The 57671-nt window shown below is 71.7% G+C and carries 48 protein-coding genes and 1 pseudogene; 9 read left to right on the top strand and 40 right to left on the bottom strand.

Features of this window, described 5'->3' with window-relative positions; genetic code table 11:
• The first annotated feature begins 161 nt into the window (after positions 1-161).
• Positions 162-1568 (top strand): uracil-xanthine permease family protein, encoded by a 1407-nt coding sequence (locus IG90_RS0116315; RefSeq protein WP_030584180.1) that lies wholly within the window; start codon positions 162-164, stop codon positions 1566-1568.
• Here the strand turns inward: IG90_RS0116315 and IG90_RS41990 are convergent.
• The 3 genes from IG90_RS41990 to IG90_RS0116305 all read right to left on the bottom strand — a co-directional run bounded on the left by IG90_RS41990 (position 1480) and on the right by IG90_RS0116305 (position 4511).
• Entirely contained in the window at positions 1480-1791 is a 312-nt protein-coding gene (locus tag IG90_RS41990; protein WP_277425635.1) for a glycoside hydrolase family 6 protein, read from the bottom strand. The genes IG90_RS0116315 and IG90_RS41990 overlap by 89 nt on opposite strands.
• Before the next feature lie 181 nt (positions 1792-1972).
• Positions 1973-3667 (bottom strand): flavin monoamine oxidase family protein, encoded by a 1695-nt coding sequence (locus tag IG90_RS0116310; protein ID WP_030584177.1) that lies wholly within the window; start codon positions 3665-3667, stop codon positions 1973-1975.
• 46 nt (positions 3668-3713) lie between these two features.
• A complete protein-coding gene (locus IG90_RS0116305; protein ID WP_030584174.1) occupies positions 3714-4511 on the bottom strand; it encodes a carbon-nitrogen hydrolase family protein in 798 nt (265 codons plus the stop codon).
• A 543-nt stretch (positions 4512-5054) separates the two neighbouring features.
• On the opposite strand from IG90_RS0116305, the gene IG90_RS0116300 reads away from it, so the two are divergent.
• Positions 5055-6857 carry a PP2C family protein-serine/threonine phosphatase gene (locus IG90_RS0116300; RefSeq protein WP_030584172.1) on the top strand — a complete coding sequence of 601 codons (1803 nt, stop codon included), beginning with the start codon at positions 5055-5057 and terminating at the stop codon, positions 6855-6857.
• Positions 6858-6918: 61 nt separating this feature from the next.
• Positions 6919-7347, top strand: a complete 429-nt coding sequence (locus IG90_RS0116295) for a response regulator (protein ID WP_030584170.1) — start codon at positions 6919-6921, stop codon at positions 7345-7347.
• 34 nt (positions 7348-7381) lie between these two features.
• Here the strand turns inward: IG90_RS0116295 and IG90_RS0116290 are convergent, their stop codons facing one another.
• Entirely contained in the window at positions 7382-9931 is a 2550-nt protein-coding gene (locus IG90_RS0116290) for an ATP-binding protein (protein WP_078585274.1), read from the bottom strand.
• 67 nt (positions 9932-9998) lie between these two features.
• Between IG90_RS0116290 and IG90_RS43530 the strand changes: the two are divergent.
• A pseudogene (locus tag IG90_RS43530) lies at positions 9999-10127 on the top strand (family 1 glycosylhydrolase); the annotation flags it as partial.
• Between the two features lie 135 nt (positions 10128-10262).
• On the opposite strand, the gene IG90_RS0116285 reads toward IG90_RS43530, so the two are convergent.
• From IG90_RS0116285 to IG90_RS0116270, 4 genes are all read right to left on the bottom strand, one after another.
• Positions 10263-11369, bottom strand: coding sequence for a M23 family metallopeptidase (locus IG90_RS0116285; protein ID WP_030584166.1), 1107 nt, complete (start codon positions 11367-11369; stop codon positions 10263-10265).
• A 601-nt stretch (positions 11370-11970) separates the two neighbouring features.
• Positions 11971-12429, bottom strand: a complete 459-nt coding sequence (locus IG90_RS0116280) for an Lrp/AsnC family transcriptional regulator (protein ID WP_030584164.1) — start codon at positions 12427-12429, stop codon at positions 11971-11973.
• A 146-nt stretch (positions 12430-12575) separates the two neighbouring features.
• Positions 12576-14033 (bottom strand): aldehyde dehydrogenase family protein, encoded by a 1458-nt coding sequence (locus tag IG90_RS0116275; protein WP_030584162.1) that lies wholly within the window; start codon positions 14031-14033, stop codon positions 12576-12578.
• A 165-nt stretch (positions 14034-14198) separates the two neighbouring features.
• Entirely contained in the window at positions 14199-15665 is a 1467-nt protein-coding gene (locus tag IG90_RS0116270; RefSeq protein ID WP_030584160.1) for a GuaB1 family IMP dehydrogenase-related protein, read from the bottom strand.
• A gap of 298 nt (positions 15666-15963) precedes the next feature.
• Here IG90_RS0116270 and IG90_RS0116265 point away from each other — a divergent pair, with 298 nt between their 5' ends.
• Positions 15964-17043 (top strand): terpene synthase family protein, encoded by a 1080-nt coding sequence (locus IG90_RS0116265; protein WP_030584158.1) that lies wholly within the window; start codon positions 15964-15966, stop codon positions 17041-17043.
• A 71-nt stretch (positions 17044-17114) separates the two neighbouring features.
• On the opposite strand, the gene IG90_RS0116260 is transcribed toward IG90_RS0116265, so the two are convergent.
• The 4 genes from IG90_RS0116260 to fmt all read right to left on the bottom strand — a co-directional run bounded on the left by IG90_RS0116260 (position 17115) and on the right by fmt (position 21557).
• On the bottom strand, positions 17115-18110 hold the full coding sequence (locus tag IG90_RS0116260) for a sugar-binding transcriptional regulator (RefSeq protein ID WP_030584156.1): 996 nt from the start codon (positions 18108-18110) through the stop codon (positions 17115-17117).
• Positions 18111-18243: 133 nt separating this feature from the next.
• A complete protein-coding gene (gene rpe, locus IG90_RS0116255; RefSeq protein WP_030584154.1) occupies positions 18244-18927 on the bottom strand; it encodes a ribulose-phosphate 3-epimerase in 684 nt (227 codons plus the stop codon).
• Positions 18928-19091: 164 nt separating this feature from the next.
• Positions 19092-20525: an RsmB/NOP family class I SAM-dependent RNA methyltransferase gene (locus IG90_RS0116250; RefSeq protein WP_030584152.1), complete on the bottom strand. Its 1434-nt coding sequence runs from the start codon at positions 20523-20525 to the stop codon at positions 19092-19094.
• Between the two features lie 99 nt (positions 20526-20624).
• The gene (gene fmt, locus IG90_RS0116245) at positions 20625-21557 is read right to left on the bottom strand and encodes a methionyl-tRNA formyltransferase (RefSeq protein ID WP_030584150.1); all 933 of its coding nucleotides are present in this window, start codon (positions 21555-21557) and stop codon (positions 20625-20627) included.
• Positions 21558-21825: 268 nt separating this feature from the next.
• On the opposite strand from fmt, the gene IG90_RS0116240 reads away from it, so the two are divergent.
• Complete coding sequence (locus IG90_RS0116240) at positions 21826-22392, top strand: hypothetical protein (protein ID WP_030584148.1); 567 nt, start codon at positions 21826-21828, stop codon at positions 22390-22392.
• Positions 22393-22528: 136 nt separating this feature from the next.
• Here the strand turns inward: IG90_RS0116240 and IG90_RS0116235 are convergent, their stop codons facing one another.
• The 14 genes from IG90_RS0116235 to pyrR form a co-directional block, all read right to left on the bottom strand.
• Positions 22529-24673, bottom strand: coding sequence for a primosomal protein N' (locus tag IG90_RS0116235; RefSeq protein WP_030584146.1), 2145 nt, complete (start codon positions 24671-24673; stop codon positions 22529-22531).
• A 132-nt stretch (positions 24674-24805) separates the two neighbouring features.
• On the bottom strand, positions 24806-26029 hold the full coding sequence (gene metK, locus IG90_RS0116230) for a methionine adenosyltransferase (protein WP_030584143.1): 1224 nt from the start codon (positions 26027-26029) through the stop codon (positions 24806-24808).
• 202 nt (positions 26030-26231) lie between these two features.
• The gene (gene coaBC / locus IG90_RS0116225) at positions 26232-27473 is read right to left on the bottom strand and encodes a bifunctional phosphopantothenoylcysteine decarboxylase/phosphopantothenate--cysteine ligase CoaBC (protein WP_033894284.1); all 1242 of its coding nucleotides are present in this window, start codon (positions 27471-27473) and stop codon (positions 26232-26234) included.
• 141 nt (positions 27474-27614) lie between these two features.
• Positions 27615-27887, bottom strand: coding sequence for a DNA-directed RNA polymerase subunit omega (rpoZ, locus tag IG90_RS0116220; RefSeq protein WP_003970369.1), 273 nt, complete (start codon positions 27885-27887; stop codon positions 27615-27617).
• Between the two features lie 62 nt (positions 27888-27949).
• Positions 27950-28543 (bottom strand): guanylate kinase, encoded by a 594-nt coding sequence (gmk, locus tag IG90_RS0116215; protein WP_030584136.1) that lies wholly within the window; start codon positions 28541-28543, stop codon positions 27950-27952.
• Positions 28544-28581: 38 nt separating this feature from the next.
• Positions 28582-28905 carry an integration host factor gene (locus IG90_RS0116210; RefSeq protein WP_030584134.1) on the bottom strand — a complete coding sequence of 108 codons (324 nt, stop codon included), beginning with the start codon at positions 28903-28905 and terminating at the stop codon, positions 28582-28584.
• Between the two features lie 255 nt (positions 28906-29160).
• Positions 29161-30000 carry an orotidine-5'-phosphate decarboxylase gene (gene pyrF / locus IG90_RS0116205; protein ID WP_030584132.1) on the bottom strand — a complete coding sequence of 280 codons (840 nt, stop codon included), beginning with the start codon at positions 29998-30000 and terminating at the stop codon, positions 29161-29163.
• Positions 29997-31109 (bottom strand): quinone-dependent dihydroorotate dehydrogenase, encoded by a 1113-nt coding sequence (locus tag IG90_RS0116200; RefSeq protein ID WP_030584130.1) that lies wholly within the window; start codon positions 31107-31109, stop codon positions 29997-29999. Before IG90_RS0116200 ends, pyrF begins: the two co-directional genes overlap by 4 nt.
• A 131-nt stretch (positions 31110-31240) precedes the next feature.
• The gene (carB, locus tag IG90_RS0116195) at positions 31241-34549 is read right to left on the bottom strand and encodes a carbamoyl-phosphate synthase large subunit (RefSeq protein ID WP_030584129.1); all 3309 of its coding nucleotides are present in this window, start codon (positions 34547-34549) and stop codon (positions 31241-31243) included.
• The gene (carA, locus tag IG90_RS0116190; RefSeq protein WP_030584127.1) at positions 34542-35705 is read right to left on the bottom strand and encodes a glutamine-hydrolyzing carbamoyl-phosphate synthase small subunit; all 1164 of its coding nucleotides are present in this window, start codon (positions 35703-35705) and stop codon (positions 34542-34544) included. The genes carB and carA overlap by 8 nt, the downstream gene beginning before the upstream one ends.
• Entirely contained in the window at positions 35702-36310 is a 609-nt protein-coding gene (locus tag IG90_RS0116185; RefSeq protein WP_030584125.1) for a PH-like domain-containing protein, read from the bottom strand. The genes carA and IG90_RS0116185 overlap by 4 nt, the downstream gene beginning before the upstream one ends.
• Positions 36307-37593: a dihydroorotase gene (locus IG90_RS0116180; protein ID WP_030584121.1), complete on the bottom strand. Its 1287-nt coding sequence runs from the start codon at positions 37591-37593 to the stop codon at positions 36307-36309. Before IG90_RS0116180 ends, IG90_RS0116185 begins: the two co-directional genes overlap by 4 nt.
• 2 nt (positions 37594-37595) lie before the next feature.
• Entirely contained in the window at positions 37596-38582 is a 987-nt protein-coding gene (locus IG90_RS0116175; RefSeq protein WP_030584116.1) for an aspartate carbamoyltransferase catalytic subunit, read from the bottom strand.
• Positions 38583-38676: 94 nt separating this feature from the next.
• Positions 38677-39261 (bottom strand): bifunctional pyr operon transcriptional regulator/uracil phosphoribosyltransferase PyrR, encoded by a 585-nt coding sequence (gene pyrR / locus IG90_RS0116170; protein ID WP_030584113.1) that lies wholly within the window; start codon positions 39259-39261, stop codon positions 38677-38679.
• A 221-nt stretch (positions 39262-39482) separates the two neighbouring features.
• On the opposite strand from pyrR, the gene bldD reads away from it, so the two are divergent.
• Complete coding sequence (gene bldD / locus IG90_RS0116165; RefSeq protein WP_030584111.1) at positions 39483-39983, top strand: transcriptional regulator BldD; 501 nt, start codon at positions 39483-39485, stop codon at positions 39981-39983.
• Between the two features lie 183 nt (positions 39984-40166).
• Here bldD and nusB read toward each other — a convergent pair whose 3' ends face one another.
• The 13 genes from nusB to IG90_RS0116100 form a co-directional block, all read right to left on the bottom strand.
• The gene (nusB, locus tag IG90_RS0116160) at positions 40167-40598 is read right to left on the bottom strand and encodes a transcription antitermination factor NusB (protein WP_010057335.1); all 432 of its coding nucleotides are present in this window, start codon (positions 40596-40598) and stop codon (positions 40167-40169) included.
• A gap of 2 nt (positions 40599-40600) precedes the next feature.
• Positions 40601-41167, bottom strand: a complete 567-nt coding sequence (efp, locus tag IG90_RS0116155) for an elongation factor P (protein WP_007453234.1) — start codon at positions 41165-41167, stop codon at positions 40601-40603.
• Between the two features lie 50 nt (positions 41168-41217).
• Complete coding sequence (locus tag IG90_RS0116150; protein ID WP_030584104.1) at positions 41218-42324, bottom strand: M24 family metallopeptidase; 1107 nt, start codon at positions 42322-42324, stop codon at positions 41218-41220.
• Between the two features lie 133 nt (positions 42325-42457).
• On the bottom strand, positions 42458-43339 hold the full coding sequence (locus IG90_RS0116145; RefSeq protein ID WP_030584101.1) for a Pro-rich N-terminal domain-containing protein: 882 nt from the start codon (positions 43337-43339) through the stop codon (positions 42458-42460).
• A 150-nt stretch (positions 43340-43489) separates the two neighbouring features.
• Complete coding sequence (gene aroQ, locus IG90_RS0116140; RefSeq protein ID WP_030584098.1) at positions 43490-43930, bottom strand: type II 3-dehydroquinate dehydratase; 441 nt, start codon at positions 43928-43930, stop codon at positions 43490-43492.
• Entirely contained in the window at positions 43927-45573 is a 1647-nt protein-coding gene (gene aroB, locus IG90_RS0116135) for a 3-dehydroquinate synthase (protein ID WP_078585273.1), read from the bottom strand. The genes aroQ and aroB overlap by 4 nt, the downstream gene beginning before the upstream one ends.
• Positions 45570-46754: a chorismate synthase gene (aroC, locus tag IG90_RS0116130; protein ID WP_030584092.1), complete on the bottom strand. Its 1185-nt coding sequence runs from the start codon at positions 46752-46754 to the stop codon at positions 45570-45572. Before aroC ends, aroB begins: the two co-directional genes overlap by 4 nt.
• Positions 46755-46899: 145 nt before the next feature.
• Positions 46900-47727, bottom strand: coding sequence for a shikimate dehydrogenase (locus IG90_RS0116125; RefSeq protein WP_030584090.1), 828 nt, complete (start codon positions 47725-47727; stop codon positions 46900-46902).
• Positions 47724-49475, bottom strand: coding sequence for an endolytic transglycosylase MltG (gene mltG / locus IG90_RS0116120; protein WP_030584086.1), 1752 nt, complete (start codon positions 49473-49475; stop codon positions 47724-47726). Before mltG ends, IG90_RS0116125 begins: the two co-directional genes overlap by 4 nt.
• A 100-nt stretch (positions 49476-49575) precedes the next feature.
• Positions 49576-50049, bottom strand: coding sequence for a Holliday junction resolvase RuvX (gene ruvX / locus IG90_RS0116115; protein WP_030584084.1), 474 nt, complete (start codon positions 50047-50049; stop codon positions 49576-49578).
• Positions 50050-50057: 8 nt separating this feature from the next.
• Entirely contained in the window at positions 50058-52727 is a 2670-nt protein-coding gene (alaS, locus tag IG90_RS0116110) for an alanine--tRNA ligase (protein WP_030584081.1), read from the bottom strand.
• A complete protein-coding gene (locus IG90_RS0116105) occupies positions 52727-53074 on the bottom strand; it encodes a DUF6167 family protein (protein WP_030584078.1) in 348 nt (115 codons plus the stop codon). The genes alaS and IG90_RS0116105 overlap by 1 nt, the downstream gene beginning before the upstream one ends.
• Before the next feature lie 7 nt (positions 53075-53081).
• Positions 53082-53543 carry a DUF948 domain-containing protein gene (locus IG90_RS0116100; protein WP_030584075.1) on the bottom strand — a complete coding sequence of 154 codons (462 nt, stop codon included), beginning with the start codon at positions 53541-53543 and terminating at the stop codon, positions 53082-53084.
• Between the two features lie 175 nt (positions 53544-53718).
• Here IG90_RS0116100 and IG90_RS0116095 point away from each other — a divergent pair, with 175 nt between their 5' ends.
• Entirely contained in the window at positions 53719-55932 is a 2214-nt protein-coding gene (locus tag IG90_RS0116095; RefSeq protein ID WP_030584073.1) for an ATP-binding protein, read from the top strand.
• Positions 55933-55949: 17 nt separating this feature from the next.
• Here the strand turns inward: IG90_RS0116095 and rpsD are convergent, their stop codons facing one another.
• Positions 55950-56564, bottom strand: coding sequence for a 30S ribosomal protein S4 (gene rpsD, locus IG90_RS0116090; protein ID WP_030584068.1), 615 nt, complete (start codon positions 56562-56564; stop codon positions 55950-55952).
• 188 nt (positions 56565-56752) lie between these two features.
• On the opposite strand from rpsD, the gene IG90_RS0116085 reads away from it, so the two are divergent.
• Positions 56753-57439: a DUF2470 domain-containing protein gene (locus tag IG90_RS0116085; RefSeq protein ID WP_030584066.1), complete on the top strand. Its 687-nt coding sequence runs from the start codon at positions 56753-56755 to the stop codon at positions 57437-57439.
• Positions 57440-57671 lie beyond the last annotated feature (232 nt).

Genomic DNA, 57671 nt, shown 5'->3' with positions numbered 1-57671 from the left:
GGAGCGGGAAGCGCACGAGCGGTACGAGCGGGGAAGCGGTGACCTCCGCGCGGCCGCCGCCCGCCGCACCACTACCATGGCGCTGATCTTTTCCGCAGGTGAACACCGAACACCGGGTCGCAGACCGGCCGGCACACCGAGCAGACCTTCAGGGAGCAACCATGAGCCTCGGCGTGCGCTGGACCTTGCACGGCGACGGGAAGACACCGGCGCCCGGGGCGGTGGTGCGCCCCGACGAACGGCTCTCCTGGCCCCGTACGTTCGGACTCGGCGCACAGCACGTGGTGGCGATGTTCGGGGCGTCGTTCGTCGCTCCGGTCCTGATGGGCCTCGACCCGAACCTCGCGATCATGATGTCCGGGGTCGCGACCGCGATCTTCCTGCTGGCGACCAAGGGCCGGGTGCCCAGCTATCTGGGCTGCTCGCTCTCCTTCGTCGGCGTCGCGGCCACGATCCGGGCGAGCGGCGGCGATGCCGCCACCATCACGGGTGCGGTGTTCGTGGTCGCGGTGGCCCTTTTCCTCGTGGGACTCGCCGTGCAGCGGTTCGGCGCACGGATCATCCACGCGGCGATGCCACCGGTGGTGACGGGCGCGGTGGTGATGCTGATCGGCTTCAACCTCGCGCCGGTGACCGCGTCGACGTACTGGCCGCAGGACCAGTGGACGGCGCTCGCGGTGATGCTGTTCACCGGCCTCGCCGTCGTGTGTCTGCGTGGCTTCCTCTCCCGGATCGCGATCTTCCTGGGGCTGGTCTTCGGATACGCGCTGTCCTGGGTCCTGGACCTGGTGTTCGGCAAGATCCACTCTCCGCTCGGCGGTGGCGCCGCCACCGACCACTGGCGCCTGAACCTGTCCGCCGTCGGCGAGGCCGACTGGATCGGGCTGCCGTCCTTCCACGCGCCGAGCTTCGAGTGGTCCGCGATCCTGGTGGCACTGCCCGTGGTGATCGCGCTGGTCGCGGAGAACGCCGGGCACGTGAAGGCCGTGGGCGAGATGACCGGGGACTCGCTGGACGACAAGCTCGGCACCGCCATCGCGGCGGACGGCGCGGCGTCGATGCTCTCCACCGCCGTGGGCGGCCCGCCCAACACCACGTACTCCGAGAACATCGGCGTGATGGCCGCGACCCGCGTCTACTCCACGGCCGCGTACTGGGCGGCGGCCTGCTTCGCCCTGCTCTTCGGCCTCTGCCCCAAGTTCGGCGCGGTCGTCGCCGCGATCCCGGGCGGGGTACTCGGCGGGATCACCGTGATCCTGTACGGGATGATCGGCCTGCTCGGCGCGCAGATCTGGCTCAACGGCCGGGTGGACCTGCGTAATCCGCTCAATCTGGTCCCGGCCGCCGCGGGCATCATCATCGGCGTCGGCGGGGTCAGCCTGAAGATCACCGACAACTTCGAGCTGGGCGGCATCGCGCTCGGCACGATCGTCGTGATCACCGGCTACCACGTGCTGCGGGCCTTCGCCCCGGCCCATCTCAAGACGCAGGAACCGCTGCTGGACTCGGGCACCTCCGCGTACGACGAGGATTCCGGCGACGAGGGTGCGGGGCCCGGGAAGTCCTGACCCGGCGGCCCCGGGCCGGCGAGGCGAAGCGGGCCGCCTGCCCGGAGGCGCTGAGGCAGTCGGAGAGGGTGATGGAGTCCGGTTCCAGGATCACGATCGCCGGGCCCGCGCCGAGCCCCTCGGCGAACTGCCGTATCCACGCGTCGTACGCGGCGAGGTCCGGCGCCCCGCCCCGGGACGCGCCGCCGCAGTCCCGGTCGGGTGTCGCGTACGGCACGAGCACCGGGTTCCGGCCCCGCGGCGGCCGCGCCCCGGGTGACCGCGCGGACCTGCACGGCTGTCCGGTCCGGGTCGTGGGCGGTGAACCAGACGGCCGCGGCGGACCATCGCGGGCGCGGGCCTGGTGGCGCGTTTCCTGCTCACGCCCTGCCGGTGACGCGCGCGTCGGTGTGCCGCCTTCGCCCTCAGTCCTCCGGGAGCTCCACCGGGGCGATCTCGTCGAAGACGTCGCCGGGGCCGGGGTTGGTCGCGTCGGTCGCCCCGCCGAACTGGTGCATGACGCCCCACACGGCGTTCAGCGCGGTCTGCACGGCACCCTCGGCCCAGCCGGCCGTCCAGGAGATGTCGTCGCCCGCGAGGAACAGGCCCCGCTTGTCGGCGGGCAGCTTGTCCTGCATGAAGTGGGTGAACAGCCGCCGCTGGTAGCGGTAGTGGCCGGGCAGGTTCGCCTTGAACGCACCCATGAACCAGGGCTCGTTCTCCCAGGAGACGGTGACCGGGTTGCCGATGATGTGGCTGCGGATGTCGACGTTCGGGTAGATCTCGCCGAGCGACTTGAGCATGACCTCCATGCGCTCCTTCGGGGAGAGCGGCAGCCACTTCAGGCTGTCGTCGCACCACGTGTAGGAGAGGCAGATGACGGCGGGCCCGTCCGGCCCCTCGTCCAGGAGGTACGTCCCCCGGGTCATCCGGTCGGTGAGCGTCATCGACATGGTGTCGCGGCCCGTGATCTCGTCCTTGTCCAGCCAGAAGGGCCGGTCGACCGGCACGAACAGCTTGGACGACTCCATGTAGTGGGTGCGTTCCATCGCCGTCCAGTGGTCGATCGGGAAGAGCGTGTCATCGCAGTCGATCTTGGAGAGCAGCAGCCAGGACTGGCCGGTGAAGACCGCGGCCCGAAAGGTGCGGATGTCGCCGGTGGCGTCGGTGACGGTGATGCGGTTGCCCGCGGTGCGGGTCAGCCGGGTCACGGCGCCTCGCGGTTCGCCGTCGTGCAGGGAGGACAGCGAGGTGCCGAGCGGCCAGTGGACGATCTTCTGCGGCTCGCGGTCCCACAGGCGGAGCGGGAGCTGCTGGCTGCCGCCGACGATGCCGCGGTGGTGGTCGTCGGCCTCGGTGTAGACGACGCGCAGGATCTCGAGGATGGAGTTGGGGAAGTCGGTGTCCCAGCCGCCGGTGCCGAAGCCGACCTGGCCGAAGATCTCGCGGTGCCGGAAGGACCTGAACGCGTCGGACTGGCAGAGGAAGCCGTAGAAGGTCTGGTTGTCGAGCCGCTCCACGAGCCGCGCCCAGATCTCCCGGATGCGCGGGACGTCGCGCTCGCGCAGCGCCCGGTTCATGTCGGAGAAGTCGGCGCCCTCCTCCAGACAGGCGTTCCAGGCCTCGGCCACGTCGCGGTAGACCTGCGGCAGGTCGTCGATGGTCTCGGCGTAGTGCGACTCGCCCTTGAGGTCCACGACGGTCGAGGGCGTGGCCGGGGAGAGCGGGTTGGGGAAGGGCCGGGTCTCCAGGCCCACCAGGTCGATGTAGTGCTGGAGCGCCGTCGAGGAGGGCGGGAAGCGCATCGCGCCCATTTCGGCGGTGAGCGAGGGGTCGCAGCCGTCGAAGCCGACGGTGCGCAGCCGGCCACCGATCTGATCGGCCTCGTAGACGACGGGCTTGAGGCCCATCTTCATCAGCTCGTACGCGGCGATGATGCCGGAGAGCCCGCCGCCGATGACGGCGACCTCCTGGCCGTGTTCGGTCGCCGGTATCTGCCCGAGGCCCGCCGGGTGGGCGAGGAAGTCGTCGTACGCGTACGGGAAGTCCGGCCCGAACATGGTGATCGGCGGGGCGGCCGCTTCGGTGTGCTGGACGGCGTTGGGCACCGTGGACGTCATGGGGTACGGACTCCTTGCGCGGTAAGGAAGTGAAGGCGGGGCGGGCTCAGGCGAGGGAGCCGTACAGGCCGGGGCGGCGGTCGTGCAGATAGGGGTTGGCGGCGCGCGAAGCGGTCAGGAACTCCGGGTCCACGTCGCCGACTACGAGTTCCTGGCCGCGGCCGGCGCGGGTGCGCACGGTGCCGTCGGGGCCGGCCAGGCAGCTGAGCCCGACGAACTCGAACTCGCCTTCCGGGCCGGTGCGGTTGACGTACGCCACGTACATCTGGTTCTCGAAGGCCCGGACGGGGACGACGGATTCGGCGACGAACTGAAAGGGGTGCATCTGCGCGGTGGGCACCAGCAGCAGGTCGGTGCCGGCCAGGGCGTGCGCCCGGACGTTCTCCGGGAACTCGACGTCGTAGCAGATCAGCAGCCCGATACGGAGGCCGTCGAGGTCGGCCTGGACGACGGCCTGCTCGCCGGGGGTGAACCACTCCTGCTCGAAGCAGCCGAAGAGGTGGGTCTTGCGGTAGTTCGCGAGCCGTGCGCCGTCGGAGCCGATGAGCTGGGACGCGTTGAAGATCCGCTCCCCGTCGCGCTCCGGGTAGCCGTACAGGACGGCGAGGCCGTGGCGTACGGCGATCTCGCCGACGGCCTCGGCGCCGGGGCCGTCGGCGGGCTCGGCCAGTACGGGGACGGCGTCGCCGATGGCGTATCCGGTGAGGAACAGCTCGGGCGTGACCAGCAGCCGGGCTCCCGCGCCGGCGGCCCGTGCGGCGGCCTCGTCGAGCACCTTCAGGTTCTCGGCGACGACGCCCGGACGTCCGGAGCTCTGGAGCAGGGCGGTACGCAACGACGGCATGGCTGACCTCGGACGGTGCGGGCGGGGTGGGGAGACGTATCGAAGGTACGTGGCCCGGTTCGGCCCGGACAAGGCGCGAGTGTTGCGCGCCGACCGTTGATTCGTTGCGCGGGAACCGCCTCGCACGGCGAATCGTTGCGCCGGGGATCTACGCAGGTCAGCGGGGTGATGTGCACCACTGCGCGCCAGGTCCCCTGACTAAGGCGCCGCCCGGCTCGTGGGGTACGTCGCCGGGTTCCTCGCGACGTACCTCTTCGGCTTCAGCAAGGACATGCTGACCGGGTTCGACGTCTCCCGGGAGCCGGCCCGCTCCACGGTCGCCGCCCCGGTCGACACCCCCCCGGCAACGGACCGAGGCACCCCCGACGGCACGGACCCCGGCTCCCGGCGAAGGCCCCGGCGGAGGCCCCGGCGGAGGTCTGAGCGGTCGGACGGCGCCGGGACGTCCAGCGGCTCACCGGAACTGCTCACACGGCATGAATGCCTGCCCGCCGGTCATACTGGCGGGAGTACGGAGACCCGACGGCACCGGAGGGCGGGCACATGGTCGACGACGCCTGGTCCAGTGCGCTGCACCGGCTCTGGCAGGCCTCTTCACGGGCCGAGGAGGTCGAGGCGCTCGCGGACGACGTCTACGCGCCGCTCCTCGCCACCCCGGGCGTCCACGTCGTCGTGGGCACCCGCTGGGACGAGAAGCAGGTCCTGCGGTACACGCGCGTCCTGAGCGACGGGAGTGACGCCCCGGTGATCGTCACGGCCCCGCGGACGGTGCCGGCGGCGGCCGTACGCGAGCCGGGTGACGACCCCGTGGTCATCCGGTCCGCCGTGGCCGGCCTGGACGACGCGGTGTGGCCGGAGGCGGAGTTCCTGCGCCAGACGCCGCCCGGGACCTCCGTCGTGGCCTGCACCTTCCGGCTCGACCGCCGGGGCTGGGCCACGCTCGGTGCCGCCGTCGACGCCTCGGCGGACGTACCGGCCGTCGAGCGCCGGCTCATGCAGGCGGCCGACGTCATCGTCGCCTGCCGCACCGGCATCCTCCAGCGCGGCCGTGAGGCCCGCCGGGGCGCGGACGACGCGCTGCTGGCCGAGGCCTCGCTCCAGATGGACTCGTCCCTGGACGTGGTCGACACCCTGCGGCGGGTGGCCCGGATCGCCGTTCCGGCCGTCGCCGACGGATGTCTCGTACACCTGCTGCGCAGTGAGGGCCCGGAGTTCGTCGCCGCCACGCACGTCGCCGTCCAGCAGCAGCGCGCACTGGAGGCGGCGGGCCGCGACGACCCGTGGCTGGCCGCACTGCTCGCCCGCCGGGGCGAGGACGAGGACCCCCTGTTCCTGAGCGGCGCCGCACTCGACGGCTCGCCCTTCGCCGCCGACGCCGCAACGGCCGGGGACGGCCGCCACCCGACCGTCGTCAGCATCAGCACGCTCCACGCCCGGGGCCGTGTCGTCGGCAGCATCACCTTCGTCTACCAGCGGCCCGAGGCCCGGCTGCCGGACAGCGCCTTCCTCCGCAGCCTCGCCACCCGGGCCGCACTCGCCATCGACAACGCCCTGCTCTACGAGCTCCGCCGCAACGCCGTCCTCTCGCTCCAGGAGCACCTGCTCCCCTCGCGGCTCCCGGTCACCGACCAGTGGGACCTGTCAGCGAGTTACGAGGTCGGCGACCCCATGCTCGACGTCGGCGGCGACTTCTACGACGCCGTGCCCCGGCCCGACGGAAGCATCGCCCTGCTGATCGGCGACGTCTGCGGACGCGGCGCGGAGGCGGCGGCCCTCACCGGTCTCGCCCGCCACACCCTGCGCACCCTGCTGGAGGAGGGCACCGACGCGGGCACCGCCCTGATTCGCCTCAACCGGGCCCTGCGCCAGGAGCGGGCGAGCCGCTTCCTCACCGCGGTCGTCACGACGCTGACGCCCCAGGCCGACGGCACGGCGCTGGTCAGCACGTGCAGTGCCGGGCACCCCGCCCCCCTGGTGCTCCGCGGCGACGGCACGGTGTCCGAAGTGCTCTGCGACGGGCTCCTCCTCGGCGTCCTGGACGACGTCTCCTACGAGAGTCACGAGGACCGGCTCGCCCCGGACGACACCCTGGTGCTGTTCACCGACGGGCTCACCGAGTCACGGGAAGCGGACGGCACCTTCTTCGAGAGCGTCCTGCCGCAACGGCTCGCCGCCCTCCGCGGTCTCGACGCCGCGCACATCGCGGAGAGCCTGGCCCGGCAGGCCAAGGGGTTCCGCGCCTCCGGACAGGACGACATCGCCCTGCTCGTGGCCCGCTGGACCGGCGTCCCACCCGGTACCGGCCCGCTCCCCCACGCCCTCCGGCTCGAACGGGCGGCCCTGTGATGAGCACCCGTACCAGCAGGGCCGCGACGGACAACCGAACCGGCGAACAGGCAGGTCCCACATGAACAGCGATGGACTGATCCTCGTCGTGGAGGACTCGGAGGAGGACACGGAGGCCATCCAACGGGCCCTGTCGCGCTCCCACCCCTCCCTGCAGGTGGAGTTCGCGCCACGCAGCGACGCGGTGGTGCCCCGCCTCCTCGACCCCTCCGCCCGGATGCCGGACCTGGTGCTGCTCGACCTGAACATGCCGGGCACGAACGGTCTGACCCTCCTGTCGGACCTGCGCGGGCACGCCGAGTGCGCGTCCCTGACGGTCATCGTCTTCACGTCGTCCACCTCCTCGGCGGAGGAGGACGCCTGCTACGCGGCGGGCGCCGACAGCTACATCTACAAGCCCGTCAACTTCGAGCTGTTCCAGACGGTCCTGCGGGGAGCGGTCGACTTCTGGATCGCGCAGAGGACCGACGGGCGGTCCGCCGCCGGGTAGCCCGCACCCCGGGCCCCGGCCGGGCGGACCGGCGTCACCCGCTGGGCGGGGAGTCCGCCCCGCCCAGCGTGAACCACACCGCCGTCCCCGGACCGCCGCCCCGGCTGCCGTCCGGGGCGGCGGCCGGGCTCTCCAGCCACAGTCGGCCCCCGTGGCGTTCCACGATCCGCTTGACCACGGCGAGGCCGACGCCGGAACCGCCGCCCCGTTCGCCCCGGGCGTGCAGTCGGCGGAACAGCTGGAGGACGTCCTCGTGACGGTCGGGCGGGATCCCGATGCCGTTGTCCCGCACGACCACAGCGGTCACCGGCCGCCCGTCCCCGCCGCTGTCCGGGTCCTCGGTGTCCCCGCCCGGCGGCACCACCGGCACCTCGGTGTCCCCGCCCGGCGGCACCACCGGCACCGCCTCCACCCACACCCGCCGCTCCCCCGTGCCCTCGTCCGCCGCGTACTTGGCCGCGTTGACCAGCAGGTTCTCCAGCACCTCGCGCAGCCGCTCCCGGTCCGCGCGCAGCCAGGGCAGGGCGGCCGGGCGCACCAGGGTCACACCCTGCTCCGCCAGCCGGGCCCCGGCGACGACCAGCGCGTCGTCCACCACCTCGTCCAGCGACAACAGCTCCCGCCGCAGGCCCACCTGGCCGAGGCGGGAGAAGTGCAGCAGGGAGTCGAGCAGCCCGTCCATGCGCTCCGCGAGCCGGCCGACCGTGGTGAGCCGGCGCAGCGAGGTGGCGTCCAGTTCGGAACCGGCGTCCTCGACGATGAAGGACGCCGCGTTCGAGATCCCCCGCAACGGCTCCTTCAGGTCGTGGGCCGCCGCGTGCGCGAAGGAGTCCAGGTCCTCGTTGGTCCGGGACAGCTCGGTGTTCCGCGCCTCCAGGTACGCCGTCCGACGGCTCAGCAGGCCCGACATCTCCCGCCACAGCTCCCCGGCGACGACCCGCTGCGCGGGGCTCCACGGCTCGCTCCGCCCGCGTACGGTCGCCCGGTGGACGGCCGCCGAACCGCGCGGGGTCAGCCGCTCACCGCCCGGCCCCGTGCGCACCGGGCGTGCCGGATCCGCCGCCCACTCCCGGGGCGCGGGCAGTTCACGGCGCCACCAGGCCAGCAGGTCGCCGTCCCGGTTGAAGGGGAGGAAGAGGAGGCCCGCGGGCAGCTCCCGGGCCTCCGCGTCCGCCGGCTCGAGCCCCAGCACCTCCGGCACCCGGTCGCTGCTCCACACCTCGCCGACCGGACTCCGGTCGGCGAGCCGCTCCAGCAGGCGGGGCAGCCCTTCGGGGGGAGGGGCCCCGGTCGCCAGCGTCTCCGTACCCCGGATCAGCAACGCCCCGTCCGCGTGGATGAGTTCGGGCACCCCGGAGTCGGGGAACGGCAGCGCGTCCGGCGCCTGGGAGGTGAGCTGGGCCAGCAGCGCGGCGAGTGCCCGCCGGTACCCGGACAGCTCGTCGGCCTGCTCGCGCTCCGCGACGGCCGCCAGTTGCAGGGACAGCGCGATCCCGAAGAACTCGCAGGCCGCCCGTACTTCGGGGGTCAGCCGTCTCGGCTCGTCACCGTGGCAGGCGATCAGCCCCCACAGCTCACCGTCCTGCAGGAGCGAGACGGACATGGACGAGGTCACACCGATGTTGCGCAGGTATTCCAGGTGGTAGCCGGAGACGGTCCGCAGTATCGAGCCCGACAGGTCCAGCGGCTCGCCCGTCTCCTCCCGCAGCTCGGGCAGCAGCCCCACGGTCCGGTCGTCCACGTCAGCGATGGCCCGGATCCAGTTGCGGGCGTAGAGGCGGCGGGCCTGCGGCGGGATGTCGCTGGCCGGGAACCACAGCCCCAGCCACGGCTCCCGCCCCTCGTTGCGCACCTCCGCGATGACCTGGCCGGGTCCGTCGGTGCCCTCGAACCGGTATGCCACCACCCGGTCGTAGCCGGTGAGCGCCTGGACCTCGCCGACGGCGGCCTCACAGCACTCGGTGACGCCGGCCGCGCCCTGGAGCCGCTGCAGGGCGCGGCGTACCCGGGGATAGAAGCTCTGGAACACGAACGGCCGGTCCGCCGAACGCGGTTCGAACTCCAGCACCAGCAGCTCCGCGACCCGGTGGACGGTCACGTCGAAGAGCCGGGCCCGCCCGTCCTGCTCAAGAGCGAGGGACAGCACACCGGAGGCAGCGGGCCCGTCCGGCGGGGAGGCCGGGCCGGAGTTCTCCGGGGGGATCACCGCGGAGTTCACCGGGAAGCCCGCCACGGCCTCCGCGCTCTCCCGCGCCAGCGCCCACTGCTCCTCACCGATCAGCTCCGTGACCGGCCGCCCCACCAGCTCCTCGGCCGCCCGCCCCAGTACCTCCCGTGCGTTCCGGCTCACCGTGTCGACCACGGCGTCGTGCGACCGGGCTGCGACCAGGGCCCCGTACGACTGGACGCCGCCGAGCAGGTGGATCGGCTCCCGCACGCACTGGGAGAGGTCGAACTCCTGGCTCACACCGGCCTCGGCCGCCACCGCTTTCGGGGAGAGCCACCCCCGTACCTCGTCGGACACTGCCTGCTCTCCGTCCCGCCGTCCGTCGCCCCGCTCGCGCCTTCCTGCCCACGGGTGCATAGCATGACGAACTTCGCCTTCCCGTCCGCAGTCCCGCGCACACCCTTCCACCGGGCGATTCCGCCGGTGGGCGTACGGCTTCAGCAAGCGCTTCGGCATCGTCCACGTGGACTTCGCGTCGCAGCGCCGCACGGTGAAGGACCGTGAGCGGTGGTATGCGGGGGTGATCGCCCGGGGCGGGCTGGAGCGGGGGTGAGGGGGGGGAGGGCGAGGCGACCGGCGAGAGCGATCCCGTACCACGACTTTCTGCCACCCCGACCGGTCCCACCGCCCGTCCAGCCCTGCGATTTCGCCCCGGGCTCGCGTCCGGGGCGAAGTCACAGGGCGGTGGTCAGCTCGTGCGGTTGTAGATCGCCGTGCCGGGGCAGGCGGTGACGCCCGAGCGGGTTGCGCACCCGGTGTACTGGCTGGAGCCGTTCCACCAGGCCCAGCCGCCGATGGTGCGGCCGTTGAGCCAGGTGTACTGGCCGTTGTAGTTGGCGTCGTACGTGCGCAGGCTCCAGTGCACGTGGGCTCCGGTCGCGGCCCCGCCGGCACAGGTGTCGGTGCCGATAGTGCCGAGCAGGGCGCTGCGGGCGATCGATGTTCCGTTGTAGTAGGTGGTGTTCCACATGTGGTAGTAGTCCGTCGAGAAGCCGCCGGGGTGGATCACCCTGGTCCAGCCGCCTCCGGCACCGCACATCGAGGTCGCCGTTCCCTCCCGGGACGAGCGGACCCGCCCGCTGGCGTTGCCTCCCGCGAAGTCGAGGCTGCTCCAGTAGCCCGTCGAGCCGGTGTGGGAGTGCGCCCCGCCGGTGAGAGTCATGTAGTAGTCGGGCATCCAGGGCAGCAGCAGTCCGTTGGTGTTGGCAGCCGTGGTCCCCACTGCCGACGTCTCCTGCTGGGGAGTCGCCTTGCGCTGAGCGTACGCCGCCACGGTCCGCCGCTCCGCCTTGCCGACCAGCGGAGACCTGGCCACGTGATCGGCGAACTCACGGTCGCCCTCAAGGCCCGAGATCCATTGCCCGTCCTTGCGGTGAGCGATGTAGAGCCACCCCTCCGGCTCGCCGTGGTGGGTGCGGGGCGCTTCGACGTACGCGACGCCACGAGCCCAGCCGGCCGAGACGGTACGGACATCGACGACCACCTTGCGGCCTTCATCGGCGAGTTTCCTGACGGCGGCTTTCGGGGCGAGCCCCTTGGCGTCGTGGGACCGGGAGAGGACGTCTGTGGAGACGGCGTCTATCAGTGCCTGCCGACCGGTGCCGAGGCGGTTGGCCACCACGGACGGCATCTTCACGGTGACATCGGGGGAAGGCGACTGGGCGGCGGTCGCCGGGGCCCCGGCAGGCGTTGCGGCCGAGTCACGGAATGCCGCCGTGGCCGAGGGCGCGGTGGCGAGCAGGCCGATGGCGGCGAGGGCGGCGACGGTGGTTCTCACGGACAGCTTGGAGAGCATGGGTGGTGTCCCTTCTGGACGAGAGGGGCGCTGACAGGTCGACAGGAGCGAGAGCTGGGTGAAACGCGTGCGGCCACGCCATACGAGAGCAAGGGCATCCATGCATTGTCATGTCTGCACCAAATCTATGCGCGTAGCTTACGGGCCTGTGGGCCGCCGGAACAGATCAGGTAGCCAGGGATTCAGAAGAGATACCGGGCGCCGGACCGTGGAGTCGATGACGGTCAGGACGGGGCTGTCTCAGGTCGGAGTGCGGCCTGCCGGCGTGCCGGACGGTTGTCGTCATCGGTCGGCCGCTGCCCGGCAACCGCAAGGACTGCAAGGCATGGGAGTCGTCCGGTACGAAGCCCGGCTGCGGCTCCGGGGACGACGCCCTGGCTACGGCCTGTCCGGCGGATCATGCCGGGCGGTCCACCGGCGCTGAATCTCCACCAGGGCGAAAGTCCCGCCTGCTCGGCGACGTCTGGCACGCACGCTCGCCGCGTTGTCGGGATCACCCCGTTACATCCAGTATCGGGACGACCCTCCGCCTTGCGATCGCACGCACCAGACGCCGCCGAGCCCGCCCTCCGGGCGGACGGCGCTCCTTTCGAAACACGCCCTAGACGGGCGGGGCCTCCGCCGAGTACCGGCGCAGCAGCGGCGAGAGCACCAGGACGGACTTGGTCCGCTCGACGTACGGCTCCCCCGCGATCCGTTCCAGGACCTGTTCGAAGTGGCGCATGTCGGCGGCGAAGACCTGCACCACCGCGTCCGCGTCGCCCGTGACGGTGGAGGCCGCGGCGATCTCCGGGTAGCGGGCGAGGCCCTGCTTGATCGCTTCCGGGGAGGTGTTGCGGCTGCAGTAGATCTCGATGAACCCCTCGGTCTCCCAGCCGAGCGCCGCCGGGTCGACCCGCACGGTGAAACCGGTGATCGCGCCTTCCGCCCGCAGCCGGTCGACGCGGCGTTTCACGGCGGGGGCGGAGAGGCCGATGAGCGCGCCGATGTCGGCGTAGGAGCGCCGGGCGTCTTCGGCGAGGGCGTGGACGATGCGTTCGTCGAGGTCGTTCAGGCGCACGTCGGGCGGTTCACTATCTCTGCGGTGGGTCGGCTTGCGGGAGGCGGCGCGTGCCGCCTCCCGCAGTAGACCATGAGCCGCCGTCGCGGGCGTGCTCGGCGCAGGGGGTGACCGGTCAGGACCGGTCGGAAGGTGCAGGGGGGTGCTCAGAAGGGGAACTGCGAGCGGCCGTGCTGGATGGAGATCCACTTCTGGGTGGTGAAGGCCTCGATCATCGAGTCGCCGTTCAGCCGGCCGAGGCCGGAGCTCTTCTCGCCGCCGAAGGGGACGATCGGCTCGTCGTGGACGGTGCCGTCGTTGATGTGGATCATGCCGGTGTGGATGCGCTGCCCGATCCGGACACCGCGCTCGATGTTGCCGGTGTGGACGGCGCCGCTGAGCCCGTACGGGGTGTCGTTGGCGATGCGGACGGCCTCGTCCTCGCCGTCGAAGGGGATCAGCAGGGCGACGGGGCCGAAGATCTCCTGGTGCAGGACGGGCGAGTCGGCGGCGAGGCCGGTCAGCACCGAGGGGCTGACGAGGTTGCCGTCGGCGCGGCCGTGCAGGAGGGCCGTCGCGCCGGCCGCCACGGTCTGGTCGACGAGCTTGGAGACGGACTCGGCCTGCGAGGAGTTGATCAGCGGGCCGATCTGGGTGGCCGGGTCGGCGGGGTCGCCGACGGTGAGCGAGGCGACCTTGGCGACGAACTTCTCGGTGAACTCCGCCTCGACGGCGCGGTCGACCAGGATGCGGTTGGCGGCCATGCAGACCTGGCCCTGGTGGACGTACCGGCTGAAGACCGCCGCGTCGACGGCGTAGTCCACATCGGCGTCGTCGAGAACGATCAGGGCGCTGTTGCCGCCGAGTTCGAGAACGGCGCGCTTGAGGTTCCGGGCGCAGACGGTGGCGACGTGGCGGCCGACCTTGTCCGAGCCGGTGAAGGAGATGACCTGCGGCACGGGGTGCTCCAGCAGGGTGTCGCCGATCTCCGCGATGTCGGTGATCACGACGTTCAGCAGCCCGGCGGGCAGCCCGGCGTCCTCGAAGATCCTGGCCAGCAGGGTACCGCCGCAGATCGGGGTGTTCTGGTGGGGCTTGAGGACGACGGCGTTGCCGAGGGCCAGCGCGGGCGCGACGGACTTGAGGGAGAGCAGGAAGGGGAAGTTGAACGGACTGATCACGCCGACGACCCCGACGGGCACGCGGTAGACGCGGTTCTCCTTGCCCTCGGTGGGCGAGGGGAGGATCTGTCCGGCGGGGCGCAGGGCCAGCTGGATCGCCTCGCGGAGGAACTCCTTGGCCAGGTGCAGTTCGAAGGCGGCCTTCAGCCGGGTGCCGCCGAGTTCGGCGACGATGGCCTCGCCGATCTCCGGCTCGCGCTCCTCGACGAGGTGCAGCGCCTTCTCCAGTACGGCCCGCCTGCTGTACGGGTTGGTGTCCGCCCACGCCTGCTGGGCGCGTTCGGCGGCGCGGTAGGCCTGGTCGACCTCGTCGGCGGTGGCGACCGGGATCGAGGCGAGCTTCTCCCCGTCGAACGGGTTGAAGTCGATGATGTCCCAGGACCCCTTCCCCGGCCTCCACTCGCCGTCGATGTACTGGTGGGCCAGGTCAGTGAAGAAGGACATGAGATCCCTTACCGCAGAGAGGCAGGCAGCTGAGTGCGCTTCATATTACTTACATTCCAACAGAGTTGAAGCGGGACCCCGGCCACCTCCGGAGGTCCGGAAACGACCCCGCCCTCTCGGGTGCGAAGTACCGGAGAGGGCGGGGTCGTTGCGGTGGATCCGGGATCAACTCCAGCTGGCGTGGAGCGGCTTGCCCTCGGCGTATCCGGCGGCGCTCTGGACGCCGACGACCGCCTTCTCGGCGAACTCCGCCAGGGAGGCGGCACCGGCGTAGGTGCAGGAGGAGCGGACGCCCGCGATGATCGAGTCGATCAGGTCCTCGACACCCGGGCGGGTCGGGTCGAGGAACATCCGAGAGGTGGAGATGCCCTCCTCGAAGAGCGCCTTGCGGGCGCGGTCGTACGCGGACTCCTCCGAGGTGCGGTTCTTGACGGCGCGGGCCGAGGCCATCCCGAAGGACTCCTTGTAGAAGCGGCCGTCGGCGGTCTGCTGGAGGTCGCCGGGCGACTCGTACGTGCCCGCGAACCAGGAGCCGATCATGACGTTGGACGCGCCGGCTGCGAGCGCCATCGCGACATCGCGCGGGTGGCGGACGCCACCGTCCGCCCAGACGTGCTTGCCGTGCTTCTTCGCCTCGGCGGCGCACTCCAGGACGGCGGAGAACTGCGGGCGGCCGACGCCGGTCATCATCCGGGTGGTGCACATGGCGCCGGGGCCGACGCCGACCTTGATGATGTCCGCGCCCGCCTCGATCAGGTCGCGCACGCCCTCGGCGGCGACGATGTTGCCCGCGACGATCGGCACCTGCGGGTCGAGCGCCCGGACGGCGCGGACCGCGCTGATCATGGATTCCTGGTGGCCGTGGGCGGTGTCCACGACGAGGACGTCGGCGCCCGCGTCCAGGAGCTGCTTGGCCTTGCCGGCCACGTCGCCGTTGATGCCGACGGCTGCCGCGATGCGCAGCTTGCCCTCGGCGTCGGTGGCGGGGGTGTAGAGCGTGGCACGCAGGGCGGCCTTGCGGGTCAGTATGCCGACGAGGCGTCCCTGCGCGTCGACCGCGGGGGCGAGCTTGCGGTTGGCGCCGTCGAGCTTGTTGAAGGCGTCGCGCGGGTCGATGTCGGCGTCGAGCAGCACCAGGTCCTTGGACATGACCTCGGAGAGCTGGGTGAAGCGGTCGACGCCGGTGAGGTCGTGCTCGGTGACGACGCCCACGGGACGTCGGTCGGCGTCGACGACGACGCCCGCGCCGTGGGCGCGCTTGGGCAGCAGCGACAGCGCGTCGGCGACGGTCTGGCCGGGGGCCAGCTCGATCGGGGTGTCGAGGACGAGGTGGCGCGTCTTGACCCAGGAGATGACGTCGGTGACGACCTCCATCGGAATGTCCTGGGGGATGACGACGAGCCCGCCGCGGCGGGCGATGGTTTCGGCCATCCTACGGCCCGCGATGGCGGTCATGTTGGCGACCACGAGCGGAATGGTGGTGCCGGTTCCGTCGGGCGACGAGAGGTCCACACCCTGCCGTGAGCCGACCGCGGAGCGGCCCGGAACCATGAAGACGTCGTCGTACGTGAGGTCGTACGGGACCGCGGGGGACTCTGTGTAGCGACCGGTGCCCGGCTCAAGAAAACGCATAACGCTCATATTTTCATACGAAACGGTGCAGGTCGTCTCCACGAAGACACAACGAAAGACCCCCGCGTTCGTCTGTTCCTCCGAGGAGGCGGCGGGGGGCTCCGGGCAAGTGGAACCTGCCTTACCCACGAACCTTACCCGAACGGGTTTCGAATCATTCGTGATCACCATCCCTGGACCGGGTGACAAAGGGTCAGGTAGCTTCAAACCCGCAGGTCTCGGGGGTGTCCGAAGTGTCGATCCGGCTCATCGGCAGCCCTGGGCACACCGTTTGACCGGAGAGGATCCAGATCCGCCCGTGGACAGCGAACTGCCGTACATCTACTGCCCGTTCCCGCCGCGGACCAACCCGCACGTGGGACACACCCGGGGGCATCTGGACACCTGGACCAGACGGACGGGTCTGGTCCACCGCGAGTCCGCGAGGAACCGATTCGAACAAGCCGATTTCGGGGCGTTCGTCGGCATGGTCTACCCGACGGCTGACGAGTACCACCTCGATCTGGTGGCCGACTGGTTCGTCTGGCTCTTCCTCGTTGACGACCAGCTCGACGACGGCCACCTCGGTCGTTCACCCGACCGGGTGAGAGACGTCGTCGACCGGATGCGCGCGGTGGTCGACGGCTCCGCCCCCGAGCCGCTGGCGGGGGAAGAGGTCCCGGCCGCCGTGACCGCCCTGGCCGACCTGTGGGAGCGTACGACGCCGAACGCCGCCCCGCACTGGCGGACCCGGTTCGCCTGGCATCTGGTCACCTACCTCACGACCGCCACGACCTGGGAGGCGGGAAACCGCGCCGAGGACGTGGTGCCCTCGGAGGACGCGTACATCGCCAAGCGGCGGCACACCGGGGCCATCCACGTCTGCATGGACCTCATAGAGATCGTGACGGGGATCGAGGCCCCGGAGTCGATCCACAACGACCCCCGCTTCATCACCGCCCTGGAAGCCGCGTGCAACCACGTGTGCTGGGCCAACGACGTGTACTCCTTCGAGAAGGAGCAGGTGCTCGGCGAGATCCACAACCTCGTCCACCTGGTCCGCCACCACCGGGGCTTCGGGGAGCAGCAGGCGCTGGACCATGTCGCGGAGCGCCTGGCGATGGAGACCGAACGGTTCCTGGCCGCCGAGGACGAGCTGCTGGAGCTGTATCCGGAGCTGTCCGGGCTGCTGGTGCCCTATCTCGACGGGATGCGGAGCTGGATGCGCGGCAACCTGGACTGGTCGCGCCAGACGCCGCGCTACAACCCCGCCGACGTGGGCCAGTACGAGGAGCCCGAGGAGTATCTGGAGGAGACCGTGCTGGGCGTCCCGCCCGCGCGCGCCGAGGCCGGCGCCCCCGCCCCGTGCGCGGCCGCCGAGGCGCCACCGGCCGGCTGAACGCGGATCAGGACGCGACGAGGGCCGTGCACCGGATGCGGTGCACGGCCCTCCACGTGTTCCTCGCGGTGTCACTCCCCGTCGGGGTCGGCCCGCTCCAGCGCCGGGCGCGTGCCCGCGGCGGACTCGGTGAGCAGATAGTCGGCCGCGGCGGTGTCCGTGACCAGGCTGGTGACCAGGCCGGAGCGCAGCACCGCGCCGATCGCCGCCGCCTTGCGCTGACCGCCCGCGATCGCGACCACCTCGGGGATCCGGCGCAGCCGGTCCGCCTCGACGGTGATGCAGCGCTCCCCGAGGTCACGGCCGACCCGGCGGCCGTCGGAGTCGAAGAGGTGCGCGGACATCTCGGCGGCGACGCCGAGCGAGGCGTAATGGGCACGCTCCGCGTCCGAGAGCATGTCGTGGACCGTGGAGATGCCCGGCTCCCAGGAGCCGATGGAGACGGCGGCGACCGTCACCTTGTCGAAGTACTCGAAGGCGCGGGCGATACCCGTCTGGTCGCGCAGCGCGGCGGCCGTCGCGGGGTCGGGCAGCAGCATCGGGGCGTAGATGGGGTGCGCCTCGCCGCCGGACACCTGGGCCGCCCGGCGGACCGCCTCGACCGAGCCGCGCTCGGCGGTGCCCGCGTCGTACACCCCGGTCAGCTGGACGACCGTGCACGGCGGGAGCCGGTCGAGGGCGGCTGCCATGTGGATGGTGGAGCGGCCCCAGGCCAGGCCGAGCACGTCACCCTCGGCCACCAGCTCGCCGAGGAGGTCGGCGGCGACCTCGCCCAGGTTCTCCGGGTCGGGGGCGTCCTCCTGCTCCTCGGCCGGGGACTCGACGACGACCGCGTGCCGCAGCCCGTAGCGGGCGCGCAGGGCGTCGGAGCGCTCGGCGTCCAGCTCGGCCGGCACCCGGATCTCGATGCGTACGAGATCACGCTCCAGGGCCGTCTCCAGGACCCGGGCCACCTTGAAGCGGCTCACGCCGAACTCCTCGGCGATCTGGATCTTGGACTTGCCCTCCAGGTAGAACCGGCGGGCCATGGCCGCCGCCTGCACCAGCTCCGCGGGTCCCATCCGCATGGCTGACCGACCCGCCGAGATGCCAGACACCGCGATCTCCTCACTGCTGTTCACACGCCCGATACGCCGTTCATACTGTCAGATCCGGCGATCCTTGATCGGTCCTGTCGGACCGCGTTCATCCGCCCTTGGTTCAGTGGCCACACGCCCAGGGGGCGACGGCCGTGACCGCGTCCGCCTGGGCCCGCAGCTCCCGCACCGCCGCCGCCGGGTCCGCCGCTCCGTAGACCGCGGATCCGGCCACGAAGACGTCGGCGCCGGCCTCGGCGCATCGCTCGATGGTGGTGGCCGAGACCCCGCCGTCGACCTGGAGCCACAGTTCGAGGCCGTGCTTGCTGATCAGCTCCCGCGTGCGGCGGATCTTCGGCAGCATGATGTCCAGGAAGGCCTGGCCGCCGAAGCCCGGCTCGACCGTCATGATCAGCAGCATGTCCAGCTCGGGGAGCAGGTCCTCGTACGGCTCGATGGGCGTCGCGGGCTTGAGCGCCATGGAGGCGCGCGCCCCCTTCGCCCGGATCTCCCGCGCCAGGCGCACCGGAGCCGCCGCGGCCTCCGCGTGGAAGGTGACGGAACCCGCTCCGGCCTCCACGTACTGCGGCGCCCAGCGGTCCGCGTCCTCGATCATGAGGTGGCAGTCCAGCGGGGTGTCCGTGGCCTTGCTGAGCGCCTCGACGATCGGCACGCCGAGGGTCAGGTTGGGCACGAAGTGGTTGTCCATGACATCGACATGGAGCCAGTCCGCGCCTTCGACGGCCTTCGCCTCATCGGCGAGACGCGCGAAATCGGCGGACAGGATGCTGGGGTTGATCTGCGCCATGACCCAAGCCTGCCACGTCTCCCTCCGGTTCCCCGCCTCGATGCGCTCCGAAGCCTCGCACAGCCATCACAGTTCGCACATTCTGGGCATTTTGCCAGCGCTTTACTGTTCTTTTGCCGTTTGCCGGGCGAGATTCAGCCGGGCCGCACCAGCCCGTCCGGCGGTCAGCCGGTCCGGCGCAGCAGCGCCAGATACATCGCGTCCGTGCCGTGCAGATGCGGCCAGAGCTGGACGTCCGGTCCGTCACCGAGAGCGGGTACCCCGGGCATCAGCGGGCGGGCGTCGATCCACTCCGCTTCCACCGGCTCGCCGCCCCGGCCCCTGAGGACGTCCTGGACGACCACCCGGGTCTCCGCGAGATGCGGGGAGCAGGTCGCGTAGCCGACCACGCCACCGACCCGAACCGCCTTCAACGCCTCGCGCAGCAGGCCTCGTTGGAGCGGGGCGAAGGACTCAAGGTCCTCGGGCCGACGCCGCCAGCGGGACTCCGGACGACGCCGCAGCGCGCCCAGGCCGGAGCAGGGCACATCCATCAGGATCCGGTCGAACGTGCCGGGCAGCCACGGCGGGCGGGTACCGTCCGTCGTGATCACCTGGTAGGGGCCGGGGTTGCCGGCGAGCGCCCGCTCGACCAGCCGGGCGCGGTGCGGCTGCTTCTCGGCGGCGAGCAGGGTGGCGCCCCGCCCGGCGGCGAGGGCGGCCAGCAGGGCTGCCTTGCCCCCGGGGCCCGCGCAGCCGTCCAGCCAGCGGGTGTCGCGGCCCTCGACGGGTGCGGCGGCCAGGGCCGCGGCGACGAGCTGGCTGCCCTCGTCCTGGACGCCCGCCCGGCCCTCCTGGACGGCCTCCAGCGCGCCGGGCTCGCCGCCCTCGGCCATCCGGACGGCGTAGGGGGACCAGCGGCCCGGCAGGGAGTTGTCCTCGCCCAGGGCCTTGACCAGCTCGTCGGTGGTGGAGCGGCCGGGGCGGGCCGCCAGCGTCACCTCGGGCCGCTCGTTGTCGGCTTCGAGGAGGTCCTCGATGCCCGCCCGGCCGCCGCCCAGCGCGTCCCAGAGGGCGGAGACGATCCAGCGGGGGTGGGAGTGCACGACGGACAGGTGGTCCTCGGCGTCCTCGTCGTACGCCGGGGCGACCTTCTCCACCCAGCCGTCGAGGTCGTGCGCGCTGACCTTGCGCAGCACCGCGTTGACGAACTTCGCGCGCCCCTCCCCCAGCACCACCCGGGCCAGCTCCACACTGGCGGAGACGGCCGCGTGGGTGGGGATACGAGTGCCGAGCAGCTGGTGGACGCCCATGTTGAGGACGTCGAGGACCGGCGGGTCGACCTCGCGCAGCGGCCGGTCGACGCAGGCCGCCACGATCGCGTCGTACGTGCCCTGGCGGCGGAGCGTCCCGTAGACCAGCTCGGTCGCCAGCGCCGCGTCCCGGCCGTCGAAGTCGCCCTTGGCGCGGGCCTTCTTCAGCAGCGGGGGCAGCACGAGGTTCGCGTACGCGTCACGCTCGTCGACGGCCCGGAGCGCCTCGAAGGCGAGGAACCGGACCGGGTCCTTCTGCGGACGGCGATGGGGCTTGGCGGGACGGCGACGCGGCTGGTCGTTCACGTGAAAGGTGCTCCGCTGATGGTGAGAGGTGCGAACCCTCCCAGCGTACGTCGCTGTCCCCGGACGCCCGAACGGCAGCCCGGTGCCACTGGACGCCCCCTACAGGCCGAGCAGCTCGCCGTGGACGATGCGGACGCCGCGCGCCCAGTCGGCGGCCCTCATCGGCTTCTTGCCCTGCGGCTGGACCCAGAGCAGTTCGACCGCGTGCGATCCGGTGCCCACGTACACGTTGTTCTTGGCGGCCGACAGCTCGCCGGGGGCCAGGTCGGTGCGGTCCAGGACCGGCGTGGCCTGGATCAGCTTGAGCCGCTCGCCGCGGAACAGGGTCCAGGCGCCCGGGGCCGGGGTGCAGCCGCGCACCACCCGGTCGACCCGCAGGGCGGGCGCGGACCACTGGACCTGGGCGTCCTCGACGGTGATCTTCGGGGCCAGGGTGACGCCGTCGTGCGGCTGGGGCACGGCGTGCAGCGTGCCGTCCTCGATGCCGTCCATGGTGGCGGCGAGCAGTCCGGCGCCGGCGAAGGCGAGCCGGGTGAGCAGATCGCCGCTGGTGTCGGTGGGGCGGACCTCCTCGGTGAGGACGCCGTAGACCGGGCCGGAGTCCAGGCCCTCCTCGATCAGGAAGGTCGACGCGCCGGTCACCTCGTCGCCCGCCATCACCGCGTGCTGGACCGGGGCCGCGCCCCGCCAGGCGGGCAGCAGCGAGAAGTGCAGGTTGACCCAGCCCCGGGCGGGCACGTCGAGGGCGACCTTGGGCAGCAGGGCCCCGTAGGCGACGACCGGGCAGCAGTCCGGGGCGATCTCGCGCAGCCGGGCGAGGAACTCCTCGTCCCGGGGCTTCGCGGGCTTGAGCACCTCGATCCCGGCCTCCTGGGCCCGCTCGGCCACCGGGCTCGCGACGAGTCGGCGGCCCCGACCGGCGGGGGCGTCGGGACGGGTCACGACGGCGGCCACCTCGTGGCGGTCGGAGGCGATCAGGGCGTCCAGGGCGGGGACGGCGACTTCGGGGGTGCCGGCGAAGACGAGCTTCATGGGTGGCTGACTGCCTCTCGGGCCAAGACGTACGGTGACGAGCAGCACACCAGTCTAGGGGTGCCTCTGCGGTCAGGGCCGGTCAGGCCGCTTCGGACGGGCGCCGACCGGGGGGCGTACGCGCGCCGCGCACGCCCCGTGCATATGCACATACGCCCCGATAGCGTGACCACACACCCGGCTCGGGCGTTGGTCAAAGGAGATTGACCGAAGCGGGCCGCCCCGATGCGGCCCGATCCCTTTCAACGCCGGTTCGAGAGGCTTCTTCATGGCCGACCACGCAACCCACGACGCCCAAGCGCGGGCCAGTCTGCATCTTCTGGTGCGGGACATCGAGCGGGTCCGGCGGCAGGTGGACGCGCTGCGCACCCTCACCGCCCAGCTGGGCAACGTCTACCGTCCGCGCCGCTCCGGCCCCTCCGCGGGCTTCGTCGTCTACGGCAGGGCTCCGGCCCCCACCGTCCGCCTCGCGCAGGAACTGCGGGACAGCGTCGAGACCCTGGTCACGGCCGCGGTGGACTTCGACCGCTCGCTCGGCTTCTCCTGGGACGCGGTGGGCTCCGCCCTCGGCGTCACCAAGCAGGCCGTGCACCGCCGTTACGGAACGCGCCGGGCCACGCCGCAGCCCACCGCCGAGACGGGCGGCGAGACCACGGCCGTGCCGCGCCCGGTCTCCGTCGGTCCCGGCCTGGGCGGGTCCTCCGCCCGAGGGTCCGGCTCCCCGGTGCCCTCGGTCCCGGCGGCCCGCTCGATGCCGCCGCAGCCGTCGGCGGCCCAGCAGCCGGTCCGCGAGGAGCTGCGCCCCGGCGCCTTCCCGGGCCCCCGCAACGGCTGACCGTACGCCGCCCGCTGCCCCACCGTGCCGGTCGCACGGCGGGGCAGTCCGCTGTCCGGGCCCGAGGCCGCAGGGTCTCCAGGGTCTCCAGGGTCTCCCCCGTGGTCTCGGCCGATGCAGGGCCGTTAGGCCGGCTTCAGCCGATGTCGGGCGGGTCGATCCTGATGCGTATCGGGTCGGTCGCGCCCTTGGCCATGCGGGCCGCGAGCGCAGTCTTCAGGGCGCGGGCGAGCGCCGCCCCGCGGCCCGGGACCACCCGGATCAGGGCACGCTCCCAGGTCTCCCCCGGCGGGGCGTCCCCCGGTCGGCGGGGCCTGCCGGGCTCGGCCGAAGGGACCGGCACCGGGCCCAGGATCTCCGCCTCCGGCGGCAGCCCGGCGTTCTGGAGGAACGCGGCCAGCGCCTCGGCCGGGCCGGTCGCCGAGGCCATCCGGGAGACCGGCGGGAAGCCCAGCTCGGCCCGCTCCGCCAGCTCCCGCCGGGCGAATCCCGCCGGGTCCCAGCGGACCAGTGCCTGCACCGCACGCTCCGTCGGCTCGGCCACGATCACCACCGTGCCGCCCTCGTCCTGTCCCCGCACCAGCGCACCCGCCGCCGTCCACCGGCGCAGCGCCTCCTCCCCCGCCCGGAGATCGGGCCGGCCGAGCATGGCCCAGCCGTCCAGCAGCAGGGCCGCCGCGTATCCGCCCTCGGCGACGGGCTCCGCGCCGGGGGTGCTGACGACGAGAGCGGGGGCGTCGGGCACCGCGTCCAGCACGTGGTCGCGCCCCGAGGTGCGGACGGGCACGGCGGGGAAGGCCCGGCCCAGCTCCTCCGCGGTGCGGCGGGCGCCGACGATCTGGGCGCGCAGCCGGGGCGAGCCGCACTCCGCGCAGTGCCAGGCCCGCTCGGCCCGCCCGCACCAGGCGCAGTTCAGATCCTGCTGGTCCGGGGCCTGGAGCGGGCCCGCGCAGTGCCGGCAGCGGGCGGGCGCCCGGCAGCGTTCGCAGGCGAGGCGGGGGGCGTAACCCCGCCGGGGCACCTGGACCAGCACCGGACCGCTGCGCAGGCCGTCGCGCACGGTCTGCCAGGCAAGGCTGGGCAGCCGGGCGGACCGGGCGGCGCCGTCCCGGGCCAGCTCGCCGTCCCCGACCGTACGGATGAGGGGCGCGGCCCGGCGCAGCAGCTCGCGGTCGGCGACGAGCGGCAGGGCCCAGCCGCTCTCCACGAGCTGGGCGGCCTCGACCGTGCAGCTGGTCCCGCCGAGCAGGAAGCCGCAGCGGCCCTGGGCCGCCCGCAGTTCCAGGACCTCGCGGACATGGGGGAAGGGGGCGTTGTCGTCGCTGTGGCTGGAGTCCCCGTCGTCCCAGACGACGACGAGCCCGAGGTCCTGGACGGGGGCGAACATGGCCGCCCGGGTCCCCACCACCGCCCGCACCGAGCCCCGGCGCACCGCGAGCCACTGGCGGTAGCGCTTCTCGGGGCCGGAGTCGGCGGTCAGCAGGGCGTGCCGGCCCTGGCCGAGCGCCTCGGTGAGGGCCGCGTCGACCCGTCCGGCGGCCCGCCCGTCGGGGACGACGACGAGTGCGCCGCGCCCGGAGGAGAGCGCCGCCGCGACGGCACCGGCGATCTCGGCGGGCCAGTGCGGGCCGGGCAGGGCGGTCCACACGGCGCGCGGCGCGCCACCCTCGGCCAGGGCGCGCAGGAAGGCCGGGCCCTGGCCGTACCGCTCCCAGGTGCCCGGCTCGGGGGGCGGCGGCGGGGGCAGCGGTTCCGGGGAGGGCTTGGACTCGGCCCGGCCGTTGCGCGGCGGGACGGCGAGCTGGAGGACGTCGGCGAGGCTGCCCGCGTACCGGTCGGCGACGCCGCGGCAGAGGGCGAGCAGCTCGGGTCCGAGGACCGGCTCCGGGGAGACCACCGAAGCGATCGCGGCCAGCGCTCCCTGGTAGTCGGAGTCGGCGCGGCGCTCGACGATGAAGCCGTCGATCAGCCCGCCGCCCTCGCGCCGCCCACCATGGACGTTGCGCCCGCCGGCCCCGAACCGGACCCGCACCCGGACACCCGGCCGGGCGTCGGCGTCCAGCTCCTCGGGGACCGCGTAGTCGAAGTACTGGTCGAGGTGGAGGACGCCCTTGTTGACCAGGACGCGGGCGACGGGCAGTTCCTCGGCGAGGGCCGCGCCGCGCCAGGTCCGCGGCTTGGCGCGCGGCACCTTCGCCCGGCGCACGGTCTCCCGGATCAGCGCAAGCTGCTCCGGCGCCCCGGCACCGGGTTCGGCGGACTGCTCGTTCTCGCTGCTCACAGCTGAATTCCTACCAGAGACCACTGACAGCGGCGGGGGCACGGCAGCGGGGCCCGGCCACCGTGCTCGGTGTCCGGGCCCCGCTGTCGTACTCGATGCCGCCCGCCCCGCTGTCGTACGCGGGCGGGTTCGCTACAGACCGGCGGCGGCGCGCAGGGCGTCCACGCGGTCGGTGCGCTCCCAGGTGAAGTCGGGCAGCTCACGGCCGAAGTGGCCGTACGCGGCGGTCTGGGCGTAGATCGGGCGGAGCAGGTCGAGGTCCCGGATGATCGCGGCCGGGCGGAGGTCGAAGACCTCGCCGATCGCGTTCTCGATCTTCTCGGTGTCGACCGCGGCGGTGCCGAAGGTCTCCACGAACAGACCGACGGGCTCGGCCTTGCCGATCGCGTAGGCGACCTGGACCTCGCAGCGCGCGGCGAGACCGGCGGCCACCACGTTCTTGGCGACCCAGCGCATCGCGTACGCGGCGGAGCGGTCGACCTTGGACGGGTCCTTGCCCGAGAAGGCGCCGCCGCCGTGCCGGGCCATGCCGCCGTAGGTGTCGATGATGATCTTGCGGCCGGTGAGGCCGGCGTCGCCCATCGGGCCGCCGATCTCGAAGCGGCCGGTCGGGTTCACCAGGAGGCGGTAGCCCTCGGTGTCCAGCTTGATGCCGTCCTCGACGAGCTGTGCGAGCACGTGCTCGACGACGAACTCGCGGATGTCGGGCGCGAGCAGCGAGTCCAGGTCGATGTCGGAGGCGTGCTGCGAGGAGACGACCACCGTGTCCAGCCGGACCGCCTTGTCACCGTCGTACTCGATGGTGACCTGGGTCTTGCCGTCGGGGCGCAGGTAGGGGATGGTCCCGTTCTTGCGCACCTCGGACAGCCGCCGGGAGAGGCGGTGGGCGATGTGGATCGGGAGCGGCATCAGCTCCGGGGTCTCGTCGCAGGCGTAGCCGAACATCAGGCCCTGGTCGCCCGCGCCCTGCTTGTCGAGCTCGTCATCGTCTCCACCCGCGGCGGCACCCTCGACCCGCTTCTCGTACGCGGTGTCGACGCCCTGTGCGATGTCCGGCGACTGAGCGCCGATCGACACCGAGACGCCACAGGAAGCACCGTCGAAGCCCTTTTTGGAGGAGTCGTAGCCGATCTCCAGAACCTTGTTGCGCACGAGGTTGGGGATGTCTGCGTAGGCCTTGGTGGTGACCTCGCCCGCGACATGCACCAGACCGGTGGTGATCAAGGTCTCTACGGCGACGCGCGAGGCGGGGTCCTCGCGCAGGAGCGCGTCGAGAATCGTGTCGCTGATCTGGTCAGCGATCTTGTCGGGGTGACCCTCGGTGACAGATTCCGAGGTGAAGAGACGGCGGGACACATCGCTCCCTGGGGTTGCAGCGGCTGCTGGCTGATCATGGGTGGCACGTCCGAGAGCTGCGCTCGGCGCGTACCGTCGGCCAGTTTATCGGTCGCATCCGGCGGCCGGGCCAGGTGTCTCGCCCTTTGGGAGGTTCGTGACATGCGCCACGCGGGGTGCCAGTAGGACAATCCGCCCTCTCCGGCCGCCACTTTGGGCCCTATCAGACGATTTCGCTCGCCCGGAGGGTTGATTGTGAAATCGGCTGGAACCTTCCTGAAACCAGATCCCAGACCGTGTCGGCAAGCGCTTCCTTGGGTCCGTACGGCACGGGGGTCTCCTGGCCGTCGGCGGCGAGGACGACCGCTTCGTTCTCCTCCGAGCCGAAGGTCTTGCGCTCCCCCACCTCGTTGACGACGAGGAGGTCGCAGCCCTTGCGGCGGAGCTTCGCACGGCCGTTGGCCAGCACGTCGTCGGTCTCGGCGGCGAATCCGACGACGATCTGGTCCGGACGGGCCCGCTCGGTGGAGACCTCGGCGAGGATGTCGGGGTTACGGACCAGGGTGAGCTCGGGCGCCTCTTCCCCGTCCTTCTTCTTGATCTTGCCGGAGGCGTACGCGGCAGGGCGGAAGTCGGCCACCGCGGCCGCCATCACCACGACATCCGCGTCGGGGGCGGCCTTCAGCACGGCCTCGCGCAGTTGGACGGCCGTGCCGACCCGCAGGACGTCGGCCCCGGCCGGGTCGGGCAGTCCCGTGTTGGCCTCGATCAGGGTGACCCGGGCCCCCCGGGCCACCGCGGTGCGCGCCAGCGCGTAGCCCTGCTTGCCGGAGGAACGGTTGCCCAGGAAGCGCACCGGGTCGAGCGGCTCGCGGGTGCCGCCGGCGCTGATCACCACATGGCGGCCCGCGAGGTCGGGCTCGGTGACCCCGCGCGCCAGCGTCCGGCGGCAGACCTCGAAGATCTCGCCCGGATCGGGGAGCCGGCCCTTGCCGGTGTCGACGCCGGTGAGCCGCCCGACGGCGGGCTCGATGACGACCGCGCCCCGGCGGCGCAGGGTGGCGACGTTCTCCTGGGTGGCCGGGTGCTCCCACATCTCGGTGTGCATGGCGGGGGCGAACACCACCGGACAGCGGGCGGTCAGGAGCGTGTTGGTGAGCAGGTCGTCGGCGAGCCCGTGGGCGGCCTTGGCCAGCATGTCCGCGGTGGCCGGGGCGACCACCACGAGGTCGGCGCCCTGCCCGATCCGCACGTGCGGGACCTCGTGGACGTCCTGCCAGACCTCTTCGGACACGGGGTGTCCGGAGAGCGCGGACCAGGTGGCGGCCCCGACGAAGTGCAGCGACGCGGCGGTCGGGACGACCCGTACGTCGTGGCCGGACTCGGTCAGCCGGCGCAACAGCTCGCACGCCTTGTAGGCGGCGATGCCCCCGCTGACCCCAAGGACCACCTTCGGCTTGTCCACTGCGTCTCCCCGCACTCGGCAACGTAACGGCAACATGTGGGTCCCATGCTGCCTCACCGCGCGAAGGGCTTTCATCCGGCCCCGGACACACCTCAGGCCCGGCGGACGGGCCGCCGGGCCTGGAGCGAAGGTGCTGCTGCGTTACTGCGCGGGGCCCTCGATGGCCTCGGAGGTCAGCAGGCCCGCGTTGATCTCGCGGAGCGCGATCGACAGCGGCTTCTCGTGCACGTGGGTGTCGACGAGCGGACCGACGTACTCGAGGAGGCCTTCACCGAGCTGCGAGTAGTACGCGTTGATCTGGCGGGCACGCTTGGCCGCGTAGATCACCAGGCTGTACTTCGAGTCGGTGGCTTCGAGGAGCTCATCAATCGGCGGGTTGATGATGCCCTCGGGCGTGGTGATGGAAGAGGACACTCTCTGCCTTCCGAAGGGGGTGTAGATCAAAGATCAAAGAGATCTGGAGCGATCGCGGAGATCTAGGCCTGAAGCATCAACGTTAGCAGCTCACGCGCCACGTCCTCGACGGAGGTGTTGACGAGCGTCGTGTCGAACTCCGCCTCGGCGGCAAGTTCGATCTTCGCGGCGGCGAGCCGGCGCTCGATGACCTCGGGCGCCTCGGTGCCCCGGCCGGTGAGCCGGCGCACCAGCTCCTCCCAGCTCGGCGGGGCCAGGAAGACCAGCCGGGCGTCGGACATCGACTCGCGGACCAGCCGGGCGCCCTGGAGGTCGATCTCCAGCAGGACCGGCTCCCCGGCCTCCAGTCGGTCCAGCACGGCGCGGCGGGGCGTGCCGTAGCGGTTGCCCGCGAACTCGGCCCACTCCAGCAGTTCACCGTTGGCGACGAGCTTGTCGAACTCCTCGTCGTCCACGAAGAAGTAGTGGACACCGTTGCGCTCCCCGGGGCGTGGCTTGCGCGTCGTCGCCGACACGGAGAGCCAGACCTCGGGGTGCACGGTGCGCATATGAGCGACGACCGTGCTCTTGCCGACGCCCGAAGGGCCGGAGAGCACGGTCAGCCGCGGACGTACGTCCGGGGGTACGGGGGACGTCCCCCGGGATGTTGCAGCCATGGGGCGATTATCCAGGTTCTCAGGAGTGCCTGAGAACGTCAGGCGGCGCTGCCGCCGAACTCACGCTCCAGGGATGCGATCTGATTGGAGCCAAGACCCCTGACCCGGCGGCTCTCGGAGATACCGAGACGCTCCATGATCTGCTTGGCGCGGACCTTGCCGACGCCCGGCAGGGATTCCAGCAGTGCGGAGACCTTCATCTTCCCGATGACGTCGTTCTCCTGGCCCTGCTTGATGACCTCGTGGAGGGAGGCGCCGGAGTGCTTGAGTCGATTCTTGACCTCGGCCCGCTCCCGGCGAGCCGCGGCGGCCTTTTCGAGCGCGGCTGTGCGCTGTTCAGGGGTAAGGGGCGGAAGAGCCACGCCTACGTCACCTCGGATGTCGATCTGTCGGATACGGACCGGCGGGGAAGCTGGACGCCACCCGCCAGGTGAGCGGAGAACACACTGTGCTCGGCCGCTCTCGACGGAGACTAGCGGCAAGGGCCGCTCTAGTCAGCGAGAACAGACGAAAAGTCCTGGTCAGCTGTGGCCGACCAGGATTTTCCCGACATATCGACCAGGTTTCCGGTCAGTAGCGCGTCAGTAATTCGTCAACACGCTGTAAACGTGTCAGGGTCAGCTGCCGGATACGGCACGACGGACCTCGTCCGCGAACCGCTCGGCCGCTTCGCGCAGCCCGGACACGTCCGGGCCGTGGCGCAGCACGCCCCGGCTCACGCTGGGGACCACGTTGCCCACCGCGTCGCCGAACACCGCCGGCAGGTCCGCCGGGGTCGCGCCCTGGGCGCCGATGCCGGGCGCGAGGAGCGGTCCGTTGATGGCCAGGTTCACCCCGGCGTCGCCGAGCGTCGCGCCGACCACCGCGCCGACCGAGCCGAGCGGAGCCGCTCCCTTGTTCTCCGCCGCCATGTGGTCGAGCATCAGCTGGGCGAGCGAGCGGCCGTCGGCGGCCGTGGCCCGCTGGACCTCGGCGCCCTCCGGGTTGGAGGTGAGGGCGAGGACGAAGACGCCGGCGCCGGAGACGGCGGCGGCGTCCAGCGCCGGGCGCAGCGAGCCGAAGCCCAGGTACGGGGAGACGGTGACCGCGTCCGAGAAGAGCGGGGAGTCCTTGTCCAGGTAGGTCGCCGCGTAGGCCCCCATGGTGGAGCCGATGTCGCCGCGCTTGGCGTCCATCAGGACGAGCGCGCCGGCCGCCCGTGCCTCCTCGACGGCTGTCTCCAGGACGGCGACGCCGCGCGATCCGAAGCGCTCGAAGAACGCGGACTGCGGCTTGAGGACGGCGACCCGGTCGGCCAGCGCCTCCACGACGGTCCGGGTGAAGCGCTCCAGGCCCGCGATGTCGTCGTTCAGGCCCCAGGAGGTGAGGAGCGAGGCGTGCGGGTCGATGCCGACGCAGAGCGGCCCACGGGTGTCCATGGCGTGGCGCAGGCGGGCGCCGAAGGGTTCGGGCGTCACAGGGCAGCCTTCTTCCGGGTCTCGGCGCCGACGGCCTCGGCGAGGGTGGCGTACGGGGAGGTGGCGAGCCGGGCGGCGAGGCCCTTGTGGATCGCGCGGGCGTAGCCGGGACCTTCGTAGATGAAGGCGCTGTAGCCCTGGACGAGGGTGGCCCCGGCGAGGATGCGCTGCCAGGCGTCCTCGGCGTTCTCGACGCCCCCGACGCCCACCAGGGTGATCCGGTCCCCCACACGGGCGTACAGGCGGCTCAGGACCTCCAGCGAGCGTTCCTTGAGGGGCGCGCCGGAGAGTCCGCCGGTCTCCCCCACCAGTTCGGGACCGGACTTCAGGCCCAGGCTCTCCCGGGCGATGGTGGTGTTGGTGGCGATGATGCCGTCCAGGCCCAGCTCCACGGCGAGGTCGGCGACGGCGTCGACGTCCTCGTCCGCCAGGTCCGGGGCGATCTTGACGAGCAACGGGACGCGCCGGGTGGTGACGGTGCGGTCGGCGGCCTCGCGTACGGCGGTGAGCAGCGGGCGCAGCGACTCGGTGGCCTGGAGGTTGCGCAGACCGGGGGTGTTGGGCGAGGAGACGTTGACGACCAGGTAGTCGGCGTGGCCGACGAGGGCCTCGGTGGACTTCACGTAGTCGGCGGCGGCCTCGGCCTCGGGCACGACCTTGGTCTTGCCGATGTTGACGCCGACCGTGGTCCGGAAGACCGGGTTACGGGCGGCCAGGCGGGCGGCGACGGCGGCGGAGCCCTCGTTGTTGAAGCCCATGCGGTTGATCAGCGCACGGTCCGCGACGAGCCGGAAGAGGCGCTTCCTGGGGTTGCCGGGCTGCGGTTCGCCGGTGACGGTGCCGATCTCGACGTGGTCGAAGCCGAGCATCGCCATGCCGTCGATCGCGACGGCGTTCTTGTCGAAGCCGGCGGCGAGCCCGAAGGGGCCGTGCATCCGCAGACCCAGGGCCTCGGTGCGCAGCTCCTTGTAGCGGGGGGCGAGGGCGGCGGCGACGAAGGTCCGCAGGACGGGGATGCGGGCGGCGAGGCGGATCCAGCGGAAGGCGGCGTAGTGGGCCTGCTCGGGGTCCATCCGCTTGAAGACCAGCCGGAAGAAGAGCTTGTACATGAAGAGATGTCCTCACAGAGAGGGGGACACCGTTTCCGGTGTCCCCCTGCTGGGCTGCCGGGGGTGCCCGGGGGATCAGGGCCGGACAGGCCGCGCGTCGCGGACCCGGCCGTGATCCGCCGGGTGCCCCCTCAGTCGCGTGCCGCTGTCAGATGCTCGGCGTGTTCCTGGAGGGAACGGACCCCGACGTCACCGTGGTTCAGGGCGTCGATGCCCTGGACGGCGGCGGCGAGCGCCTGGACCGTGGTCAGGCACGGTACGGAGCGGGCCACGGCCGCGGTGCGGATCTCGTAGCCGTCGAGCCGGCCGCCGGTGCCGTACGGCGTGTTGACGATGAGGTCGACCTCACCGTCGTGGATGAGCTGGACGATGGTCTTCTCACCGTTGGGCCCGGTGCCCTCGGACTGCTTGCGCACGACGGTGGCGTTGATGCCGTTGCGCTTGAGGACCTCGGCGGTGCCGGAGGTGGCCATCAGCTCGAAGCCGTGGGCGACCAGCTCGCGGGCCGGGAAGATCATCGAGCGCTTGTCCCGGTTGGCGACCGAGATGAACGCGCGGCCCTTGGTGGGCAGCGGGCCGTAGGCGCCGGCCTGCGACTTGGCGTACGCCGTGCCGAAGACCGAGTCGATGCCCATGACCTCGCCGGTGGAGCGCATCTCCGGGCCGAGGACCGTGTCGACGCCCCGGCCGTGGATGTCGCGGAAGCGCGACCACGGCATCACGGCCTCCTTGACGGAGATCGGCGCGTCCAGCGGCAGGGTGCCGCCGTCGCCGGTCTTCGGCAGCAGGCCCTCCGCGCGCAGCTCGGCGATGGTCGCGCCCAGCGAGATGCGGGCGGCGGCCTTGGCGAGCGGGACGGCGGTCGCCTTCGAGGTGAAGGGGACCGTGCGGGAGGCGCGCGGGTTGGCCTCCAGGACGTAGAGGATGTCACCGGAGAGCGCGAACTGGATGTTGATCAGCCCGAGCACGCCGACGCCCCTGGCGATGCCCTCGGTCGAGGCGCGCAGCCGCTTGATGTCGAAGCCGCCGAGCGTGATCGGAGGCAGGGCGCAGGCCGAGTCGCCGGAGTGGATGCCGGCCTCCTCGATGTGCTCCATGACGCCGCCGAGGTACAGCTCGGTGCCGTCGTAGAGGGCGTCCACGTCGATCTCGATGGCGTCGTCGAGGAAGCGGTCGACCAGGACCGGCCGGGTGGGGCTGATCTCGGTGGACTCGGAGATGTACGAGGCGAGGCGCGTCTCGTCGTACACGATCTCCATGCCGCGCCCGCCGAGGACGTAGGACGGCCGTACGAGGACGGGGTAGCCGATCTCGTCGGCGATGGCCTTGGCCTCGCCGAAGGTGGTGGCGGTGCCGTGCTTGGGCGCGGGCAGTCCGGCCTCGGCCAGGACCCGGCCGAAGGCGCCGCGGTCCTCGGCGGCGTGGATGGCCTCCGGGGAGGTGCCGACGACGGGGACGCCGTTGTCCTTGAGCGCCTGCGCGAGGCCGAGCGGGGTCTGGCCGCCGAGCTGCACGATGACACCGGCGATCGGGCCCGCCAGCGATTCGGCGTGCACGATCTCCAGGACGTCCTCCAGGGTGAGCGGCTCGAAGTAGAGCCGGTCGGAGGTGTCGTAGTCGGTGGAGACGGTCTCCGGGTTGCAGTTGACCATGACGGTCTCGTAGCCCGCGTCGCTGAGCGCGAAGGAGGCGTGCACACAGGAGTAGTCGAACTCGATGCCCTGGCCGATGCGGTTGGGACCCGAGCCGAGGATGATCACGGCCGGCTTGGTGCGGCCGGCGACCTCGCTCTCCTCGTCGTAGGAGGAGTAGAAGTACGGCGTGTTCGCGGCGAACTCGGCGGCGCAGGTGTCGACCGTCTTGTAGACCGGGCGGATGCCGAGCGCGTGCCGGACCTCGCGGACGACGTCCTCGCGCAGCCCGCGGATCTCGCCGATCTGAGCGTCGGAGAAGCCGTGCCGCTTGGCCTCGGCGATCAGGTCGGCGTCCAGGCGCTCGGCGGCGGCCAGCTCGTCGGCGATCTCCTTGATCAGGAAGAGCTGGTCGACGAACCACGGGTCGATCTTCGTGGCGTCGAAGACCTCCTCCTGGGTGGCGCCGGCGCGGATCGCCTGCATGACGGTGTTGATCCGTCCGTCGGTCGGGCGGACCGCTTCCGCGAGCAGCTCGGCCTTGTCGCCGATCTCGCCGGTGAAGGCGAACTGCGAGCCCTTCTTCTCCAGCGAGCGCAGGGCCTTCTGGAGGGCCTCGGTGAAGTTCCGGCCGATCGCCATGGCCTCGCCCACCGACTTCATGGTGGTGGTGAGGGTGGAGTCGGCGGAGGGGAACTTCTCGAAGGCGAAGCGCGGGGCCTTGACGACGACGTAGTCGAGGGTCGGCTCGAAGGAGGCCGGCGTCTTCTCGGTGATGTCGTTGGGGATCTCGTCCAGGGTGTAGCCGACGGCCAGCTTGGCGGCGATCTTGGCGATCGGGAAGCCGGTGGCCTTGGAGGCGAGCGCCGAGGAGCGGGAGACGCGCGGGTTCATCTCGATGACGATGACCCGGCCGTCGGCGGGGTCGATGGCGAACTGGATGTTGCAGCCGCCGGTGTCGACGCCGACCTCGCGGATGATCGCGATGCCGACGTCGCGCAGCCGCTGGTACTCGCGGTCGGTGAGCGTCATCGCCGGGGCGACGGTGATCGAGTCACCGGTGTGGACGCCCATCGGGTCGAAGTTCTCGATGGAGCAGACGACCACGACGTTGTCGTGTCGGTCGCGCATCAGCTCCAGCTCGTACTCCTTCCAGCCGAGGATGGACTCCTCCAGGAGCACCTCGGTGGTCGGCGAGAGCGTGAGGCCCTGCCCGGCGATGCGGCGCAGCTCCTCCTCGTCGTGGGCGAAGCCGGAGCCGGCGCCGCCCATGGTGAAGGAGGGGCGGACGACGACGGGGTAGCCGCCCAGGGTGTCGACGCCGGCGATGACGTCGTCCATGGTGTGGCAGATGACGGAGCGGGCGGACTCGCCGTATCCGGTCTTCGCCTTGACGGCCTCGACGACGCCCTTGAAGAGGTCGCGGTCCTCGCCCTTGTTGATCGCCTCGACGTTGGCGCCGATGAGCTCGACGCCGTACTTCTCCAGGACGCCGTTCTCGTGCATGGAGATCGCGGTGTTGAGCGCGGTCTGGCCGCCGAGGGTGGGCAGGAGCGCGTCGGGGCGCTCCTTGGCGATGATCTTCTCGACGAACTCGGGGGTGATCGGCTCGACGTAGGTGGCGTCGGCGATCTCCGGGTCGGTCATGATCGTCGCCGGGTTGGAGTTCACCAGGATGACGCGCAGGCCCTCGGCCTTGAGGACGCGGCAGGCCTGGGTGCCGGAGTAGTCGAACTCGGCGGCCTGGCCGATGACGATCGGACCGGAGCCGATGACCAGGACGGACTGGATATCGGAGCGCTTAGGCACGCTGGCCCTCCATCAGGGTGGTGAAGCGGTCGAAGAGGTACGCGGCGTCGTGTGGCCCGGCGGCGGCCTCGGGGTGGTACTGGACGCTGAAGGCGGGCCGGTCCAGGAGCTGGAGGCCCTCGACGACCTGGTCGTTCAGGCAGACGTGGGAGACCTCGGCGCGGCCGAACTCCGTGTCGGAGACCTTGTCCAGCGGGGCGTCGACGGCGAAGCCGTGGTTGTGGGCGGTGACCTCGACCTTGCCGGTGGTGCGGTCCTGCACCGGCTGGTTGATGCCGCGGTGGCCGTACTTCAGCTTGTAGGTGCCGAAGCCGAGCGCGCGGCCGAGGATCTGGTTGCCGAAGCAGATGCCGAAGAGCGGGGTGGACCGCTCCAGGACGCCCCGCATGAGGGCGACCGGGTGGTCGGCGGTGGACGGGTCGCCGGGGCCGTTGGAGAAGAAGACGCCGTCCGGGTTCACGGCGTACACCTGCTCCAGGGTGGCGGTGGCGGGCAGCACGTGCACCTCGATGCCGCGCTCGGCCATCCGGTGCGGGGTCATGCCCTTGATGCCGAGGTCGATCGCGGCGACGGTGAACTTCTTCGTGCCGATCGCGGGGACGACGTAGGCCTCCTTGGTGGCGACCTCGGCGGACAGGTCGGCGCCGGTCATCTCGGGGGCCTGGCGGACCCTGGCGAGGAGGGTGCCCTCGTCGGGGATCCCCGCGGCGGAGACGCTGGTGAGCGCAGCGCCGGAGAAGATCCCGACGCGCATCGCGCCGCGCTCGCGCAGGTGGCGGGTGAGCGCGCGGGTGTCGACGCCGCTGATGCCGACGACGCCCTGCGCGACCAGTTCCTCGTCCAGCGAGCGCTGCGAGCGCCAGTTGGAGGGCTTGCGGGCGGGGTCGCGGACGACGTAGCCGGAGACCCAGATGCGGCCGGACTCGGGGTCCTCGTCGTTGACGCCGGTGTTGCCGACGTGCGGGGCCGTCATGACGACGACCTGACGGTGGTACGAGGGGTCGGTCAGCGTTTCCTGGTAGCCGGTCATGCCGGTGGAGAACACCGCTTCGCCGAAGGTCTCCCCCACGGCCCCGTAGGCACGGCCGCGGAAGGCGCGACCGTCCTCCAGGACGAGTACGGCGGGGGTCTGGTCCCCCCGGGTGGAGATCGTCATCGTGCGGTGCCTTCCGTAGGAGTGCTGGTGAGTTGCGTGGCGGCCGGGGCGCCGGTGAGGCGGCTGACGGCGTCGACCCAGGCCTGGTGCTCGGCGGCGTGGTCGGAGCGGAAGCCGGAGTCGATCAGCGTCTCGCCGTGCGCCCAGGTGATGATCAGCAGGCCGCCTTCGGGGAGGACCTTGCCGGCGAGCGCCTTGTCGAGACGGGCCTCGCGCAGGGCGTCGGCCGGGATGAAGAAGTCGGTCGCCCCGGGGCGTTCGACGTGCAGGCCGCGGGCGGTGAGCGTGAGCTCGGTACGGCTGCGGGTTCCGAGGCCGTGCGCGACGATCCGGTCGAGCCACTGACCGGCGGTGGTGGAGGCGTGGTAGCGCCCCTGAAGCGTCAGCAGCGCCTCGTCACCGGCGAAGCCCTCGGGGGTGGCCGGGAGCGCCGGGAGGCCGGACTGGAGGCTGGCGCGCCACTTCCAGCCCTGGCGCATCAGCCAGTAGACGAGGGCGATGAAGACGAACAGGCCGACCACCCAGGCGATGCGGGCGGCCCAGTCCGTCACTTCCGCCGACTTCTGCTCGGCGGCCAGGTGGTACAGGGGGATCAGAGTTGTCACGCGAGCTTCCCGTCGACGACCGTGGCACGGCCCCGCAGGAAGGTGTGGGTGACACGGCCCGGCAGCTCACGGCCCTCGTAGGGGGTGTTTCGGCTGCGGGACGCGAAGCCCGCGGGGTCCACGGCTCCACGGTATGCCGGATCGACCAGGGTGAGGTTGGCGGGCTCACCCGCCGAGACGGGGCGGCCGTGTCCTTCGAGCCGGCCGATGGCCGCGGGACGGAAGGACATGCGGTCGGCGACGCCCGCCCAGTCGATCAGGCCGGTGTCCACCATCGTCTGCTGGACGACCGAGAGCGCGGTCTCCAGGCCCACCATGCCCATGGCGGCCGCGGCCCACTCGCAGTCCTTGTCCTCGTGCGGGTGCGGGGCGTGGTCGGTGGCGACGCAGTCGATCGTGCCGTCGGCGAGCGCCTCGCGCAGGGCCATGACGTCGGCCTCGGTGCGCAGCGGCGGGTTCACCTTGTAGACCGGGTTGTAGCTGCGGACCAGCTCGTCGGTGAGGAGGAGGTGGTGCGGGGTGACCTCGGCGGTGACGTTCCAGCCCTTGGACTTGGCCCAGCGGACGATCTCCACGGAGCCGGCGGTGGAGAGGTGGCAGATGTGGACGCGGGAGCCGACGTGGGCGGCGAGGAGGACGTCGCGGGCGATGATCGACTCCTCGGCGACGGCGGGCCAGCCGCCGAGTCCGAGCTCGGCGGAGACGATGCCCTCGTTCATCTGGGCGCCCTCGGTGAGGCGGGGCTCCTGGGCGTGCTGGGCGACGACGCCGTCGAAGGCCTTCACGTACTCCAGGGCGCGGCGCATGATCACCGCGTCGTCGACGCACTTGCCGTCGTCGGAGAAGACCTTCACCCCGGCGGCGGAGTCGTGCATCGCGCCCAGCTCGGCGAGCTTCTTGCCCTCCAGGCCGACGGTGACGGCGCCGATGGGCTGGACGTCGCAGTAGCCGGACTCCTTGCCGAGCCGCCAGACCTGCTCGACGACGCCGGCGGTGTCGGCGACGGGGAAGGTGTTGGCCATGGCGTGCACGGCGGTGAAGCCGCCGACGGCCGCGGCCCTGGTGCCGGTGAGGACGGTCTCGGAGTCCTCGCGGCCGGGCTCGCGCAGATGGGTGTGCAGGTCGACCAGGCCGGGCAGCAGGATCTGCCCCTCGGCCTCGATCACGGTGGCGTCGGCGGCGTCGATCCCGGCGCCCACCTCGGCGACGGTCTCGCCGTCGATCAGTACGTCCTGCGGCTCGCCGCCGAGGATCCGCGCACCGCGGACAATGATCTTGCTCATGGTTACTTGTTCTCCTCGGTACGGGCGGGGGCGGCGGACAGCGCGGTGTCGGAGCCGCCGAGCAGCAGGTAGAGCACGGCCATGCGGATGGAGACGCCGTTGGCGACCTGCTCGACGACCGTGCAGCGGTCGGAGTCGGCGACCTCGGCGGTGATCTCCATGCCGCGGACCATCGGGCCGGGGTGCATGACGATGGCGTGTTCGGGCATCTTCGCCATCCGCTCGCCGTCCAGGCCGTAGCGGCGGGAGTACTCGCGCTCGGTCGGGAAGTACGCGGCGTTCATCCGTTCACGCTGCACACGCAGCATCATCACCGCATCGGACTCCGCCAGCACGTTGTCGAGGCTGTAGCTGACGTCGCAGGGCCACTGTTCGACGCCCACGGGGACGAGGGTGGGCGGGGCCACCAGGGTGACGTGCGCGCCGAGCGTGGTCAGCAGGTGGACGTTGGAGCGGGCGACGCGGCTGTGCAGGATGTCGCCGACGATCGTGATGCGGCGGCCGTCCAGGTCGCGGCCGAGCCCGGTGTCGGCGCCGACGAGCCGGCGGCGCATCGTGAAGGCGTCCAGGAGGGCCTGGGTGGGGTGCTCGTGGGTGCCGTCCCCGGCGTTGACCACGGCCCCGTCGATCCAGCCGGAGGTGGCGAGCCGGTAGGGGGCGCCGGAAGCTCCGTGCCGGATGACGACGGCGTCGGCGCCCATCGCCTCCAGGGTCAGCGCGGTGTCCTTCAGGGACTCTCCCTTGGAGACGGAGGAGCCCTTGGCGGAGAAGTTGATGACGTCGGCGGACAGCCGCTTGGCGGCCGCCTCGAAGGAGATGCGGGTACGGGTCGAGTCCTCGAAGAAGAGGTTGACGACGGTACGGCCGCGCAGGGTGGGGAGCTTCTTGATCGGCCGGTCCGCGACCCGGGCCATCTCCTCGGCGGTGTCGAGGATCAGGACGGCGTCGTCGCGGGTGAGGTCGGCGGCCGAGATGAGGTGACGCTTCATCTGGGGGTTCTCCGGGTGGCTGGAGGGAGTTTCAGGCATGCGGGCGCGCAGGAGCGGCCGTACGGCCCCGGACGGGCCCACGGGAGGGCCCGGGCTACTGCGTGTCCGCGGGGGCGGTCTGCTTGACGCCGAGCAGCACGGCGTCGCGGCCGTCCTCCTCGGCGAGCTGGACCTTGACCGTCTCCCGCAGCGACGTGGGGAGGTTCTTGCCGACGTAGTCCGCGCGGATCGGGAGTTCCCGGTGGCCGCGGTCGACGAGGACGGCGAGCTGCACCGCGCGCGGGCGGCCGATGTCGCCGAGCGCGTCGAGGGCGGCGCGGATCGTGCGGCCGGAGAAGAGCACGTCGTCGACCAGGACGACCAGGCGGCCCTCGATCCCCTCGGCGGGGATGTCGGTACGGGCCAGGGCGCGCGCCGGGCGCATCCGCAGGTCGTCGCGGTACATCGTGATGTCGAGCGATCCGACCGGCGTCTTCCGGCCGGTGATCTGTTCGAGTTTGTCGGCGAGCCGACGGGCGAGGAAGACGCCCCGCGTCGGGATGCCGAGCAGCACCACGTCGTCGGCGCCCTTGGCGCGTTCGACGATCTCGTGGGCGATACGGGTCAGTACACGGGCGATGTCGGGGGCCTCGAGAACGGGGCGTGCCGCGTTGCCGGTGTCGTCGTGCTGTGCGTCCATAAGAAACGGACCTCCTTCTCCGCCTCACGGGACGGATCGTTAAAGGACGTCGAAATTGCGTCATCCACGCTACCAGGGCTTGCGCTCGGCCCTGGCCCCGCCCCGGGAGGTGCCGGTCCGGACCACTCGGCTTGACGCATCCAAGTAACGCTGCGTAACCTCACAGTGAGTTACCAGCCACGCGGCGGAGCCGCACACTGTTCCAGCGTCCGGGGAGCCATATGTCCAGCGAATACGCAAAGCAGCTCGGGGCCAAACTCCGTGCCATCCGCACCCAGCAGGGCCTCTCCCTCCACGGCGTGGAGGAGAAGTCCCAGGGTCGCTGGAAGGCCGTCGTGGTCGGTTCGTACGAGCGCGGCGACCGTGCCGTGACCGTACAGCGCCTCGCCGAGCTGGCGGACTTCTACGGGGTCCCGGTGCAGGAGCTGCTGCCCGGCACGACGCCGGGTGGGGCCGCCGAGCCGCCGCCGAAGCTCGTCCTGGACCTGGAGCGCCTCGCCCACGTCCCGCCGGAGAAGGTCGGTCCGCTGCAGCGCTACGCGGCGACCATCCAGAGCCAGCGCGGTGACTACAACGGCAAGGTGCTCTCGATCCGCCAGGACGACCTTCGCACGCTCGCCGTCATCTACGACCAGTCGCCTTCCGTGCTCACGGAGCAGCTCATCAGCTGGGGCGTGCTGGACGCGGACGCGCGCCGCGCGGTCTCCCACGACGAGGGCTGAGCGAGCGGGGCCCGACCCCACAGCAGAAACGTGCCGCCGGGCGGGCGGGGACCTTCGGGTCCCCGCCCGCCCGGCGTTCCCGTCTCCCGTGTTCCGGCTCGGCGCCGGGTACCCCGAAGGGCCCACGGTCGGCTGACCGTGGGCCCTTCGTGGTGTGTGCGACCGAACCGTCGCGGCCGGGGGCTACTGCTCCCGGCGGAGGTTCGGTTTGAGGTCCTTGAAACGGGCCAGCAGACCGTTCACGAAGGACGGGGAGTCATCGGTGGAGAACTCCTTGGCGAGTTGGACGGCCTCGTCGATCACCACGGCGTCCGGGGTCTCGTCCATCCAGATCAGCTCGTACGCACCGAGCCGCAGGATGCTCCGGTCGACCACCGGCATGCGGTCGATCTCCCAGTCCACCGCGTAGGTGACGATGAGGTCGTCGATCCGGTCCGCGTACTGCGCGTACCCCTCGACGAGCTCCATCGTGAACTCGCCGACCGGCGGCTGACGGTCATCGGTCCGCGAGTGCCGAACCCAGTCCGCGAGGACACTCTGCACGGACTCACCGCGCTGGTCGGCCTCGAAGAGGATCTGGAAGGCGCGCTTGCGGGCCTTGTTCCGGGCAGCCACGGTTAGCTGTTCACCCGGCCGAGGTAGTCGCCCGAGCGGGTGTCGACCTTGATCTTCTCGCCGGTGCTGATGAAGAGCGGCACGCCGATCTCGTAACCGGTCTCCAGGGTGGCGGGCTTGGTGCCGCCGGTGGAGCGGTCGCCCTGGACGCCCGGGTCGGTGTGCTGGATCGTCAGCTCGACCGCGGCGGGCAGCTCGACGTAGAGCACCTCGCCCTCGTGCTGGGCGACGGAGGCGGTGAAGCCCTCGATCAGGAAGTTGGCGGCGTCGCCGACGGCCTTGCGGTCGACCATGAGCTGGTCGTACGTGTCCATGTCCATGAAGACGAAGTACTCGCCGTCCATGTACGAGAACTGCATGTCGCGGCGGTCAATGGTGGCCGTCTCGACCTTCACGCCGGCGTTGAACGTCTTGTCGACGACCTTGCCGGAGAGCACGTTCTTGAGCTTGGTGCGCACGAAGGCGGGGCCCTTGCCGGGCTTGACGTGCTGGAACTCGACGACGGACCAGAGCTGGCCTCCGTCGAGCTTGAGCACCAGGCCGTTCTTGAGGTCGTTCGTGGAAGCCACGGTTGCGGAATCTCCTGGACTGAAGCTGGTGGAACGACCGAGGATGCGCGCTAGAGCGCGAGCAGCTCCTTGGTCGTCATGGTGAGTAGCTCGGGTCCGCCGTCCGCCTCGGGGCGCACGACGAGCGTGTCATCGATCCGGACACCGCCCCGGCCCGGGAGGTGGACCCCCGGTTCGACGGTGACCGGCACACAAGCGTCCAGTTTACCCATGGCTGTCGGTGCCAGTTGCGGGTCCTCCTCGATTTCGAGCCCCACACCGTGCCCGGTCCTCGACTGAAGGCCCTCTCCGTGCCCCGCGGACTCCAGCAGGTGCCGGGCGGCATGGTCCACGTCCCGGTAGGCCGCCCCCGGGGCCAGGGCTTCCCGGCCGGCCCGCTGAGCGGCGAAAACGAGGTCGTAGAGCTCGATCTGCCACTCGGTGGGGGCGGTCCCGATGACGAAGGTCCGGCCGATCTCGCAGCGGTAGCCGTGGTAGCTCGCGCCCAGGCGGACGGAGAGAAAATCCCCCTCCTCCACCCTGCGGTCGGAGGGCCGGTGGCGTCCCTGGCCGGAGTTGGGGCCGGTGGCCACGGAGGTGGCGAAGGCAGGGCCGTCCGCCCCGTGGTCGACGAGGCGGCGCTCCAGTTCGAGGGCGAGATGCCGCTCGGTGCGGCCGACCAGGATCGATTCGAGGAGTTCACCGAGGGCCTGGTCGGTGATCTCGGCGGCGATCCGGAGGCAGCCGATCTCCTCCTCGTCCTTGACGATCCGCTGCTGCTCCACGGTGAAGCCCAGATCGGCCAGGACCAGGCGCGGGGCGGCCTTACCCATGGCACGGTGCCGGGCCACGGTCAGATCGTGCTCCTCGACGGCGAGCGAGCCCGCGCCCGACTCGGCGGCGAGGCCCGCGGCGGCGACCACCGGGTCGCTGTCCGGGACGGGCAGGAGGTCGATCCGGAGCGCCTCGTCGGGCCGCCCGTGGGCGGATTCACCGGTCGGGGCGCGCGGGCAGAGCAGAACGTCCTCGCCGGGGCCGAGCAGCAGCACGGCGCCGGGAGGCGCTCCGCCCGCGAGATAACGGACGTTGGCGGGGCGGGAGACCAGGGCGGCCGCGGAGCCCGCGGCGGCGCACCGGTCGCGGAGCAGCCCGCGTCGGACGGCGTGCACCTCTGACATGGTTCGAGCGTACGAGCGAGGGCGTCGGCCCGCCCGGCCAGCGCACCCGACCGGGGGGCTGGCCCGCGGCGGTGCGCGGTCGGCCGGGACGCCGGAGCACGAGCGCTGCCGGGCGGGCGGGCTCTTCCGGCGGCTACCAGGCGGGCGGGCTCGCGATGGACCGGGCCAGTACGTCGTCCAGGACGCGGGCGGTGGTCTCCACGTCGTACGTGGAGTTGTCGATGATCGGGAGGCCGGAGCCGTACCAGCCGGCCATCCGGCCGTGGATGCGGGCGACCTCCTCGTCGGAGAGCCTGCGGTTGCCGCTGCGGGCGGCGTTGCGCTCCAGGACGATCTCCAGGCCGGGCAGCAGGACCACTGGCAGCAGGCCGGGGCCCACGTGGCGCTTCCAGCCGCCGAGGCCGACGACCGGGCGGTCGGGGAAGACGGCGTCGTCGAGGATGCAGGAGATGCCGTTGGCGAGGAAGTTACGGGCGGCGAAGCCGCAGGTGCGGCGGGCCAGGCGGTACTGGGCCTCGGAGTGGTCGTTCCAGCCGGCCTGCGGGTCGGCGAAGCCGGAGCAGACCCACTCACGGACGTCGTCGAGGGAGACGTGGGCGGTGGGCACCCGGCGGCGGGCCGCCCAGAGCCTGGCGACGGTGGTCTTGCCCGCCCCGGCCGGGCCGATGAGCAGCACGGCGAGGGTCGCGCCGCCGGTACCGGGCTCGGCGGGGGGCGCGGGCAGCGGAACGGGGCCGCCCGGGGGCAGCTGGATGTGCCCGGTGTGCCCGCCTCCCTGCCCGGCGGGCGGCGGCGTGGGCCCTGTGCCGCTCCAGCCGGGCTGCGGGGCCTGGCCGGGGGCAGGAGGCTGCCCGGTCCGGCCCTGGGCCGGGGGAGGCGGCGCCTGGCCGGGGGGCGGCGGGGGTATCGGGGGCGGGCCGGGGTGACCGGGGTGCTGGGCCTGGTACGGCCGGCCGACGTGCCCGATACCGGGTCCGTGGGGCGGCGGCAGCGGGGCCCCCACTGCGTGCTGCATCCGGTGCCACTCCGTCTCGTAACTGCAACTGACGCTGATGGGACGGCTACCGTACCTTCCCGGGCCGTCTTCGGGTGAACGGCCCGGGAGGGTGCGAAGTGCCCGCCGACCGCGCGGAGGCCGGACGGGAATCGCGTCGGTGTCGGTCCGTCAGTCGGTCAGCTCGTCGGCCAGGGCGCGCAGGGCGAGCCGGTAGGAGCCGATGCCGAACCCGGCCACCGTGCCCGTGGCCACCGCGGCGACCACGGAGGTGTGCCGGAACTCCTCGCGGGCGTACGGGTTGGAGATGTGCACCTCGATCAGCGGGGCGGTGCGCTGGGCGGCCGCGTCCCGCATGCCGTACGAGTAGTGCGTGAAGGCACCCGGATTGAGAATGACCGGAATCGATCCGTCCGCCGCCTCGTGGAGCCAGCGGATCAGCTGGCCCTCGTCGTTGGTCTCCCGTACCTCGACGTCGAAGCCGAGCTCCTTGCCGAGGGTCGTGCAGGCGTCGACGAGTCCGGCGTAGGAGGTGGCCCCGTAGACGTCGGGCTCGCGCGAGCCGAGCCTGCCGAGGTTGGGGCCGTTCAGGACGAAGACCTTTCGGGTCACGCGGAGACCTCCCCGTAGGCGGCGAGCAGAACGGCCGGGTCGGGGCCCTCCAGGACGGTGGGCTTGCCGATGCCGTCCAGGACGATGAAGCGCAGCAGGTCGCCGCGCGACTTCTTGTCGACCTTCATGTTCTCCAGCAGCTTGGGCCACTGGTCGCCGCGGTAGGCCAGCGGCAGGCCCACCGACTCCAGGACGCTGCGGTGCCGGTCGGCGGTGGCGTCGTCGAGGCGTCCGGCGAGCCGGCCCAGCTCGGCGGCGAAGACCATGCCGATGGAGACGGCCGCGCCGTGGCGCCACTTGTAGCGCTCGTTCTTCTCGATGGCGTGGGCGAGGGTGTGGCCGTAGTTGAGGATCTCGCGGAGTCCGGACTCCTTGAGGTCGCTGGAGACGACCTCGGCCTTGACCCGGATGGAGCGCTCGATCAGCTCGGCGGTGTGCGGACCGGCCGGGGTGCGCGCGCCCTCGGGGTCGGCCTCGACCAGGTCGAGGATGACCGGGTCGGCGATGAAGCCGGCCTTGATGATCTCGGCCATGCCGGAGACGTAGTCGTTGACCGGCAGCGAGTCGAGCGCGGCGAGGTCGCAGAGGACCCCGGCGGGCGGGTGGAAGGCTCCGACGAGGTTCTTGCCCTCGGCGGTGTTGATGCCGGTCTTGCCGCCGACGGCCGCGTCGACCATGCCGAGGACGGTGGTCGGGATCGCGATCCAGCGGACCCCGCGCAGCCAGGTGGCCGCGACGAACCCGGCGACGTCCGTGGTGGCGCCGCCGCCGATGCCGACGATGACGTCGGTGCGGGTGAAGCCGGTCTGGCCGAGCGCCTTCCAGCAGTAGGCGGCGACCTCGACGGTCTTGGCCTCCTCCGCGTTCGGCAGCTGGACGGCGATGGCCTCGTACCCCTGGTCGGCGAGGTCCTGACGGACCGCCTCACCGGTCTCGGCCAGCGCCTCCGGGTGCAGCACGGCGACCCGCCGGGCGCGGTCGCCGATCAGCTGGGGCAGCTCGCCCAGGAGCTGGTGGCCGACGAGGACCTCGTACGGGGCGGAGCCCGCGGAGCCTGCGGAGCCTGCGACCTGGATGCGGGTGGGGCTCTGCTGCGTCATGCCGGTGTTCTCCACGCCGGGGGCGGCTGGGCCCTCCGGCAGTTCCAGTGCGTCGATGATCGCCTGGGCGACCTCTTCGGGGGTGTGTTCGTCGGTGGCGACGACGGTACGGGCGACCTCTTCGTAGAGGTGGCGGCGGGCGTCCATCAGCTCGCGCCACTGTCGGCGCGGGTTCACCGCGAGCAGCGGGCGGGCGGCGCCCAGCCCGACGCGGCGGACGGCCTCGTCCACGTCCATGGAGAGGTAGACGACCGGCCGGCCGGCCAGCAGCTCCCTGGTCGCCGCGTCCAGGACGGCCCCGCCGCCGAGGGAGAGGACGCCCGCGTGCCCGGCGACGGCCGCCTCGACGGCCCGGCGCTCCAGGGCGCGGAAGTGCTCCTCGCCCTCGTCGTAGAAGATCTCCGCGATCGGCTTGCCGGCCTCGGCGACGACGTCCGCGTCGGTGTCCCGGTAGGTGGTGCCGAGCCGGGCGGCGAGCAGTTCGCCGACGGTGGACTTGCCGACGCCCATCGGGCCGACGAGGACGACCAGGGGGCCGCTCATCGGATCTGGAGGTTGTCGAGGTACGACCGGACGTTGCGGTGGGTCTCGGGGACGCTGTCGCCGCCGAACTTCTCCGCGACCGCGTCGGCCAGCACGAGGGCGACCATCGCCTCCGCCACGATGCCCGCGGCCGGTACGGCGCAGACGTCGGAGCGCTGGTGGTGGGCCTTGGTGGCCTCACCGGTGACGACGTCCACGGTGGCCAGGGCGCGCGGCACGGTCGCGATGGGCTTCATCGCGGCGCGGACGCGCAGCAGCTCACCGGTGGTGAGCCCGCCCTCGGTGCCGCCGGAACGGCCGGAGGTGCGCTTGATGCCGTCCTCGGTGGCGACGATCTCGTCGTGCGCCTTCGAGCCGGGGACCCGGGCCAGTTCGAAGCCGTCGCCGACCTCGACGCCCTTGATCGCCTGGATGCCCATGAGCGCGGCGGCGAGCCGGGCGTCCAGGCGCCGGTCCCAGTGCACGTGCGAGCCGAGCCCGACGGGCACGCCGTACGCCAGCACCTCGACGACGCCGCCGAGGGTGTCGCCGTCCTTGTGTGCCTGGTCGATCTCGGCCACCATCGCCTTGGACGCGTCGGCGTCCAGGCAGCGGACCGGGTCGGCGTCCAGCTTCTCCACGTCGGCGGGGACCGGGAGGACGCCGTACGGCGCCTTCGCGGCGGCCAGCTCGACGACATGGCTGACGATCTCGATGCCCGCGGTCTCCTTGAGGTAGGAGCGGGCGACGGCCCCGAGGGCGACGCGCGCGGCGGTCTCCCGGGCGCTGGCGCGCTCCAGGACCGGCCGGGCCTCGTCGAAGCCGTACTTCTGCATCCCCGCGAGGTCGGCGTGGCCGGGCCGGGGGCGGGTCAGCGGGGCGTTACGGGCGAGCTTCGCCAGCTCGTCGGGGTCGACCGGGTCGGCCGACATGACCTGCTCCCACTTGGGCCACTCGGTGTTGCCGACCATGACGGCGACCGGGGAGCCCATGGTGAGGCCGTGGCGTACGCCGCCGAGGAAGGTGACCTCGTCCTTCTCGAACTTCATCCGCGCGCCGCGGCCGTAACCGAGCCGTCGCCGGGCCAGCGCCTCCGCCACCATCTCCGTGGTGATCGGGACACCGGCGGGAAGACCCTCCAGCGTCGCCACCAGTGCGGGGCCGTGCGACTCCCCCGCGGTCAGCCAGCGCAACCTGCTCAACGGTGCTCCTCATGCTCGCGCCTGAAATCCAACGGCGCCACCGGGTGCGCGGCCCTGGCCCGCCACCTCCGATCCTCCCACGACCCGGGGCGCGATCCGGCCGCCGGTCCAGCAGACGGACGTCCTGGACCGGCCGACGGACCCGTCAGCGGTCCGCGAGCGCGGCTTCCCCGGCCTGCCGCATGACGGCCAGCGGTGCCGGGATCCGGCCGGTCATCTGCTCGACCTGGAGCAGGGCCTGGTGCACCAGCAGGTCGAGCCCGCCGACCACCGCCCCGCCGTGCGCCGACCAGGCGGCGGCGAACGCGGTGGGCCACGGCTCGTACAGCACGTCGAAGAGGATGCCCGGGGTTCCCCGCACGGATCCGGCCAACGAGTCCGTCGCACCCGCCGGGGTGGTGGCGATGACGAGCGGCGCGGTCAGTGCCGCTGCCGCGTCCGCCCAGTCGGCGATCACGACGTCGACACCGAGCCGCTCCCCCCAGGCCCGCATCTCGGCCGCCCGCTCGGGGCTGCGCACATAAGCGGTGACCGGTCCGGCACAGATCGCCGCGAGCGCGGCCAGCGCGGAGGAGGCGGTGGCACCGGCTCCGAGCACCGCGGCGGACTCGACCTTGTCGACGCCGCGTTCACGCAGAGCGGCGATCATGCCGGGAATGTCGGTGTTGTCGCCGACTCGGCGGCCGTCCTCCGTGAACACGACCGTGTTGACGGCCTCCACGGAGGCGGCCGTCACGCCGACCTCGTCGAGCAACGGGATGATCGCCCGCTTGAGCGGCATGGTCAGCGACAGCCCGGCCCAGGAGGAGTCCAGCCCTTCGATGAACCCGGGCAGCGCCGCCTCGTCGATCTCGAACCGGTCGTAGGACCAGTCCTCCAGGCCGAGTTCGGCGTACGCGGCGCGGTGCAGGACCGGGGAGAGGGAGTGTGCGATGGGCGAGCCGAGGACGGCGGCCCGGCGTGGCTCGCTCACTGGCCGGACTTCCCCTCTTCGTACTCCCGCCGGTTCTTCTCGTGCTCCTCGTTGGTCTCGGCGAAGACCGTCTTGTCCTCGTTGATCGAGACGAAGTAGTACCAGGGGCCCGGCTTGGGGTTCATCGCCGAGTGCAGGGCGTCCGCGCCCGGATTGCTGATCGGGCCGGAGGGCAGGCCGATGATCTTGTAGGTGTTGTACGGGTCGTCGATCTTCCGGACCTCGTCGACCGCACCGATGTCGAGGGTGCTCTGACCCTTGATGTAGTTGACCGTGGAGTCGAATTCGAGCCGCCCGACCGTCTCCATGTTGCCCGGCTTGAGACGGTTGTAGACGACCCGCGCGACCTTGTCGAAGTCGTGCTTGTACTTGCCCTCGACCTGCACGAGGCTCGCGACGGTGATCAGTTCCCACGGACTCTTGAGACCGAGCTTCTTCGCACTGTCCGCCAGGCCGAGCTTGTCGTACTCCTTGTTCGCCCGCGTGACCATCCGCTTCAGCGCGTCCTCGGGCTTCGTTCCCTTGGCGACCGGATAGGCGGCCGGGTACAGGAAGCCCTCCAGCGGGTCCTTCACGTCCGGGTTGTCGTCCGCCCAGTCGGGCAGGCCCAGCGACTCCGCCTTGGTCTTGGCGATCTTCGCCGTGGTCCCCTTCTCCAGCTCCAGCCGCTTGTCGATCTCGGCATAGACCTTGACGTTGCGGGTCCCCTCCGGGATCACGAACGCGTTCTGGCTCTTGGGGTCGAGCATCAGCTCGATCGCGCTGGCAGCGGACATCTCCTTCTTCAGGAGGTAGACGCCGGCCTGGAGCAACTTGCCCTTGGGGTTGTCGTTCTGCGCCGCGACGAAGGCGTCGGAGGACTTGATGACGCCCTTCTTGCGCAGGATGTTGGCGATGTCGTAGCCGAGCGACCCTTCGGGGATCTCGACCTCGACCTCGCCGGTGCCCGCCCCCGCGTAGTCGGCCGGAGCGCCGAACTGCTTCTTCCAGAAGGTGTAGCCGACGTAGGAGACTCCGCCGAGGCCGCCGAGCAGGACGACGGAGACCACCAGGCAGGCACAGCCGCTGCGGCTCTTTTTCTTCTTGCCCTTGCCGCCCCGGCGGTCGCTGCCGCCGCGGTCGCGGCGCGAGGCGCGCGATCCGTCGTCGTCCGGGTCATCGTCGTCGTCGCGCGGCTCGCGGCCGGCCGGTTCGTCCGCACCGGTGAAGAAGGGGTGCGTCTCTTCCTGCGGCTCGTCCGGGTCCCAGTCCGTCGACGACTGTTGCTGTTGTTGCTGCTGCTGTTCGGCTGCGGCGTCGCGGCGGCCCGGAGGTTGCGGCGGGGGGTAGGCCTCAGGGGTGCCGTAGTAGTCCTGCGATGCGTCGTAGCCGCCGGGCTGCTGGGCGTACGGGTCCTGGGGCTCGCCCCCGTACGGCATCGCGGCCTGCTGCCCGGTGTCCCAGCCGCCGTTGTACTGCGGCTGGGCACCGCTCTGCTGGATGTACTGGTCCTGCTGGGGCGCGCCGTACTGCTGGTTCTGCGGCTGCTGCCCGTACTGCTGGTGCTGCTGGTCGTACGGCTGCTGCTGCGGGTACTGCTGGTGGTTCTGGTGCTGCTGGGCGTACGGGTCCTGCGGATAGGGCTGCTGCTGGTCGCCGTACTGGCCCTGGCCGTGGGCGGCCTGCCGGCCTCCCCATCCCTGGTCCCCGTACAAGGGGTCCTCGGGATGCCACGGTTCGGAGCCGGGGCCCCGGCCATACTCAGTCATCGATCCCCTAGAGCCGCGAGACGACGTTCCGTCTCTTCGCTTCGCTGTGCGGTGTTTGTTCGAACACCGTCGCATCGCGCGGAACGTTACCGTATCGCGATCAGACAACCACTTCGACGCCCTCGCCCGGGGGATTGCCTGACGCCCGTTCGGACTCCAGAGCGTTCTGAAGGATCACCACAGCGGCAGCCTGGTCGATGACAGACCGGCCCTTCTTGGACTTCACGCCCGAGGCGCGCATCCCCTGAGCGGCCGTCACTGTGGTCATCCTCTCGTCCACCAGACGCACCGGAACGGGTGCGATCGAGCGGGCGAACTCCTGAGCGAACGCCCGGACCTTGGCGGCTGCGGGGCCCTCGCCGCCGCCGAGGGAGCGGGGCAGGCCGAGGATGACCTCGATCGGCTCGTACTCGTCGACGAGTCCGCGGAGCCGCCGGTGGGCGGCCGGGACGTCGCGTCCCGGCACGGTCTCCACCGGCGTGGCCAGGATCCCGTCGGGGTCGCACGAGGCGACCCCGATCCGGGCGTCCCCGACATCGACGGCGAGCCGTCGGCCCCGGCGCATCTGCGTCATCGCGCTCGTCACGCGATCTCGGTGACGAGGCGTTCGACGGCGGCGACGGCGTCACCGATGGCGGCCGGGTTCGTACCGCCGCCCTGGGCGACGTCCGGCTTGCCGCCGCCACCGCCGCCGAGCGTCTTGGCGGCCGTACGGACGAGGTCACCGGCCTTGAGACCACGCTCGCGGGCGGCCTCATTGGTGGCGATGACGGTGAGCGGGCGGCCGTTGGCCGTGGTGAACAGCGCCACGACGGCCGGGCGGCCGCCCTGGATGCGGCCGCGCACGTCCAGGACCAGCTTGCGCAGGTCGTCGGCGGAGGTGCCGTCGGGGACCTGGCCGGTGACCAGGGCGACGCCGCGGACGTCCTTGGCGGACTCGACGAGTCCGGCGGCGGCCGCAAGGACCTTCTCCGCGCGGAACTTCTCGATCTCCTTCTCGGCGTCCTTCAACTTGCCGAGCATGCCCGCGATCTTCTCCGGAAGCTCCTCGGGACGGCCCTTGACCAGCTCCTGAAGCTGGGCGACGACCGTGTGCTCCTTGGCGAGGAAATTGTACGCGTCCACGCCGACGAGGGCCTCGATGCGGCGCACGCCCGAGCCGATGGAGGACTCGCCGAGCAGCTTCACCAGACCCAGCTGGGCGGTGTTGTGGACGTGCGTGCCGCCGCACAGCTCCTTGGAGAAGTCGCCGATGGTCACGACGCGGACCCGCTCGCCGTACTTCTCGCCGAACTCGGCGATCGCACCCTGCTTCTTGGCCTCGTCGATGGACATGACCTCCGCCTGGACGTCGAGTTCCCGCGACAGGACCTCGTTGATCCGCTGCTCGACGTCGGTGAGGACCGTGCCGGGGACGGCGGCGGGCGAGCCGAAGTCGAAGCGGAAGCGGCCCGGGGAGTTCTCCGAGCCGGCCTGGGCGGCCGTGGGGCCGAGAGCGTCGCGCAGCGCCTGGTGCGTGAGGTGGGTGGCGCTGTGGGCGCGGGCGATGGCGCGGCGGCGGGTGTTGTCGATGGAGGCGAAGACGGAGGCTCCGACCGTCACCTCGCCGACCTGGACGACGCCCTTGTGGACGTGGACGCCGGGAACCGGCTTCTGGACGTCGCGGACCTCGATCACGGCACCGGTGTCGAGCCGGATGCGGCCGGTGTCGGCGAGCTGGCCGCCGCCCTCGGCGTAGAAAGGCGTGCGGTCGAGGACGACCTCGACCTCGTCGCCCTCGGTGGCGGCGGGCGAGGGCACACCGTCGACCAGGAGGCCGACGATGGTGGACTCTCCGGCGGTGGAGGTGTAGCCGGTGAACTCGGTGGCGCCGGAGGTGTCGGCGACCTCGCGGTAGGCGGACAGGTCGGCGTGACCGGTCTTCTTGGCGCGGGCGTCGGCCTTGGCCTTGTCGCGCTGCTCCTGCATGAGGCGGCGGAAGCCGTCCTCGTCCACGGACAGCCCCTGCTCGGCGGCCATCTCCAGGGTCAGGTCGATCGGGAAGCCCCAGGTGTCATGGAGCAGGAACGCCTTGTCGCCGGCGAGGACCTGGCCGCCGGCGGCCTTGGTCTCGGTGACGGCGGTCTCCAGGATGTTGGTGCCGCCCTTGAGGGCCTTGAGGAAGGCGGCTTCCTCGGCGAGCGCGACGGTCTCGATGCGCTTGCGGTCGGTGATCAGCTCCGGGTACTGCAGACCCATCGTGTCGACCACGACGTCGACCAGTTCCTTGACGACCGAGCCGGTGGCGCCCATGAGACGCATGTTGCGGATGGCGCGGCGCATGATGCGGCGCAGCACATAGCCGCGGCCCTCGTTGCCGGGGGTGACACCGTCGCCGATGAGCATCACCGACGTGCGGATGTGGTCGGCGACGACGCGGAGCGAGACGTCGGTGCCCTGCTCGGCGCCGTAGCGGACGCCGGTCAGCTCGGTGGCCTTGTCCATGACGACGCGCAGGGTGTCGGTCTCGTACATGTTCTGTACGCCCTGCAGGATCATGGCGAGGCGTTCGAGGCCTAGACCGGTGTCGATGTTCTTCGACGGCAGTTCCCCGAGGATCGGGAAGTCCTCCTTGCCGTCGCCGGCGCCGCGCTCGTACTGCATGAAGACCAGGTTCCAGATCTCCACGTAGCGCTCGTCGTTGACGGCCGGGCCGCCCTCGACGCCGAACTCGGGGCCGCGGTCGTAGTTGATCTCCGAGCACGGGCCGCAGGGTCCGGGGACGCCCATGGACCAGAAGTTGTCCTTCTTGCCCAGGCGCTGGATGCGCTCGGCGGGGACGCCGATCTTGTCGCGCCAGATCTGCTCGGCCTCGTCGTCGTCGAGGTAGACCGTGATCCAGAGCTTCTCGGGGTCGAGGCCGTAGCCGCCGTCCTCGACGGAGTTGGTCAGCGCCTCCCAGGCGAGCTGGATGGCGCCCTCCTTGAAGTAGTCCCCGAAGGAGAAGTTGCCGCACATCTGGAAGAAGGTGCCGTGGCGGGTGGTCTTGCCGACCTCTTCGATGTCCGGCGTGCGCACGCACTTCTGCACGCTGGTGACGCGCGGAGCGGGCGGCTTGACCTCGCCGAGGAAGTACGGCTTGAAGGGGACCATGCCCGCGGGGACCAGCAGCAGAGTCGGGTCGTCCGCGATGAGCGACGCCGAAGGCACGGCGGTGTGACCGCGCTCCTCGAAGAAGCTCAGCCAGCGGCGGCGGATTTCAGCCGACTCCATCAGTGGTCCTCATTCCGGTTGTTCGTTCTGTAGGGGAGCTTGCGGTACGTGCTCGCGTTCGCGGGCGGTTCGGCCGCTTCGACGGCGAAGTGCCGCTGTACGGGAAGGTCGGGGTCGACCGGCGCTTCCAGGCCCAGGGCGCCGCCCAGTTCGGCTTCGCGCCGGACCATGCCCTCACGGACGTCGAGGGCGAAGTCCTTGAGCTTGTGACCGGTCTCGATCGCCTTGTCCGCGGCCTGCGCCGCGAGGCTTTCGGGGGTCAGCTGCCTGAGCTTGCGGTTGACCTTGGTGGTGGCCCACACACCGGCGGCTGCGCCGGCGGTGAACCAGAACGTGCGGCGGAACATCGCTGGATCAGTCCTTCTGTCCGCGGGCGTTTCGGCGTTCGCGCCTGCGTCCGCGCGCCGAGGGTACGGTCCGGCCGACGATCACCGTGCGGCGGGCGGAGCCACGGCCCCGCGCCGGTTCCGGGTCGGGCTCGGGGGCGGCGCGGCGGCCGAGGGCCTGCCGTACGCCGTAGCCGAACGCCGCGACCTTGACGAGGGGGCCGCCGAAGGTGGAGGCGACGGTGGTCGAGAGCGCGGAGGCGTTGGAGGTGACTTCCTGGACGTCGCTCGCGATGGCGTCGACCTTGTCCAGCTGGGTCTGCGCGGAGCGCACCGTCGCCGAGGCGTCGGCCAGCAGCGGAACGGCCTGGTCGGTCACGTCCGCCACGAGCTTGGTGGTCGCCCTGAGCGTCTGGGCGAGCCTCACCAGCACCACGGCGAGGAACGAGACCAGGATCGCCCAGAAGACGGCCACGAGGATCCCGGCCACCTCTCCACCGGACACTGTGCACCGCTCTCTGCTCGTCGCTCGGGCCCTGCCGGGCCTTGTCCCACGAGCCTATCGCGCCGCACATCTCCTCCCCTACCGCATTCCCCACGGGCCGAGCGGGAGTTGCTTCACGAGATTGTACGGAGAGCTTTCAAGCCAGTACGCTCCGTGTTTCATGCGACGCCTGCAGGACCCCTCCCCGAATCCCGATGGTCCGGACGCCCGCCCCGCGGCGGCACCCGGCACCCTCCCGGCCGAACTGAACAGATTCGTGGGACGCGAGGACGAACTGGCCGAGCTGGACGGGCTGCTGGAGGAGTCCAGGCTCGTCACCGTCGCCGGGGTGGCGGGCGTGGGCAAGACCCGGTGCGTCACCCGTGTCGCCGCGCTCCGGGAGAAACGGTACTGCGACGGAGTCCTGCTGGCCGAGCTGTCCGCCGTACGCGATCCCGACCTGCTGGAACACGCCCTGGCCGAAGCGCTGGGCCTGACCGATCACACCAGCAGGCCGCCGCGCGCCGTCCTCGTCGGACATCTCTCCGAGCGCCGGACGCTGCTGGTGATCGACGGCTTCGAGCACCTCGTCGACGCCTGCGCCGATCTCGTCACCGAACTGCTGCGCCGGGCCCCGCGCCTCCAGGTGCTCGCGGCCGGGCGCTGCCCCCTCCGGGTGGAAGGGGAACGGACGTTCCCGCTCGCCCCGATGTCCGACGGGGACGCGGTGGAGCTCTTCACCGAACGGGCGCGCGGGGTGCGGCCGGGCTGGGCCCCGACGGCGGGCGAGCGGACGGCCGCGCTGGAGCTCTGCCGCCGCCTCGACGGTATTCCGCTGGCCCTGGAGCTGGCAGCCGGGCGGCTGCGCGCCCTCTCGGTGGAACAGGTGCTCCTGCGGCTGGACGACCGGTTCCGGCTGCTGACCGGCGGCCCACGGGGCGCGCCGCCCCGCCACCAGACGCTGCGTACGGCGATCGGCTGGAGCCATGAGCTGTGCACGTCCGAGCAGCGGCTGCTGTGGGCGCGGCTCTCGGTGTTCGCCGGGCAGTTCGACCTGGAGGCCGCCGAGTACATCTGCGGCGGGCCGGACCTGCCGGCCGACTCGGTGCTCGATGTGCTGGACGAGCTGCTCGCCCAGTCGGTGGTGGAGCGCGAGGACGGCCCGACCGGCGCCCGCTACCGGTTGCTGGACACGGTCAGAGAGTACGGGGCGCAGTGGCTGGCGGCGGCCGGGGACGCCCAGCGGCTGCGCCGGCGGCACCGGGACTGGTTCCTGGGGCTCGCGACCTGGTGCGAGCTGGACTGGTTCAGTCCGCGCCAGGCGGAGGTGGCGGCGCGGATCGACGGTGAACTGCCCAATCTCCGCCGGGCGATGGAGTGCTCGATGGAGAGCCCCGACGAGGTGCATCTGGCGCAGTATCTGGCGGGCACCCTGTGGTTCTACTGGGCCGGCTGCGGGCGGCTGTCCGAGGGGCGGCACTGGCTGGACCACGTCCTGGAGGAACCGACCCCGCACGATGCCGCACGGCTGAAGGTGCTGTGGGTGCTGGGCTATGTGGCGGTGCTTCAGGGCGACACGGTCGGCGCGATCTCGGCGCTCCAGGAGTGCCGGGAGGAGGCCGAGCGCTCCGGAGACGCGACGGCACTGGCGTACGCGGTGCATCGCACGGGGTGTCTGGCGATCGTGACGGACGACATGCCACGGGCCGAGGAGCTGCTCCGTGACGCGCTCGGCCGGTACCGCGAGGTCGGCGAGCTGAACAGCAACGTGCTGATGGCGCAGGTGGAGCTGGCCATGGCGGTGGCGTTCCTCGGCGATCTGGACGCGGCGGCGGTGATCTGCGACGAGGTCCGGGAGATCTGCGAGGACCACGGGGAGCGGTGGGCGCTGGCGTACGCGCTGTACGTCCTGGCGTACGCGGCGCTGCGACGGGGACGGCCGGCGCGGGCGCGGCAGATGCTCGGCGAGTGCCTGACGATCGGCCGGACGTTCAACGATCTGCTGGGCACGGTGCTGTCGCTGGAGCTGCTGGCCCTGGTGACGGTGGTGGAGGGGGACGCCGGGGAGGCCGCCGTGCTCCAGGGTGCGGCGGAGGCCATCTGGCCGTCGGTGGGTCTGCAGCTGTTCGGCTCGGCGTTCTACGGGCGGCCACGGGCGGAGTGCGAGGAGCAGGCACGCCGGGAGCTGGGGAACGCGGCGTACGAGGAGGGGCTGCGGGCGGGCCGGCGGCTGGATCCGGACACCGCGGTCGACCGGGCGCTGGCCGGCGACGGCCCGGCCGCGGCGAGGGACGCGCCGGGCGCGGGCGGGCAGGCGGCGCCGGGCGGGCCCGGGGGAACGCGAAGGCCCGCCGCCTCCCGGATGACAGGGAGGGGCGGGCCGGAGCGCTGGTGAGAGCGGCTACGCCTGGATCAGCGGGCGTAGTACTCGACGACGAGCTGCTCGTCGCAGATCACCGGGATCTCCTTGCGGTTCGGGTCCCGGTCCAGGCGGAAGGCCAGGGCCTTCAGGTTCACCTGGAGGTAGCGCGGGGTCTCACCGTCGGTGTCGTAGCCACCCTCGCGGGCCACCTGGAAGGGGACCTTGGTGCGGCTGCGCTCCCGGACCTGGACGACGTCGTCGGGGCGCACGCGGAAGGAAGGCTTGTCGACCTTGCCACCGTTGACCTCGATGTGGCCGTGGACGACCATCTGGCGGGCCTGGTAGATGGTGCGGGCGATGCCCGAACGCAGAACCAGGGCGTCGAGGCGACGCTCGAGCTCGACGACCAGCGCCTCGCCCGTCTTGCCTTCGGCCTTCTTGGCACGGTCGTAGGCGCGCACCATCTGGCGCTCGCTGATGTCGTACTGCGCACGCAGGCGCTGCTTCTCCAGCAGACGGACCTTGTAGTCCGAGTTCTGCTTGCGGCCACGGCCGTGCTCGCCCGGCGGGTACGGACGGGCTTCGAAGTACTTGACAGCCTTGGGCGTCAGAGCGATGCCGAGGGCACGCGACTTCTTGACCTTGGGACGCGACTGGTTAGGCACGTTCTCCAGACCTCCGTTGTGGGTTAGGTTAGGTTTACCTTACTCAAGGAGATCGCATGTCTCGCCCTGGGAACACCACTCACGTCACGGACAGCACAGACAGCGGCAGCACACCAGAAGGTGCTGCTACGACGGAAGGCCGATCTGATCGTGGTCAGCCGCGTCCCAGCGGGCTTGAAAACACTCGGATGCCGTCAGCAGCCGAGCGCACACGAACTCTCGTACAGAGTACCTGCTCCGCGCTGCTCGTCGTACCGGGGCTCGATCCGGCCCGCGCGGAGCCGCTGGTCCCGGACAGCAGGAGCGTGGGACCCGAGGGCGATCTGTTCCTCGAATTCCCCGCGGATTCCCCGGCGGTCCGGGCCGCGACGCACGCGCAGGGCGACGAGCTGACCGCCGTGCTGGAGATCACGGACGTCGCTCCGGTCTCCGTGCCCCACCGGATCCGGGGCCGCGCGTGGGTCTCCGGCTGGCTCACCTCCGTGCCCGGCATCGCCGAGCCCGGCCGGATGATGCTGCGCCTGGAGTTCGGTGAGGCGTACGTGGACGACCTCTGGGGCGCCGAGGGCGTCGAGCCGGAGGGCTTCCGGGACGCGGACCCCGACCCACTGGTCACCCACGAGGCGGAGCTGCTCCAGCATCTGCACTCCGCCCACGACGAGCAGATGCGCACCCTGTGCGGTCTGCTGGGCGAGCGCACCGCCCGCCGGCCCAGGGCCGTGCCGGTCGCGCTGGACCGCTTCGGCTTGCGGGTCCGCTTCGTCGAGGTCCAGGGGTCCTGCTTCGACGCCCGCTTCGAGTTCCCGGAGCCGGTGCGCGATGTCACCGAGCTGCGCCGCGCCATGCACACCCTCTTCGAGGCGGCCGCGTCCTGACCCGGCGGCGCGTCCGGACGAGCGGCGCTAGGGCGTGTATCGGGGCGACCCTCCGCCTTGCGATCGCACGCACCAGACGCCGCCGAGCCCGCCCTCCGGGCGGACGGCGCTACTTTCGAAACACGCCCTAGGACCAATGCCGTTCGGTTACGGGTTCGGTCTGCGGCGCAACTTTGGGCGTTTCGGCTGGTGATACGGGTGCAGCCCTTGTAGTGGTTCTCGGGTCCGCCAA

It is taken from the genome of Streptomyces anulatus (assembly GCF_000721175.1).
Taxonomy (GTDB): domain Bacteria; phylum Actinomycetota; class Actinomycetes; order Streptomycetales; family Streptomycetaceae; genus Streptomyces; species Streptomyces anulatus_C.
The sequence above is the reverse complement of the archived record's forward strand: the minus strand, read 5'-3'. Positions and strand labels throughout refer to the sequence as shown.

Excerpts from the sequence above, each read along its gene's own strand:
- IG90_RS0116315 (WP_030584180.1), top strand. The coding sequence starts at position 162 with ATGAGCCTCGGCGTGCGCTGGACCTTGCACGGCGACGGGAAGACACCG.
- IG90_RS0116310 (WP_030584177.1), bottom strand. The coding sequence starts at position 3,667 with ATGACGTCCACGGTGCCCAACGCCGTCCAGCACACCGAAGCGGCCGCC.
- IG90_RS0116305 (WP_030584174.1), bottom strand. The coding sequence starts at position 4,511 with ATGCCGTCGTTGCGTACCGCCCTGCTCCAGAGCTCCGGACGTCCGGGC.
- IG90_RS0116300 (WP_030584172.1), top strand. The coding sequence starts at position 5,055 with ATGGTCGACGACGCCTGGTCCAGTGCGCTGCACCGGCTCTGGCAGGCC.
- IG90_RS0116295 (WP_030584170.1), top strand. The coding sequence starts at position 6,919 with ATGAACAGCGATGGACTGATCCTCGTCGTGGAGGACTCGGAGGAGGAC.
- IG90_RS0116290 (WP_078585274.1), bottom strand. The coding sequence starts at position 9,931 with ATGCACCCGTGGGCAGGAAGGCGCGAGCGGGGCGACGGACGGCGGGAC.
- IG90_RS0116285 (WP_030584166.1), bottom strand. The coding sequence starts at position 11,369 with ATGCTCTCCAAGCTGTCCGTGAGAACCACCGTCGCCGCCCTCGCCGCC.
- IG90_RS0116275 (WP_030584162.1), bottom strand. The coding sequence starts at position 14,033 with ATGTCCTTCTTCACTGACCTGGCCCACCAGTACATCGACGGCGAGTGG.
- IG90_RS0116270 (WP_030584160.1), bottom strand. The coding sequence starts at position 15,665 with ATGCGTTTTCTTGAGCCGGGCACCGGTCGCTACACAGAGTCCCCCGCG.
- IG90_RS0116260 (WP_030584156.1), bottom strand. The coding sequence starts at position 18,110 with ATGCGGATGGGACCCGCGGAGCTGGTGCAGGCGGCGGCCATGGCCCGC.
- rpe (WP_030584154.1), bottom strand. The coding sequence starts at position 18,927 with ATGGCGCAGATCAACCCCAGCATCCTGTCCGCCGATTTCGCGCGTCTC.
- fmt (WP_030584150.1), bottom strand. The coding sequence starts at position 21,557 with ATGAAGCTCGTCTTCGCCGGCACCCCCGAAGTCGCCGTCCCCGCCCTG.
- IG90_RS0116240 (WP_030584148.1), top strand. The coding sequence starts at position 21,826 with ATGGCCGACCACGCAACCCACGACGCCCAAGCGCGGGCCAGTCTGCAT.
- gmk (WP_030584136.1), bottom strand. The coding sequence starts at position 28,543 with ATGGCTGCAACATCCCGGGGGACGTCCCCCGTACCCCCGGACGTACGT.
- IG90_RS0116200 (WP_030584130.1), bottom strand. The coding sequence starts at position 31,109 with ATGTACAAGCTCTTCTTCCGGCTGGTCTTCAAGCGGATGGACCCCGAG.
- carA (WP_030584127.1), bottom strand. The coding sequence starts at position 35,705 with ATGACGATCTCCACCCGGGGGGACCAGACCCCCGCCGTACTCGTCCTG.
- IG90_RS0116180 (WP_030584121.1), bottom strand. The coding sequence starts at position 37,593 with ATGAGCAAGATCATTGTCCGCGGTGCGCGGATCCTCGGCGGCGAGCCG.
- IG90_RS0116175 (WP_030584116.1), bottom strand. The coding sequence starts at position 38,582 with ATGAAGCGTCACCTCATCTCGGCCGCCGACCTCACCCGCGACGACGCC.
- pyrR (WP_030584113.1), bottom strand. The coding sequence starts at position 39,261 with ATGGACGCACAGCACGACGACACCGGCAACGCGGCACGCCCCGTTCTC.
- bldD (WP_030584111.1), top strand. The coding sequence starts at position 39,483 with ATGTCCAGCGAATACGCAAAGCAGCTCGGGGCCAAACTCCGTGCCATC.
- IG90_RS0116150 (WP_030584104.1), bottom strand. The coding sequence starts at position 42,324 with ATGTCAGAGGTGCACGCCGTCCGACGCGGGCTGCTCCGCGACCGGTGC.
- IG90_RS0116145 (WP_030584101.1), bottom strand. The coding sequence starts at position 43,339 with ATGCAGCACGCAGTGGGGGCCCCGCTGCCGCCGCCCCACGGACCCGGT.
- aroB (WP_078585273.1), bottom strand. The coding sequence starts at position 45,573 with ATGAGCGGCCCCCTGGTCGTCCTCGTCGGCCCGATGGGCGTCGGCAAG.
- mltG (WP_030584086.1), bottom strand. The coding sequence starts at position 49,475 with ATGACTGAGTATGGCCGGGGCCCCGGCTCCGAACCGTGGCATCCCGAG.
- ruvX (WP_030584084.1), bottom strand. The coding sequence starts at position 50,049 with ATGACGCAGATGCGCCGGGGCCGACGGCTCGCCGTCGATGTCGGGGAC.
- alaS (WP_030584081.1), bottom strand. The coding sequence starts at position 52,727 with ATGGAGTCGGCTGAAATCCGCCGCCGCTGGCTGAGCTTCTTCGAGGAG.
- IG90_RS0116105 (WP_030584078.1), bottom strand. The coding sequence starts at position 53,074 with ATGTTCCGCCGCACGTTCTGGTTCACCGCCGGCGCAGCCGCCGGTGTG.
- IG90_RS0116095 (WP_030584073.1), top strand. The coding sequence starts at position 53,719 with ATGCGACGCCTGCAGGACCCCTCCCCGAATCCCGATGGTCCGGACGCC.
- IG90_RS0116085 (WP_030584066.1), top strand. The coding sequence starts at position 56,753 with ATGCCGTCAGCAGCCGAGCGCACACGAACTCTCGTACAGAGTACCTGC.